General features: G+C 73.6%; 33 protein-coding genes and 3 pseudogenes. 25 read left to right on the top strand and 11 right to left on the bottom strand.

The genetic code is table 11. From position 1 onward, the window contains the following. Window positions 1-54 precede the first annotated feature (54 nt). Window positions 55-300, bottom strand: a complete 246-nt coding sequence (locus ABTZ03_RS33715) for a hypothetical protein (RefSeq protein ID WP_350516955.1) — start codon at window positions 298-300, stop codon at window positions 55-57. A gap of 253 nt (window positions 301-553) precedes the next feature. Here ABTZ03_RS33715 and ABTZ03_RS33710 point away from each other — a divergent pair, with 253 nt between their 5' ends. The 17 genes from ABTZ03_RS33710 to ABTZ03_RS33630 all read left to right on the top strand — a co-directional run bounded on the left by ABTZ03_RS33710 (window position 554) and on the right by ABTZ03_RS33630 (window position 35,128). Then, window positions 554-1,867: an ATP-binding protein gene (locus tag ABTZ03_RS33710; protein ID WP_350516954.1), complete on the top strand. Its 1,314-nt coding sequence runs from the start codon at window positions 554-556 to the stop codon at window positions 1,865-1,867. A gap of 25 nt (window positions 1,868-1,892) precedes the next feature. Continuing rightward, window positions 1,893-2,336 (top strand): cobalamin B12-binding domain-containing protein, encoded by a 444-nt coding sequence (locus ABTZ03_RS33705; RefSeq protein ID WP_350516953.1) that lies wholly within the window; start codon window positions 1,893-1,895, stop codon window positions 2,334-2,336. Next, window positions 2,333-3,595: a methylaspartate mutase gene (locus tag ABTZ03_RS33700; RefSeq protein WP_350516952.1), complete on the top strand. Its 1,263-nt coding sequence runs from the start codon at window positions 2,333-2,335 to the stop codon at window positions 3,593-3,595. The genes ABTZ03_RS33705 and ABTZ03_RS33700 overlap by 4 nt, the downstream gene beginning before the upstream one ends. 86 nt (window positions 3,596-3,681) lie before the next feature. Then, window positions 3,682-4,674 (top strand): asparagine synthetase A, encoded by a 993-nt coding sequence (locus ABTZ03_RS33695; protein ID WP_350516951.1) that lies wholly within the window; start codon window positions 3,682-3,684, stop codon window positions 4,672-4,674. Next, window positions 4,671-5,948 (top strand): glutamate synthase-related protein, encoded by a 1,278-nt coding sequence (locus ABTZ03_RS33690; protein WP_350516950.1) that lies wholly within the window; start codon window positions 4,671-4,673, stop codon window positions 5,946-5,948. The genes ABTZ03_RS33695 and ABTZ03_RS33690 overlap by 4 nt, the downstream gene beginning before the upstream one ends. A 153-nt stretch (window positions 5,949-6,101) precedes the next feature. Next, window positions 6,102-10,832 (top strand): non-ribosomal peptide synthetase, encoded by a 4,731-nt coding sequence (locus tag ABTZ03_RS33685; RefSeq protein ID WP_350516949.1) that lies wholly within the window; start codon window positions 6,102-6,104, stop codon window positions 10,830-10,832. 39 nt (window positions 10,833-10,871) lie between these two features. Beyond that, entirely contained in the window at window positions 10,872-15,350 is a 4,479-nt protein-coding gene (locus ABTZ03_RS33680) for a non-ribosomal peptide synthetase (RefSeq protein ID WP_350516948.1), read from the top strand. A gap of 113 nt (window positions 15,351-15,463) precedes the next feature. Further along, entirely contained in the window at window positions 15,464-17,239 is a 1,776-nt protein-coding gene (locus tag ABTZ03_RS33675) for a non-ribosomal peptide synthetase (protein WP_350516947.1), read from the top strand. Beyond that, a complete protein-coding gene (locus tag ABTZ03_RS33670; RefSeq protein WP_350516946.1) occupies window positions 17,236-18,024 on the top strand; it encodes a thioesterase II family protein in 789 nt (262 codons plus the stop codon). Before ABTZ03_RS33675 ends, ABTZ03_RS33670 begins: the two co-directional genes overlap by 4 nt. Beyond that, complete coding sequence (locus ABTZ03_RS33665; RefSeq protein ID WP_350509166.1) at window positions 18,000-19,217, top strand: cytochrome P450; 1,218 nt, start codon at window positions 18,000-18,002, stop codon at window positions 19,215-19,217. The genes ABTZ03_RS33670 and ABTZ03_RS33665 overlap by 25 nt, the downstream gene beginning before the upstream one ends. A gap of 171 nt (window positions 19,218-19,388) precedes the next feature. Next, window positions 19,389-19,598: an MbtH family protein gene (locus ABTZ03_RS33660; RefSeq protein WP_350509165.1), complete on the top strand. Its 210-nt coding sequence runs from the start codon at window positions 19,389-19,391 to the stop codon at window positions 19,596-19,598. 12 nt (window positions 19,599-19,610) lie between these two features. Beyond that, window positions 19,611-20,642: a TauD/TfdA family dioxygenase gene (locus ABTZ03_RS33655; RefSeq protein WP_350516945.1), complete on the top strand. Its 1,032-nt coding sequence runs from the start codon at window positions 19,611-19,613 to the stop codon at window positions 20,640-20,642. 32 nt (window positions 20,643-20,674) lie between these two features. Next, window positions 20,675-30,991 carry a non-ribosomal peptide synthetase gene (locus tag ABTZ03_RS33650; RefSeq protein WP_350516944.1) on the top strand — a complete coding sequence of 3,439 codons (10,317 nt, stop codon included), beginning with the start codon at window positions 20,675-20,677 and terminating at the stop codon, window positions 30,989-30,991. Further along, window positions 30,988-32,289 (top strand): MFS transporter, encoded by a 1,302-nt coding sequence (locus ABTZ03_RS33645; RefSeq protein WP_350516943.1) that lies wholly within the window; start codon window positions 30,988-30,990, stop codon window positions 32,287-32,289. Before ABTZ03_RS33650 ends, ABTZ03_RS33645 begins: the two co-directional genes overlap by 4 nt. Before the next feature lie 176 nt (window positions 32,290-32,465). After that, complete coding sequence (gene ddaH / locus ABTZ03_RS33640; RefSeq protein ID WP_502894670.1) at window positions 32,466-33,257, top strand: dimethylargininase; 792 nt, start codon at window positions 32,466-32,468, stop codon at window positions 33,255-33,257. A gap of 56 nt (window positions 33,258-33,313) precedes the next feature. After that, complete coding sequence (locus ABTZ03_RS33635) at window positions 33,314-34,198, top strand: 4'-phosphopantetheinyl transferase family protein (protein WP_350516941.1); 885 nt, start codon at window positions 33,314-33,316, stop codon at window positions 34,196-34,198. 45 nt (window positions 34,199-34,243) lie between these two features. After that, on the top strand, window positions 34,244-35,128 hold the full coding sequence (locus tag ABTZ03_RS33630) for a hypothetical protein (RefSeq protein ID WP_350516940.1): 885 nt from the start codon (window positions 34,244-34,246) through the stop codon (window positions 35,126-35,128). A gap of 160 nt (window positions 35,129-35,288) precedes the next feature. Here the strand turns inward: ABTZ03_RS33630 and ABTZ03_RS33625 are convergent, their stop codons facing one another. Next, the gene (locus tag ABTZ03_RS33625; protein ID WP_350516939.1) at window positions 35,289-38,531 is read right to left on the bottom strand and encodes a CHAT domain-containing protein; all 3,243 of its coding nucleotides are present in this window, start codon (window positions 38,529-38,531) and stop codon (window positions 35,289-35,291) included. Window positions 38,532-38,596: 65 nt separating this feature from the next. Here ABTZ03_RS33625 and ABTZ03_RS33620 point away from each other — a divergent pair, with 65 nt between their 5' ends. Continuing rightward, complete coding sequence (locus ABTZ03_RS33620; RefSeq protein ID WP_350516938.1) at window positions 38,597-38,998, top strand: hypothetical protein; 402 nt, start codon at window positions 38,597-38,599, stop codon at window positions 38,996-38,998. After that, window positions 38,974-39,891, top strand: coding sequence for a hypothetical protein (locus ABTZ03_RS33615; RefSeq protein WP_350516937.1), 918 nt, complete (start codon window positions 38,974-38,976; stop codon window positions 39,889-39,891). The genes ABTZ03_RS33620 and ABTZ03_RS33615 overlap by 25 nt, the downstream gene beginning before the upstream one ends. A gap of 20 nt (window positions 39,892-39,911) precedes the next feature. Here ABTZ03_RS33615 and ABTZ03_RS33610 read toward each other — a convergent pair whose 3' ends face one another. Then, window positions 39,912-40,877, bottom strand: a complete 966-nt coding sequence (locus ABTZ03_RS33610; protein WP_350516936.1) for a hypothetical protein — start codon at window positions 40,875-40,877, stop codon at window positions 39,912-39,914. A 38-nt stretch (window positions 40,878-40,915) separates the two neighbouring features. Then, on the bottom strand, window positions 40,916-41,809 hold the full coding sequence (locus tag ABTZ03_RS33605) for a hypothetical protein (RefSeq protein WP_350516935.1): 894 nt from the start codon (window positions 41,807-41,809) through the stop codon (window positions 40,916-40,918). Between the two features lie 351 nt (window positions 41,810-42,160). On the opposite strand from ABTZ03_RS33605, the gene ABTZ03_RS33600 reads away from it, so the two are divergent. Genes ABTZ03_RS33600 through ABTZ03_RS33590 form a run of 3 tightly spaced genes read left to right on the top strand, consistent with a single transcriptional unit; the run spans window position 42,161 to window position 44,161 of the window. After that, entirely contained in the window at window positions 42,161-42,979 is an 819-nt protein-coding gene (locus ABTZ03_RS33600) for a DUF6236 family protein (RefSeq protein ID WP_350516957.1), read from the top strand. Continuing rightward, window positions 42,937-43,539: a hypothetical protein gene (locus tag ABTZ03_RS33595; RefSeq protein WP_350516934.1), complete on the top strand. Its 603-nt coding sequence runs from the start codon at window positions 42,937-42,939 to the stop codon at window positions 43,537-43,539. The genes ABTZ03_RS33600 and ABTZ03_RS33595 overlap by 43 nt, the downstream gene beginning before the upstream one ends. Before the next feature lie 19 nt (window positions 43,540-43,558). Next, window positions 43,559-44,161 carry a hypothetical protein gene (locus tag ABTZ03_RS33590; protein ID WP_350516933.1) on the top strand — a complete coding sequence of 201 codons (603 nt, stop codon included), beginning with the start codon at window positions 43,559-43,561 and terminating at the stop codon, window positions 44,159-44,161. A 155-nt stretch (window positions 44,162-44,316) separates the two neighbouring features. Here the strand turns inward: ABTZ03_RS33590 and ABTZ03_RS33585 are convergent. The 3 genes and pseudogenes from ABTZ03_RS33585 to ABTZ03_RS33575 form a co-directional block, all read right to left on the bottom strand. Beyond that, window positions 44,317-44,685, bottom strand: a pseudogene (locus ABTZ03_RS33585) (Imm1 family immunity protein); the annotation flags it as partial. 259 nt (window positions 44,686-44,944) lie between these two features. Next, complete coding sequence (locus ABTZ03_RS33580; RefSeq protein WP_350516932.1) at window positions 44,945-46,375, bottom strand: DJ-1/PfpI family protein; 1,431 nt, start codon at window positions 46,373-46,375, stop codon at window positions 44,945-44,947. Between the two features lie 128 nt (window positions 46,376-46,503). After that, window positions 46,504-47,484 (bottom strand): GlxA family transcriptional regulator, encoded by a 981-nt coding sequence (locus ABTZ03_RS33575; protein WP_350516931.1) that lies wholly within the window; start codon window positions 47,482-47,484, stop codon window positions 46,504-46,506. A gap of 313 nt (window positions 47,485-47,797) precedes the next feature. Between ABTZ03_RS33575 and ABTZ03_RS33570 the strand changes: the two are divergent. Further along, window positions 47,798-47,986: pseudogene (locus tag ABTZ03_RS33570) on the top strand (transposase family protein); the annotation flags it as partial. A 44-nt stretch (window positions 47,987-48,030) separates the two neighbouring features. On the opposite strand, the gene ABTZ03_RS33565 reads toward ABTZ03_RS33570, so the two are convergent. Then, window positions 48,031-49,560, bottom strand: coding sequence for a DHA2 family efflux MFS transporter permease subunit (locus ABTZ03_RS33565; protein ID WP_350516930.1), 1,530 nt, complete (start codon window positions 49,558-49,560; stop codon window positions 48,031-48,033). A 278-nt stretch (window positions 49,561-49,838) separates the two neighbouring features. Then, complete coding sequence (locus ABTZ03_RS33560) at window positions 49,839-50,252, bottom strand: hypothetical protein (RefSeq protein ID WP_350516929.1); 414 nt, start codon at window positions 50,250-50,252, stop codon at window positions 49,839-49,841. A gap of 132 nt (window positions 50,253-50,384) precedes the next feature. Here ABTZ03_RS33560 and ABTZ03_RS33555 point away from each other — a divergent pair, with 132 nt between their 5' ends. Beyond that, entirely contained in the window at window positions 50,385-50,924 is a 540-nt protein-coding gene (locus ABTZ03_RS33555) for a MarR family winged helix-turn-helix transcriptional regulator (protein WP_350516928.1), read from the top strand. 1,029 nt (window positions 50,925-51,953) lie between these two features. On the opposite strand, the gene ABTZ03_RS33550 is transcribed toward ABTZ03_RS33555, so the two are convergent. Then, window positions 51,954-52,292 (bottom strand): hypothetical protein, encoded by a 339-nt coding sequence (locus tag ABTZ03_RS33550; RefSeq protein ID WP_350516927.1) that lies wholly within the window; start codon window positions 52,290-52,292, stop codon window positions 51,954-51,956. Window positions 52,293-52,727: 435 nt separating this feature from the next. On the opposite strand from ABTZ03_RS33550, the gene murJ reads away from it, so the two are divergent. Beyond that, complete coding sequence (gene murJ / locus ABTZ03_RS33545) at window positions 52,728-54,392, top strand: murein biosynthesis integral membrane protein MurJ (RefSeq protein WP_502894666.1); 1,665 nt, start codon at window positions 52,728-52,730, stop codon at window positions 54,390-54,392. A gap of 230 nt (window positions 54,393-54,622) precedes the next feature. Here the strand turns inward: murJ and ABTZ03_RS33540 are convergent. After that, window positions 54,623-54,748 (bottom strand): annotated as a pseudogene (locus ABTZ03_RS33540) (IS5-like element IS4811 family transposase); the annotation flags it as partial. Window positions 54,749-54,892: the final 144 nt, after the last annotated feature.

The following is a 54,892-nucleotide window of genomic DNA, read 5'->3' as shown; positions in this document are numbered from 1 at the left end:
GCCCGGCAGGACGCTGCCGGGCCGCTCGCCCGTTCCCGACCCGCTCCGCACCGGTCAGCCGCCGGTGCTGTTCCAGTCCGGGGTGCTGGTGCCGACGCCCGTGCCGCTGCCGGTGCCGCTGCCGGTGTGGGGCGGGGTGGCGGTGCCCGTGGTGGCGCCGTCGGCCCGGACCGAGACGGTGCTGCCGGCGGACGGCCCGGCCGGGTGGGACGCGGTGGCCAGCAGGACGGCGGCACAGCCCGTGGTGACCAGGATCGCGGCCTTGCGCAGGATCGAGGACTCGGGGGAACGCTGCTTCATGGGATGCCGTCCGCTCTGGCGAGTAGGAGTTCTGCAGTGGGCGAGCCCGGGTGTTCTCGTGGTGCCCCGTTCGGCTCGACACCGAGTCTGGTCGACGGCGATATACGGTCGATATTCGCCTGATCGCGGGGCCGGGGGAGGCCGTCGCGGCGGCGACGACCGCCCGTAGATCCCCCTCCCGGAACATCTGTGCTGCGGCGGCCGACCACGGTTCCAGCCGCGTCAACCACAGGTGTGACCGGGAGGGATCGGCATGGACGGCGTAGCGCCGGTGGCCGGCTTCGGTGGGCTGCTCAAGTACCAGCGCGAACGGACCGGACTGACCCAGCAGTGCCTGGCCGACCACGCCTCGCTGAGCGTGCGGGCCGTGCGTGACATGGAGGCGGGCCGGGTGCAGCGCCCGCGCCAGGAGACCGTGCGACTGGTCGCGGACGCCCTCGGCCTGCGGGGCCGCGCCCGCTCGCTCTTCGAGGCCGCGGCCCGGCAGCGGGCCCTGGTGGAGGAGCTCGCCGCCCCGCCGGCGCCGCGCGGCGCCATCATCGGCCGCGAGGCGGAGTCGGAGACGCTCACCCAGGCACTGACCGGGCACGGCGACCGGCTGCTGTCGCTGGTCGGGCTCGGCGGGGTCGGCAAGTCCCGGCTGGCACTGGACGTGGCATGGCGGGTGCACCACACGGCGCGCTGGTCGGTCCGCTGGGCCGCCTGCGGCGAGCCGCAGGCCGGCGCGGCCCGGGCGCCGTTCGCGGGCCCGGCGGGGACGGCCACCGCGCACGGCGGACTCGACGGGCTCACCGACCTGATCGAGGACCGGCCCACCCTGCTGGTCCTGGACGGCGCCGACGACACCGTCGGCCCCGCCGTCCTCGACGAACTGTTCCGCCGATGCCCGGAGTTGAGGGTTCTGCTCACCTCCAGGGCGCCGCTGGGGCTGGACGGCGAACAGGTCGTCCCGCTGGCGCCGCTCGCCGTTCCCGGGCCCGACCCGGACCCCGAGCGGGCGATGGGGACCGCCGCCGTACGGCTGCTGCTGGCCCACATGCGGCGGCTGCGTCCGGGCCTGGCCCTCGACCCCGCCGACCGGCCCGAGGTCGCCGCACTCTGCCGGTACCTCGACGGGCTGCCGCGGGCTCTGGAGTACGCCGCGGGCTGGACCCTGCTGGAGTCGCCCGCCCGGCTGCTGGACCGGCTGGCCGCCACCCCGTTCAGCCTGCCCGCCCCGCCGGTGACCCTGTGCGAGCGCGGTGACCTGCGCGACACCCTGGACGAGGCGAACCGCCGACTGACCGACCGGCAACGGGAGTTGCTGGTGCTACTGGCCGCGGAACCGGGCGACTGGTCGGTGGAGGAGGCCGCCGCGGTGAGCGGCCGGCCCCTCCAGGACTGCCGGGCCACCGTGCAGGAACTGCTGCTGTGCGGCCTGGTGCGGCTGGTGCCCGCCGCGGACGGTGCCCGCTTCGCCGTGCTCAACCTCCTGCGCACGCTGTGCCGGGAGCACCGGGGGGCGACCGCCCCGGCCACCGGCGACCGCACCGTGCGGCCGCCCCACCTCGCAGCGCTGGCCTCGTGACCAGCCCCGATCGACGGAGAATCCCGTGACGTTCGCAGCAGCCTCGCCCGCCGGTCTGGACATCGTCGTGTCGACCATGGCATCGGACGCGCACACCTGGAACCTGGTCTTCCTCCAGATGTTCCTGGAGGAGCGCGGCCACCGGGTCACCAACCTCGGGGCCTGTGTCCCCGACGACCGGCTGGTCGAGCACTGCCGACAGGCGGCACCGGACCTGATCGTGCTCAGCAGCGTCAACGGCCACGGCACGCTGGACGGCCTGCGGGTGGCCCCCCAGCTGCGGGCCCGCCCCGAACTGTCGGACACCCCCATGGTGATCGGCGGGAAGCTCGGCATCACCGAGGAGGACGACGTGCAGGCGGGCCGCTCGCTGCGGGCGGCCGGCTTCGACGAGGTCTTCACCGGGCCCGACTCGATCGAGCGGTTCACCGCGTACCTGGCCCGGTGGTCCACGGCGGTCCCGGCATGACGGCCGCGGCCTCGTTCGGGGGCTTCGTGGCCCGGGCGCACGCGGCGGGCACCCTGGTCGTCCAGCCCCGGATGGGCATGGCCGGGCCCGGGCCGATGCGCGCCGGTCTGCACGCCACCAAGCGGGCGGCGGCCACCACCGTCGGCACCATCACCGTGGACAGCTACACCAGGACCGGCGAGACGGCCGCCGCCCGCCGGGCCCTGGAGGAGGGCGCCGCGCTCAACGGCTACCCGATCGCGACCCACCCGGTCGAGGTCACCCGCGGCGTGCTGGAGGGCATCGTCGGACCGGACTTCCCGGTGCAGGTACGTCACGGCTCGGCCCGGCCCGAGCCGATCGTCGCCGCGCTGCTGGCCGTCGGCCTGCACGCGACCGAGGGCGGGCCCGTCTCGTACTGCCTCCCGTACAGCCGCACCCCGCTGGCCGTCGCGGTGGCCGACTGGGAGCGGGGCTGCCGACTGCTCGCCGACGCGGCGCAGCCGGGGGTGACGCCCCATCTGGAGACCTTCGGCGGCTGCATGATGGGCCAGCTCTGCCCGCCCGCGCTGCTGGTCGCGATCAGCGTGCTGGAGGCGCTGTTCTTCCGGCAGCACGGGCTGCGCAGCATCTCGCTCAGCTACGCCCAGCAGACCGACGTCCGGCAGGACGAGGAGGCCGTCACCGCGCTGGCCCGGCTCGCCGACGAGCTGCTCCCGGACGTCGAGTGGCACGTGGTGCTCTACGCCTACATGGGCCTCTACCCGCTCTCCCCGGGCGGCGCCCAGCTGCTGCTGGACGAGGCGGCCGGGCTGGCGGTGCGCACCGGCGCGGCCCGGCTGATCGTCAAGACCACCGCCGAGGCGCACCGGATCCCCACGGTCGAGGAGAACGTCCGCGCCCTGGAGACCGCCGCCGCGATCGCCGCCGGGACCACCGCCGGCACGGACCTCCCGGCCGCCGACAGCGTGACCTACGCCGAGGCGCGGGCGCTGGTCGAGGCCGTCCTCCAGCTCGACGACGACATCGGCCGGGCCCTGGTCCGGGCCTTCGCCGCCGGCTACCTGGACGTGCCGTTCTGCCTCCACCCCGACAACGCGGGCCGGGCGCGCGGCGCGCTGGACGCCGACGGCCGGCTCCAGTGGGCCGACACCGGCGCGCTGCCGCTGCCCGGGCGACCGGTCCGCGGCCACCGCGCCGTCCTCGGCGCCGCCCAGCTGATCGACGCGCTCTCGTACGTCCAGCGCAGCTACGACCGGCGGGCGCTCGCCACCCGCTGACCGCCGGCCGGCCCCGCGCGACACCCGCCGGCCCCGCCCGACACCCGACCACCATCCGAGCACATCCGACGACGGGAAGACCGAACATGCCTGACGACGGCCGTACCCCCCTGCCCGGGACCAGGTCCCACCTCACCTCCCCGGCCACCCGCAGCACCCTGCGGATCCAGGGCGGACTGCTCGCGGCCGCCCGCGAGCACCTCACCTCGGCCGGTTTCACCGAGCTGCTGCCGCCGGTGATCGGCCCGGTCACCGACCCCGGTTCGCGCGGCGCCAAGCAGGTGGACGTCGACTTCTACGGCCACCGCTACAAGATGATGACCAGCGCCATCCTCTACAAGCAGGCCTCGCTGCTGGCCTTCGACAAGATCTTCTGCATCGCCCCCAACGTCCGGCTGGAGCCGCTGGAGACCGCCCACACCGACCGGCACCTCGCCGAGTTCCACCAGCTGGACGTGGAGGTGGCCGGCGCCGGGCGCGACGACGTCCTCCAACTGATCGAGGACCTGGTGGTCCACATGGTGCGCCGCACCGGGGAGACGCTGCCCGAGGACTTCGCCGTGCTGGGCCGGGACCCGGACGCCTTCGCCGACCTGCTGCGCGGCGGTTTCGGCCGGACCACCCACGCCGACGCGGTGGCCGAACTGCGGGCCGTGGGACACGACCAGAGCCCGGACGCGGAGATCGACTGGGCCGGTGAGGCACTGCTGTCCCGCAAGGCGAGCCGCCCGTTCTTCGTGACCGACTACCCCAAGGGCTCCCGCGGCTTCTACGACCGCGAGTCGCGCACCGAGCCCGGCGTCCTGCGCAACTTCGACCTCATCGCGCCCGAGGGCTACGGCGAGCTGTGCAGCGGCAGCGAGCGGACCAACGACTACGCCGACATCGTCACCCGGATCCGCGAGACCGGGGAGAACCCGCAGAAGTACAGCTGGTACCTCGACCTGGTCCGCGCGGGCGTCCCCGCGAGCGCCGGCTTCGGCATCGGCGTCGAGCGGCTGACCCGCTACGTCGCGGGCCGCGAGTCGGCCTGGCAGGCCAGCGCCTTCCCGAAGCTGCCGGGAGTGGTCTCGCCGTGACCACGACCACCGCCACCCTTCGGTCGACCACCGCGTCTGACACGGCCACCGCCCCCGGTTTCCCCGAGCAGGAGGTCCGCCGCCGGGCCGGGCTCGGCGCGCCCGCCGTCTTCCCGCCCGCCGACTCCTACGGCCGGGTGCTGCTCGGCGCGGGGGCCGCGCCCGCCGGTGACGGCCTGGACGAACTACGCCTGGTGCCACCGGTCTTCATGCCCCGGCGGCTGGCCAAGCTGATCGACCTGGGCCGGGAGCCGATGTACCGGGACGTCGACCTGGCCACCGCGATCGGCGGCTTCGCCGCCCCGCTGCCGGTGTACGTGTCGGCGCTGGGCTCCACCCGCGCCGCCGGCGGCGACCCGGGCCTGGCGCTCAGCCGCCAGGCCGGGGCGCTCGGTGTGCCGATGGTCATCGGGGAGAACGTCGTACCGGTCAACGGCTACGGCCGGCTGGACGAGGACGCCTCCCGCTCGCTGCTCGGCCGGCTGCGCGCCTACACCGAGCAACTGCCCGACGGGCTCGGCGGCGTGACCGTCCAGCAGAGCACCGAGGACGCCGACGCCGAGGTCTGGAACCTGGTCTACAGCGACCCGGCGGCCCGCGTGCTGCTGGACTCCGGCCGGCTCGGATTCGAGTTGAAGACCGGCCAGGGCGCCAAGCCCGGACTCGGCGGGATGACCGTGCTGGACGCGACGGAGGCCGCCCGGCTGGACGGCCGCTACGGTCTCGACCCGGACCTGCTGGACGGGCCGTACGTGCTGCGCTCCAGCAGCCCCGGAACCTTCACCGCGGAGATCCTGCGCCAGCAGGTCCGGTTGATGCGCAACAACTTCCCGCGGGCCCGGACCTGGGTCAAGCTCCACCCCGGCCGTGACGTGGCCGAGGCGGCCCGGGTGGCGGCCGACGCCGGCGCCGACGCCGTCACCGTGGACGGCGCCGAGGGCGGTACCGGCTGGGCGCCGCTCGCCTTCACCGCCCAGGTCGGCCTGCCGCTCGCCACGTGCCTGGGCCGGCTGGCGGCCGCCCCCGTCCCCTGTCTGCTGGTGTCGGGCCGGATCTGGGAGGGTTCCCGGGCCGTCAAGTGCCTGGCGCTGGGCGCCCGGGCGGTCGGCCTCGGCCGGGCCGCGCTGCTCGCCGTGGCGGAGGACCCGGAGCGCGGCCTGATCCGCCTGCTGGACTGCATGGCCGCCGAACTCCGCCTGCTCGTCAGCGCGTTGGGCAAGTACTCGGCTGCCGAGCTGGGCCCGGAGGACCTCTGGGCCCCGGGCACGCCGTAGCCGCGGCAGTCGAAGCCGCAGCCTCCCGAGGCGCCGTCCTGTGCCGCTCTCCCCACCGACTTCCGCCCCGGCCGACCGAGTCGCCCGGTGGCAGCGGCGACCGACGCCGCCTCCGTCCCCCTTCCGAACTCCTTCACCCAGCGGGGTAGAACCATGTCCTCACACGGAATCACAGACGCTTTCGCGGCGGCGGTGCGCAGCCACCCCGACCGCCCCGCGGTGCGGGGAGCGGAGCGCAGCCTCGACTACGCGGAACTCGACCGGCTGAGCGGGGCCCTGGCCGAGCGGATCGTCCCGGGCCAGGTGGTCGCGGTGTCCGCCCGGGACCGCGTCGACCACGTGGTCGGGCTGCTCGCCGTGCTCCGGGCCGACGGGATCTACCTCCCGCTGGACGCCGGGGCGCCCGCCGAGCGCAACGGGTTCATCGCCCGGGACGCCGGGGCGACCGCCTTCCTGACCGACGGCGTGCTGACCGTCCCCGACTCCCCGGCGGAGCCCGCCGGCGGGGCCGGCTACATCATCTACACCTCCGGAACCACCGGGCGCCCCAAGGGAGTCCACGTCGGCGCCGACCGGCTCGCCGAGCACCTCGGGGCGGCCGTCCGGGCCTTCGGGACGACCGCCGCGGACACCGTGCTGCAGCTCGCCCGCCCCACCGTGGACGTGGCCATCGAGCAGGTCCTCACCGCGCTGACCACCGGCGCCCGCCTGGTCGTCCCCGGCCAGGCGCTGCTCGCCCCGGGCGAGCTGCTCGGCCTGCTCGCCGAGGAGGGGGTGACCGTCGCCAACCTGTCGGCCGGCTACTTCCAGGAGATCGTCACGGCCGTCCGGGCCGGCGCCGCCGTCCCCGCCTCGCTGCGGCTGATGATCTCCGGCAGCGACCGGCTCTACCCGGAGGCGGCCGCCGCCTGGCGCGAGGCCACCGGGGTACCGCTGGTGAACGCGTACGGCCCGACCGAGACGGTGATCACCTCGACCGTCCGGGAGCTCACCGCCGCCGACGTCCTGGTGCCGATCGGCGACGCCCTGGGGGAGCGCGCCCTGTACGTGCTGGACGACCGGTTGCAGCCGGTGGCCCCCGGCACGGCCGGCGAGCTGTACATCGGCGGCCCGCTGCTCGCCTCCGGCTACTGGGGGCGCTCCGGGCTCACCGCCGAGCGCTTCACTGCAGACCCGTACGGCCCGGCCGGCGCCCGGATGTACCGCACCGGCGACCTGGTCCGGCGGGACGGGCGGGACGGCGCGCTGGTCTTCCTCGGCCGCGCCGACCACCAGCTGAAGATCCGCGGCTTCCGGATCGAGCCGGGCGAGATCGAGCAGACCCTGGCCGCCCACCCGGCGGTGGCCGCCTGCGTGGTCACCGCCCCGGAAGGGCGGCTGACCGCCCACCTCACCGCCGTCCCCGGGGCCGCCCCCGCCCCCGGCGAGCTGCGGGACTTCCTCGCCGGCCGGCTGCCCGAGCACATGGTCCCGGCCGCCCTGGTCGTCCTGGACGCCTTCCCGCTGACCGCGAACGGCAAGATCGACCGGGCCGCGCTGCCCGCGCCCGGCCCGGAGGCCGCGGCCGGCGAGGCCGCCTGGGTCGCGCCGCGCACCGAGGCCGAGCAGCTGCTCGCCGCCGTCTGGTCCGACGTGCTGGGCGTGTCCGGGGTGGGCGCCCACGACAACTTCTTCCACCTCGGCGGCGACTCGCTCACCGCGGTGCGGGTCGTCGGCCGGGTCGCCGACGTGTTCGGCCTGATCTCCCCGTACGCGATCTTCGACGCCCCCACCCTCGCCGAGTTCGCCGTCGCCGTGACCACCCCGGAGGGCGAGCAGCGCCCCGCGCTGACCCGCACCGGCCGCACCGAGGCGCCGCTGTCCGGCTTCCAGCGCGGCCTGTGGTTCCTCGACCAGTGGAACCCGGGCGCACCCACCTACAACGTGCCGTGGGTGTTCCGCTTCGACGGCGCCCCGGAGCCGGAACTGCTGCGCACCGCCCTGGAGACGGTGGTGGCCCGGCACGAGAGCCTGCGCACCGCGTTCGTGTTCGGCGAGGAGGAGCCGCTCCAGGTGGTCCGGGAGCGGATCGAGCTGCCGTTCACCGTCGCCGACGCGGCGGAGGCCGACCTCGACGGGCTGATCACCGCGGCCGCCCGGACCCCGTTCGACCTGGAGACCGACCCGCTGCTGCGGGCCCACCTGCTGCGCGTCCCGGCCGGGCGGACCGTACTGGTGCTGGTCATGCACCACATCGTGTGGGACGAGGGCTCGCTGGCCGTGCTGGAGCGCGAGCTCAAGGAGGCGTACGAGGCGCTGCGCGCCGGGCGCCCGTACCACCTGCCCGAGCCCGCCGCCCAGTACGCGGACTACAGCGCCTGGCAGCGGGAGCCCGCGGTGAGCGCCGCGGTCGGCGGCCAGCTCGCCTACTGGGAGCGGCAGCTCGCGGACGCCCCGGTGGCCGAGGTGCTGCCGGTCGACCACCCGCGCCCCGAGCTCCAGGCGTTCCGCGGCGCCCACCACTCCTTCGCGGTGCCGGAGCCGGTGGCCCGGGCCGTCCGGGAGCTGGCCCGGGGCGAGGACGCCACCCCGTACATGGTCCTGCTGGCCGCGCTGGCGATGACCCTGCACCGCCGCTCGGGCGCACCGGACCTGGTGATCGGGGCCCCGGTGAGCGTCCGCAACCGTCCCGAACTCGCGGACATGATCGGCTACTTCGTCAACCTGCTGCCGCTGCGGCTGCGGGTCGGCGCGGACACCGACTTCCTCGACCTGGTGCGCCAGGCCCGGGACGTCTCGATCGGCGCCTACCGCAACCAGGAGGTCCCGTTCGACGCCATCGTGGACCGGGTCGTCACCGACCCGCCGCAGGACCGCAACCCGCTCTGCCAGGTCGTGCTGGAGATGCACGCGCTGGACTCCCGCCCGCTCTGCGTCGACGGCATGGCCGTCACCCGGGAACTGCACATGCACGGCGTCTCCCGGTTCGACCTGTCGATCTCGGTGGACGACCGCGGCACCGGCTTCACCGGGCGCTTCGAGTACGACTCCGACCTGTTCGAGCCGGCCACGGTCGAGGAGCTGTGCGAGGCCTGGCTCGGCACCCTGGCCGCGGCCGTCGCGGCCCCGGTGCACCGGCTGTTCGAGGTCGTCGCCGCCCGCACCCCCGGGGCCGTCGCGCTGATCGCCGAGGGCGCGGAGCTCTCCTACGGCGAGCTGGAGCGCCGCGCCAACCGGCTGGCGCACCACCTGGCCGGCCGGGGCGTGGGCCGCGGCACGGTGGTGGCGATCCTGGTCGAGCGCGGCTTCGACCTGGTGGTCGCCCTGCTCGCCGCGCTCAAGACCGGCGCCGGGTACACCCTGCTCGACCCCGACTTCCCGGCCGCCCGGCTCGCCGCCGCCGCCACCGACAGCGGGGCCCGCCACCTGGTCACCCACCGCGGCGCGGCGGTCCCGTTCGACTGGCCGGGCGAGCACGTCGACCTGGACGCCGTCGCCGGCCTGCTCGCCGGGGCCCCCGACCACGCCCCGGACGTGCCGGTCACCGGCGCCGACCTGGCCTGCGTGATGTTCACCTCCGGCTCGACCGGCCGCCCCAAGGGCGTCGCCGTCCCGCACCGCGCACTGACCACGACCTACCTCGGCCAGGACTACGCCCGGTTCGGCCCCCGCGAGGTCTGGCTGCAGTGCGCCCCGGTCTCCTGGGACGCCTTCGCCCTGGAACTGTACGGCGCGCTGCTGTTCGGCGGGGTCTGCGTGCTCCAGCCGGGCCAGCGGCCCGACCCGGAGGCCATCGTCGAGCTGACCCGCCGCCACGGCGTCACCCAACTCCAGCTCTCCGCCAGCCTGTTCAACTTCCTGCTGGAGGAGTTCCCGGACGTCTACTCCGGGCTGCACACCGCCTTCACGGCCGGCGAGCGCGCCTCGGTCACCCACGTCGGCAAGGCCCTGGAACGGTTCCCCCGGCTGCGGGTGGCCAACGGCTACGGCCCGGTGGAGAGCCTCGGCCTCACCACCTGCCACACCGCCCGCCCGGAGGACGCCGCCGCCGGGTCCATCCCGATCGGCCGCCCGCTGGCCGGCAAGGGCGTGCTGGTGCTGGACGAGGCGCTGCGGCCGGTCGGGCCGGGGGTCACCGGCGAGCTGTACGCCAGCGGTGACGGCCTCGCGCTCGGCTACTGGGGCCGGCCCGGGCTGACCGCCACCCGCTTCGTCGCCGACCCGCACGGCGGCTACGGCCGCCGGCTCTACCGCACCGGGGACCTCGGCCACCGCACCGCGGACGGCCTGCTGGAGATCACCGGCCGGGCCGACGACCAGATCAAGATCCGCGGCTTCCGGGTCGAGCCCGGGGAGATCGAGGACCTGCTCACCCGGCACCGCGACGTCCGGGAGGCGGCCGTCACCGTCCACGAGACGGCCACCGGGGACCGCCGGCTCGCCGGGTACGTCGTCACCACCGGGCCGGACGCCGACACCGAGTCCATCCTCGCCTGCCTGGCCGAGCAGGTGCCGGCCCACATGGTCCCGGCCACCCTCGACGTCCTGGACGCGCTGCCGCTGAACGCCAACGGCAAGGTCGACCGCCGCGCCCTGCCCGCCCCGGCACCCGTCACCCGGACCGTCCCGCCCGCCGGGGTGCCGTCCGGGCAGGCCGGGGCCGGGGAGCCGGAGGCCGCCCGCGCGGCCGACGTCGAGCGCCTGGTCCTCGACGCGATGCGCGAGGTGGTCAAGGCCGAGCACGTCGACCGCCACGACAACTTCTTCCGGATCGGCGGCAACTCGCTCACCGCGGTCCGCCTGGCGATGCGGCTGTCCCGGGCGACCGGCACCCGCGTCCTCCCGCAGCTGGTGTTCCGGGCCAGGACGGCGAGCGCCATCGCCGAACAGCTCCTGCAGCGCTGACCCCCGCCGACCGCACACGCAGAGAGAGGTACGAGAACAGTGAGTTCAGCCACCGACACGGCCGTCGCCCGGGTGGCCCCGGTCTCCGGGCTCCAGCGGGGCCTGTGGTTCCTGGACCGGTGGGACCCGCAGGCCGCCACCTACAACATCCCCTGGGTGTTCACCTTCAGCGGGCCGGTCGACCCGGCCTTCCTGGAGCACGCGATCGACACCGTGGTCGCCCGCCACGAGGCCCTGCGCACCACCTTCGAGCTGCGCCCCGAGGGCCCCTGCCAGCTGGTGCGCGAGAGCCTGCACATCCCGCTGGGCGTCACCGACCTGCGCGGCCTGCCGGACCGCGAACAGCGCCGCCGGGCCGAGGAGCTGACCGCCGCCGAGGCGGCCGCCCCGTTCGACCTGGAGACCGGGCCGCTGCTGCGCGCCTCGCTGCTGCTCCGCTCCGACACCGGGGCGACCCTGGTCCTGGTCGTCCACCACATCGTGTGGGACGGCTGGTCCGCTGACGTCTTCGAGACCGAGCTCGCCGAGGTCTACACCGCGCTCACCGAGCACCGCCCACCCCGGCTGCCGGAACTGACCGCCCAGTACGCCGACTACGCGGCCGAGGAGGCCGCCACCTCCTACCAGGAGCACCTCGCGCACTGGAAGGAGCGGCTGGCCGGCGCCCCCGGGCTGCTCGAACTGCCCACCGACCGGCCCCGCCCCGCCGTGCCGACCCACCGCGGGCGCACCGAGGCCTTCGGACTGCCGACCGGCACCGCCGACCGGGTGCGGGCGCTCGCCGAGGCCGAGGGCGTCACCCCGTTCATGGTGCAGCTGGCCGCCTTCGCCGTCCTGCTCAACCGCTGGACCGGAGCCGAGGACCTGGTGATCGGCACCCCGGTCACCACCCGCGACCGGCCCGAACTCGAAGACCTGGTCGGCTACTTCGTCAACCTGCTGCCGCTGCGGATCCGGCTCGGCGCCCGCACCACCTTCCGCGAACTGCTGCACCGGGTCGAGGACGAGGCCTTCGAGGCCTACGGCTACCTCGACGTGCCCTTCGACACCGTCGTCGACCACCTCGGCGTCGAGCGCTCCACCCGGCACACCCCGCTCTTCCAGGTGGTGTTCGGCTCCCACACCGAGAACCGCGCCCCGCTGGGGTTCGGGCCGGTCCACGCGGACCGCCGGGTGCACTCCAACGGCACCACCAAGTACGACCTGACCTGGTCCGTCTACGACGACGGCGAACTGCGCGGCGAGGTCGAGTTCCGCTCCGACCTGTTCGACACCGACACGGTGCGCCGGATGAGCGACGACTGGCGGGCCCTGCTGGCCGGCGCGCTGGAGCAGCCCGACCGCACGGTGCGCGAACTCGCCGGGCCGGCCGCGCCCGCCGGGCCGCCGCCGGACGTCCCCGCCGGGCGCAGCCTGCACCGGCTGTTCGAGGAGGCGGTCGACACCCACGCCGACCGCACCGCCGTCAGCTGCGGGGCCGTCGCGCTGAGCTACCGCGAGCTGGACGAGCGGGCCAACCGGCTGGCGCACGCCCTGATCGCCCGCGGGGTGCGCCCCGGCGACCGGGTCGGCCTGCTGCTCGACCGCACCGAGGCGATCCCGGTGTCCGTCCTCGGTGTGCTCAAGACCGGTGCCGCCTACGTGCCGGTGGACCTGACCGCGCCGGCCGACCGGGCGGCCGCCGTCTTCGGCGACACCGAGGTCGCCGTGGTGCTCACCGACCGGCCCGAGCGGGTCCCGGAGGGGCCCTGGCAGGTCTTCGAACCCGCCGTCCGCACCGAGGAGCTGGCCGCCCGGCCGACCGGCCGTCCGGAGGTGGAGGTCCGCCCGGCGGACACCGCGTACATCATCTTCACCTCCGGCTCCACCGGCCGCCCCAAGGGCGTCGCCGTCGCCCACGAGCACGTCAGCCGCCTGATGGCGGCCGGGGCCGGGCACTTCGCCTTCACCCCGCAGGACGGCCAGGAGGTGTGGACGCTCTTCCACAGCTACGCCTTCGACTGGACGGTCTGGGAGCTGTGGGGCGCCCTGCACCACGGCGGCCGGCTGGTCGTCGTCCCCTACGTCACCAGCCGCTCGCCGGAGGAGTTCGCGGAACTCCTCGCCGAGGAGGGCGTCTCCTACCTCTGCCTGACCCCGTCCGCACTGCGCCAACTCGAACTCGCCCTGCGCCGGCGCCCGCGCGCGCTGCCCGCACTCAAGCAGGTGATGCTCGGCGGCGAGGCCCTGGACCCGGCGGTGGTGGAGCGCTGGTACGCCCTGGAGCCGCGGCCCCGGGCCCGGATGTGCAACCTGTACGGGATCACCGAGACCACCGTCCACGTCACCACCCACGACATCGACGGGCCGGACGGCTTCGAGCGCAGCCTGATCGGCGACCCGATGCCGCACCTGAGCGCCGTGGTGCTCGACGACTGGCTGCGGCCCTGCCCGGTCGGCGTGCCCGGCGAGCTGTACATCGGCGGCGGCAGCCTCGCCCACGGCTACTGGGCCCGCCCCGGGCTGACCGCCACCCGCTTCGTCGCCGACCCGTACGCGGCCACCCCCGGCGCCCGGCTCTACCGCACCGGCGACGTGGCCAAGCGGCTGCCCGACGGCGGACTGGAGTACCTGGGCCGGGCCGACTTCCAGGTCAAGCTGCGCGGCTTCCGGATCGAACTCGGCGAGATCGAGGCCGCGTTGGCCGCCCACCCGGACGTGGACGGCTGCGTGGTGACCGTCCACGACCAGCGCCTCGCCGCGTACGTCACCGGGCGCGAGCCCGCCGGGACGCGCGAGTTCCTCGCCCGCTCGCTGCCGGACTACATGATCCCGGCGAGCGTCACCGTGCTGGCGGCCCTGCCGCTGACCGTCAACGGCAAGGTCGACCGCCGGGCCCTGCCCGCACCCAGCGCGCCCGCCGCGCCGCGCGCCGAGGCGGGCCACGTCGCCCCCCGCACCCCGGTCGAGCAGGGCATCGCCGAGGTGTGGTCGCAGGTCCTCGGCGTCACCGGGATCGGCGTGCACGACGACTTCTTCCACCTCGGCGGCGACTCGATCCGCGCCGTCCAGCTGGCCGGCGCGCTGCACGAGAGCGGCTGGGCCGTCACCCTGCGGGACGTCTTCAACGCCCCGACCGTCGCCGCCCTCGCCCCGCTGGCCCGGCCGGTGGCCGACGCGGCGGGCACCGCCGAGCCGTTCGCCCTGGTCGACGCCGACGTGCGGGCCGAACTCCCGACCACCGTGGTGGACGCCTACCCGATGGTGTCCATGCAGCTCAGCATGGTCTTCCACATGGAGATCGCCGGGGCGACCGACAGCTACCACAACGTCAACAGCTACCGGATCGCCGGCCCGCTGGACGAGGACGCGTTCCGCCGCGCGGTCGCCGAGGCGATGGGCCGCCACCCGGTCCTGCGCACCGGCCTCGACCTCGCCGGCCACCGCGAGCCGCTCCAGCTGGTGTACGGCGAACTGCCGCCCCCGGTCGGCTTCGAGGACCTGCGCGGGGCTCCGGAGGAGCGGCGCGAGGCGCGCATCACCGCCGTCTTCGAGCAGCACCGCTCGACGCCCTTCGACCTGATGGAGCCGCCGCTGTTCCGGGTCACCGTGCAACGGCTCGACGACGCGTCCTTCCAGCTCACCGTCTCCGAGCACCACGCCATCCTGGACGGCTGGAGCTTCACCTCGCTGCTCACCGAACTCCTGGAGCGGCACACCGCGCTGGCCGCCGACCCGGGCGCCCCGCCGGCCGCGCCGCCCGGTTCCGCCTTCCGCGACTTCGTCGCGGTCGAACGGGAGGCCGCCGACGACCCCGAGGCGCTCGACTACTGGCGCGCCAAGCTCGACGGCGTCAGCGGCGTGCTCTGGGAGGGCGCGGGCTCCACCCACGAGTTGGCCCGCACGGTGGAACGCGTCCTGCCCGACGCCCCCGGCCAACTGCGCCGGGTGGCCGACGCGGCCGCCGTCCCGGTCAAGTCGGTGGCGCTCGCCGCCCACCTGCGGGCGCTCCAGCGGATCACCGGCCGCGATCGGGTCACCACCGGACTGGCCATGAACGGCCGGCTGGAGCGCCGGGGCGGCACCGAGGTGTACGGGCTGTTCCTCAACACCGTGCCGCTGGTCGCCGAGCCCGTCGAGGGTGACCCGCTCGCCCTGGTGCGCGCCGTGCACCGGGAGGAGCTGGAGATGATGCCGCACCGCCGCGTCCCGATCGCCCGGTTGGCCCGGCTGATGGCCGGCACCCGGCTGGACAGCCAGTTCGGTTTCCTGCGATTCCACGCGCTCGGGCAGCTGAGCGACGCCCGGATCGTGGACGGCCGGATCGGCTGCGAGCCGACCATGCGGCACGAGCCCAACAGCTTCGCCTTCGGCGCCTCGCTGATCCAGGACCCGGTCTCCGACCGCGTGCTGCTGGCCGTGGACCACCAGCGGTCCGTGGTGCCGGACGCGCTCGCCGAGACCTTCATCGACGCCTACGCGGCGGCCCTGGCCGAACTGGACGCGGCCGTGACCGCCGCGCCGGCGGCCGCCGGATGAGCGGCCCCACCAGCAGTCCCACGGGCCCTGCGGCCGGCCCCGTGCCCCGCCGCCCCGCACCGAACCCGCACCCGAACTCGCACCCGCACCCCGCCCGAGAGGAAGCACCCCGCATGACCACCAGCCACATCGACCCGCTCGCCGCGTTCCTGGCCGCCGCCGAGGCCGCCCCCGGGCGGACCGCCGTGCGCGGCACCGACGGCGCGCTGACCTTCGCCGAGCTGGCCGCGCGCACCGCCGCCCTGGCCGGCGCGCTGCGCGCCCACGGCATCGGCCGCGGCGACCGGGTCGGTGTCCACCTGCCCCGGACCACCGACCTGCTGGTCGCCCTGCTCGCGGTCTGGCGCGCCGGCGCGGCCTACGTGCCGCTCGACCCGGACTACCCGGCGGAGCGGCTCGCCTTCATGGCCGGCGACGCCGGCATCTCCCTCCTCCTGACGGCCGGCCACGGCCGGGTGCCGCTGGCCGAGGACGTGCCGGTGCTCGCCCCGGACGCCACCGGCCCGGTCGGCCCCGACACCGCGACCACCGCGCGGGACGCCGCCTACGTCATCCACACCTCCGGCTCCACCGGCACCCCCAAGGGCGTCCAGGCCACCCGCGGCGGGGTCGCCGCGCTGCTCGCCGGCCTGGCCGGGCTCGACCTCTACCGGGCCGAGCCGGGGGTGGTCGGCTGGAGCGCCAGCGTCTCCTTCGACGCCTCGGTGCAGCAGTGGGCCCGGGTGTGCCGCGGCGACACCGTCGTGGTGATCGACCGGGAGACCCGCACCGACCCGGCCCGGCTGGTCGCCGTGCTCGACGAGCACGGCGTGACCGACCTGGACCTCACCCCCTCGCACTGGGAACTGCTGCGCGAGCCGTTCGGCGCCCGCCGGGTGCGCCTGTTCATGGGCGGCGAGCCGGTGCCCGAGCGCACCTGGACGGAGCTGGTCTCCGGCGGCCTCGACGCCCTCAACCTGTACGGGCCCACCGAGTGCACGGTCGACTCCACCGCCACCCGGATCGCCGGCACGGCGCCGCACCTCGGCGGCCCGCTGCCCGGCGTCGGCCTGCACCTGCTGGACGAGCGGCTGCGCCCGGTCACCGCCGGCGCCACCGGCGAGCTGTACGTCGAGGGGCCCGGCCTCGCCCACGGCTACCTGCGCCGGTCCGCCCTGACCGCCGAGCGGTTCGTCGCCTCCCCGTTCACCCCCGGCGCCCGGATGTACCGCACCGGCGACCTCGCCCGGTACGCCGAGGACGGCACCCTGCGCTTCGGCGGCCGGGCCGACCGGCAGGTCAAGCTGCGCGGCTTCCGGATCGAGCCCGGCGAGATCGAGGCCGCCCTCACCCGTCACCCGCAGGTGCCCGCGGCGGCCGTCACGGTCCACCGCACCGAGCACGGAGACCAGCAGCTGGTCGGCTACGTCACCACCACCGGGCCCGGGGCGCCGGACGCCGACGCCGTCCTCGCCCACGTCCGGACCCTGCTGCCCGCGCACCTCGTCCCGGCCGCCGTGGTCGTCCTGGACGCCCTGCCGCTCACCCCGAACGGCAAGGTCGACCACGCCGCCCTGCCCGCGCCCCGCCCGCAGCGGGAGTCCGCCGCCCCGGCCGACCCGACGAGCCCGGCCGACGAGGTCGCCGAGCAGGTCGCCGAGGTGTGGCGGACCGTCCTGGGCCGCACCGACCTGCGTCCCGACGACGACTTCCTCGGCCTCGGCGGGCACTCGCTCGCCGCGCTCCGGGTCACCCACCTGCTGCGCCGCGCACTGGGCATCGAGATCCAGCTGCGCCACCTGCTCGACTCCCGCGACCTCGCCGACTTCACCGAGGCGGTGCGCCGGGCCACCCGCGCCGGCGCGCCGCGCCGCCCGGCCCTGGTCGGCAGCGGGGCGGGCGCCCGGTGACCGCCCCCCGCCCCCGGATCGAGGGCGACTGGCTGTTCGTGCCGGCCCCGCAGCAGCACGACCCGTACCGGCTGTTCTGCTTCCCGCACGCCGGCGGCGACGCCACCGCCTTCACCCCGCTCGGCCACGCGCTGGCCCCGGCAGCCGAGGTCTGGGCGCTGCGGATGCCCGCCCGTGGCGGCCGCGGGCGCCAGCCGATGCCCGCCGACTTCGACCGGCTGGTCGCCGACGTCGTCGAGGCCCTGCGCCCGCACCTGCACGGCCGGTTCGGCTTCTACGGGCAGAGCTTCGGCTCGCTGCTCGCCTACGAGGTGGCCCGGGCCCTGCCCGCCGGGCAGCGCCCGGACGCGGTGATCGCCGCCTCGGCCTCGCCGCCCGGCGACTGGGCCGGCCCGACCCCGCCCCAGTGCACCGCCGAGGACCTGCTGCGCCTGGCCGGCATGGGCGAACTCGTCGAAGCAGAACCGGAGTTGAGGGAGCTCGCACTGCGCGCCATCCGCGCCGACCTGACCGTCCGCGACACCTACCGGCACCGCGCCGGGCCGCCGCTCGCCGCCGACCTCTACGCGATCGCCGGGGACGCCGACCCGATGCTCGACGCCCCCCGGCTGGCCGGCTGGGCGCGGCACACCAGCGGGGACTTCGGCCTCGCCGTCGTCCCCGGCGGCCACCTGCTGGCGACCGTGGAACAGCCCGGCCCGGTGGACGTCCTGACCTCGATCATCGGGCGCGAGCCCGCCCGTACCGGCAAGGAGGAGCCGTGGCTGCGCCCGCTCTCGATCTGATCCCCGCCCCGGCCGCACCGTCGGCCCCCGACCTGAGCGACCCCGCCCTGTGGGAGCGCCCCGACGTCCCGGAACTGGTCGACGGGCTGCGCAGCGCCGCCCCGGTGCAGCGCTCGCAGACCGCGACCGACGGACCGGTCTGGTCGGTGCTCTCCTACGACCTGGCCGCGGAGGTCCTCAAGGACACCGCCACCTACAGCTCCGAGGAGGGCTCGCTGCTCGGAGCGGGCGCCGGCAACACGCCGGTCGGCGCCGGCCGGATGATGGCCCTGACCGATCCGCCCCGCCACCGCGAACTGCGCGCCCCCGTCGTCCCGTTCTTCTCGCCGAGCGGGGTGCGCGGCACCCGGGCCGGGATCGTCGACCTGGCGAACCGGATCGTCGACGGGGCGGTGCGGCAGGGCGAGGTCGACCTGGTCGACGTGGTCGCCCCGCTGCCGCTGACCGTGATGTGCGACCTGCTGGACGTCCCCGAGCAGGACCGCGAGATGGTCGTCAAGGTCTGCGACGACGCCTTCCTGGGCCGTACCGCCGAGGAGCGCCGGGCCGGCCACCAGCGGCTCATCCCGTACCTGATGCACCAGGTGATGAAGCGCCGGGCCGACCCGCGCGACGACCTGATCAGCAAGATGGCCACCTACCGGGTCGCCGGCCGGCTGCTGCCGGTCGAGGACGTCGTGCTCAACCTGGACAACATCGTGGTCGGCGGCGTGCAGACGGTCCGCCACACGGCCGTGATGGGCCTGCTCGCCGTCGTCCAGCGCCCCCGGCTCTGGGAGGACCTGCGGAGCGGCCGGGCCGAGATGGGCGCCGCACTGGACGAACTGCTGCGCTGGACCTCGGTCGGCCTGCACACCCTGCGGGTCGCCGCCCGGGACACCGAACTCGGCGGCCAACCGATCCGCAAGGGCGAGCGGGTGGTCGTCTGGACCTGGGCCGCCAACCGCGACCCGGCCGTCTTCGACCGCCCGCACGACATCCTGCTCGACCGGTCCCCCAACCGGCACCTGGCGCTCGGGCTCGGCGCCCACTACTGCATCGGCGCGCCGCTGGCCAAGTCCGAGCTGACCGCCCTGTTCGAGGCCGTGCTGTCGCGGGTCGAGCGGATCGAGCAGACCGGCCCGGTGCAGTACAACCGCTCGATCATCAACTTCGGCCTGGACCGCTTCCCGGTGCGCCTGATCGCCCGCTGAACTTCCGCCCAGCTGCCGGAATTCCTGCCGGGCGGCGGCGGATCCCGCCGATAGCTTGGAGGCACCCGGACGGCCCGCCCGCCCCGCGGGCACCGCGCCCGTCCGTCCGCCCCACCCCACCCACCACCAGTCCACCGTGCATCGCACGCCCACCCGACGGAGGAACCACCCATGTCGAACCCCTTCGAGGACGAGAACAGCACCTATCAGGTCCTGGTCAACGAGGAGAACCAGCACTCGCTCTGGCCGAGCTGGATCGACGTCCCGGCCGGCTGGACGGCCGTCTTCGGTGAGGACACCCGCCAGGCCTGCCTCGCCCACATCGAGGAGAACTGGACCGACATCCGCCCGGCGAGCCTCGTCGCCGCGCTGGCCGGCTGAGGGCCCGGGACGATGGCGCAGACACTCCACTGGGAGATCGAGCCGGGCCGCCCGGCGCTGACCCGGATCCCCGGCATCGACAGCATGACCGCGGCCGTCGGCTGGCTGCGCGAGCACCACCGGCAGATCGCGCAGGCGCTCGCCGAGCACGGCGCGGTCTTCCTGCGCGGCCTGCCGGTGGCCACCAGCGAGGACGTCGCCGCGGTCCGCGACGTCCTGCTCCCCAACCCCACCCCGTACCGGGAGAAGGCCACCCCGCGCAGCGACTTCGGCAACGGCGTCGCCTCCTCCACCGACCTGCCGCCGAACCAGGCGATCCGGATGCACAACGAGAACAGCTACACCCTCACCTTCCCGGGGCTGCTGCTGTTCGCCTGCCTGATCGCCCCCGCCGAGGGCGGCGCCACCCCGGTCGCGGACTGCCGCAAGGTCCTGGCCAACCTCCCGGCCACGGTCCTGGAGCGGGTCCGCGCCACCGGCTGGACCCTCACCCGCACCTACTCCGAGTACGTCTCGCTGGACTGGCGCACCGCCTTCGCCACCGAGGACCCGGCCGCGGTCGAGGCCTACTGCACCGAGAACCACATCGGCTGGGAGTGGCAGGAGGACGGCCGGCTGCGCACCCGCCAGCTGCGCCCCGGCACCGTCGTCCACCCGGGCACCGGCGAGGAGGTCTGGTTCAACCACATGGCCTTCTGGAGCGAGTGGTCGCTGGACCCGGTCATCCGTGAGGCCCTCACCGAGGAGTTCGGCCCGGACGGCCTGCCCTTCAACACCGGCATCGGCGACGGCGTCCCGCTCACCGAGGACGAGGTGGCGGGCATCAACCGGGCCTACGAGGAGGCCACCGTACGGGAGCCGTGGCAGCGGGGCGACCTGCTCCTGGTCGACAACGTCTCGACCTCGCACGGCCGCGACCCCTTCACGGGCGACCGCAAGATCGCCGTCGTGATGGGCGAGCCCGTCGACCTCCTCGCCTGCCGCCCCGGTGTCGCGCCGGCGGCCCTGCCCGCCGGCGCCCTGCCCGCCGTCCTCCCGGCGTGACCCCTCCCGCACAGTGACGTAAGGACAGATCCGTGATCCCGGTTTCGTTTGCGCAGCAGCGCCTGTGGCTGGTCGACCAGATCGAGGGGCCCGGCCCGCTCTACAACCTGCCGTTCGCCCTGCGACTGCACGGCGAACTGGACCGGGGCGCCCTGCGGGAGGCGGCCGTGGACGTGGTCACCCGGCACGAGGCCCTGCGGACGGTCTTCCCGGCCGCCGCGGGGGTCCCCGAGCCCCGGGTGGTACCGGTGGGCACCGCGGCCGCGGATCTCGTCCTCGACGTCGTCGACTGCACCGCCGACCCGGCGGGCTACCCCGCCCTGCTCGACTCGGCGTCCGCCCGGGCCTTCGACCTGAGCGGCGAACTCCCCGTCCGGATCACCCTGTTCGAGCTCGGCGAGCGCGAGCACGTGCTGCTGGTGGTGCTGCACCACATCGCCGGCGACGGCTGGTCGCAGGGCCCGTTCCTGCGCGACCTCGCCACCGCGTACACCGCCCGCCGCGCGGGCGAGGCGCCCGGCTGGGCGCCGCTGCCGGTGCAGTACGCCGACTACGCGCTCTGGCAGCGCGAAGTCCTCGGCGAGGACAGCGACCCCGAGAGCCTGCTGTCGCAGCAACTCGCCCACTGGAAGGAGGTCCTGGCCGGCAGCCCCGAGGAGCTGACGCTGCCCTTCGACCGCCCCCGGCCGCACACTCTGAGCGCCCGGGCCGACGCGCTGCCGTTCCGGATCGAACCCGAACTGCACGCCGCGCTGGCGGAGTTGGCGCGTTCGCAGCGGGTCACGCTGTTCATGGTGCTGCAGGCGTCGCTGGCCGCGGTGCTGACCAGGTTCGGGGCCGGGACGGACGTGCCGGTCGGGTCGGTGACGGCGGGGCGTTCCGACGAGGCGCTGGACGACCTGGTCGGGTTCTTCGTCAACACGCTGGTGCTGCGCACCGACACCTCGGGGGACCCGCGGTTCGCCGAACTGCTGTCCCGGGTCCGGGAGGTGCAGCTGGACGCCCACTCCCACGAGGACGTGCCCTTCGACCGTCTGGTCGAGGAGCTCAACCCGGCCCGCTCCACGGCCCGGCACCCGCTGTTCCAGGTGATGTTCGTCCTGCAGAACAACGAGGAGGCCCGCCTCGACCTGCCCGGGCTGACCGCGGACGGCGAGCCGCTCGGGATCAGGGTCGCCAAGTTCGACCTCAACATCGGCATGACCGAGGCCCTCACGGCGGACGGCGCCCCGAACGGGCTCACCGGCTCCGTCGAGTACTCCGTCGACCTGTTCGACCGGTCGACGGTGGAGCGGTTGGCGGCGGCTCTGGTGCGGTTGCTGGGGGAGGTGGCGGCGGATCCGGGGGTGCGGATCGGTGCCGTGGACCTGCTGGGTGGGGTGGAGCGGGAGCGGTTGCTGGTGGGGTGGAACGACACCGCGCGGGGGGTGCCGGCGGTGTCGCTGCCGGCGGCGTTCGCGGCGCAGGTGGCCCGGACGCCGGATGCGGTGGCCGTGGTCTCGGACGAAGTGTCCTACTCCTACCGGGAGTTGGACCGTCTCTCGGAGCGGCTGGCCCGGCGGCTGGTGGGGTTGGGCGTGGAGGCGGAGTCGCCGGTGGCGATGCTGCTGGAGCGGTCGGTGGACGTGGTGGTGGCCACGCTGGCGGTCGTGCGGGCGGGCGGGGTGTATGTGCCGTTGCACGCGACGCTGCCGCCGGAGCGGCTGGCCTGGGTGCTGGCCGAGACCGGTGCGGGGGTGCTGCTGACGGACCGTACCGAGCTGGGCTTCGAGTCCGGCGTGCAGGTGGTCCGGCCCTCGGACGCCCTCGCCGACGACGGGTCCGCGCTTCTTCCGTCAGTGCACCCGGAGCAGCTCGCCTACGTGATGTACACCTCCGGCTCGACCGGCCTGCCCAAGGGCGTCGCGATCACCCACCACGACGTCGTCACCCTCGCCACCGACCACCGCTGGACCGAGCACCACCGGCGCATCCTGCTGCACTCCCCGCACGCCTTCGACGCCGCTACCTACGAGCTGTGGGTGCCGCTGCTGTCCGGCGGCGCGGTCGTCGTCGCCCCGCCCGGCGACCTCGACCCGGCCCGCCTGCGCGCGGTGGTCGAGCGCCACGGCGTCACCGCCCTCTGGCTCACCAAGGGCCTGTTCGACCTGGTCGCCGAGGAGGCACCGGAGACCTTCGCCGGGCTGCGTGCGGTCACCACCGGCGGTGACGCCGCCGCCCCGGCGATGGTCCGCCGGGTCCTCGACGCCTGCCCGGAGGTGACGCTCGGCAACGGCTACGGCCCCACCGAGACCACCACCTTCGCCGCCTTCCACCGCATCACCACCGCCGACACCGCGGGCCGGGTGCCGATCGGTGCCCCGTTGGACGACACCCGGGTGTACGTGCTGGACGGGCGGTTGGAGCCCGTCCCGGTGGGCGTGCCGGGCGAGTTGTACGTGGCCGGCACCGGCCAGGCCCGCGGCTACCTCAACCGCCCCGCCCTGACCGCCGAGCGCTTCGTCGCCTGCCCGTTCGCGGCCGGCGAGCGGATGTACCGCACCGGCGACCTGGTGCGCCGCAGGGAGGACGGCCTGCTGGAGTACCTGGGCCGCACCGACGACCAGGTGAAGATCCGCGGCTTCCGGATCGAACTCGGCGAGGTCGAGGCCGTCCTCGGCCGCCACCCCGGCGTCGGCCAGGTCGTCGTCGTGGTGCGCACCGAGGACGGCGACAAGCGCCTGGTCGCCTACTGCACCCCCGATCACTACACCCCCGACCACCGCACCCCCGACCACTGCGCCCCCGACGGCCAACGGCCGGACCTGGCGGCCGAGCTGCGCGCCCACGCGGGGGACCGGCTGCCCGGCTACATGGTCCCGCACGTCATGGTGGTCGACACCCTGCCGCTGAACGCCAACGGCAAGGTCGACCGCCGAGCGCTGCCCGAGCCGCCCCTGGTCACCGAGGGCCGCGGCCGCGCCCCGCGCACCCCGCAGGAACAGATCCTCTGCTCCCTGTTCGCCGGCGTCTTCGGCCGCGACTCGATCACCGTCGACGACGACTTCTTCGTCCTCGGTGGCCACTCCCTGCTGGCCAGCCGCCTGGTCACCCGGATCCGCACCGTCCTGGGCGCCGAGGTCACCATCCCGGACCTCTTCCAGGCCCCCACCGTCGCCGAGCTCGCCCAACGGCTCGCCACCCCCTCGGCCCGGCCCGCCCTGCGCCGCGCCGACCGCCCGGAGCGGCTGCCGCTCTCCTCCGCCCAGCAGCGGCTCTGGTTCATCGGCCAGCTCGAAGGCCCCAGCCCGATGCACAACATCTCGCTGGCCCTGCGGCTGCGCGGCCCACTGGACGCCGGGGCCCTCGACCGCGCCCTGCACGACGTGGTGCTGCGCCACGAGGCGCTGCGCACCGTCGTCCGCCCGGTCGCCGGCGAGCCGTACCAGCAGGTGCTGGACGCCCCGGCCGGTCCGCTGCTCACCGTCGGCGAGCGCACCGTCGCCGAGGCCGCCGGCCACGTCTTCGACCTGGCCGCCGACGTGCCGCTGCACGCCTACCTGATCCCGCGGGGCACCGAGGACCACGTCCTGGTCCTGGTCGTGCACCACATCGCCGGGGACGGCGCCTCGCTGAGCCCGCTCTTCGACGACCTCGCCACCGCCTACCGCGCCCGGCTGGCCGGCGGCGCCCCCGGGTGGGCCGCGCTGCCGGTCCAGTACGCCGACTACACCCTCTGGCAGCGCGACCTGCTCGGCGACGCCGCCGACCCGGACAGTCTGCTCTCCCGTCAGCTCGGCTTCTGGCGCCAGGCCCTGGCAGGTCTGCCGGACGAACTGGCGCTGCCCACCGACCGGCCGCACCCCGCCGTCGCCTCCTACCGGGGCGGGAGCGTCCCGGTCGAACTGGACCCCGAGCTGTACGAGCGGCTGACGGTGCTGGCGCGCACCCACCACGTCACCCCGTTCATGCTGTTCCAGGCCGCGTTCGCCGCGGTGCTCGGCCGCTTCGGCGCCGGCGAGGACATCCCGCTCGGCGCACCCGTCGAGGGCCGCGCGGACGACGCCCTCGGCGGCCTGGTCGGCTTCTTCGCCAACACCCTGGTGCTGCGCGTCGACCTGTCCGGCCGCCCCGGTTTCGCGGAGCTGCTGGCCCGGGTCCGGGCCGCCAGCCTGGCCGCCTACGCCCACCAGGACGTCCCCTTCGAGCGCCTGGTCGAGGAGCTCAACCCGGCCCGCGCGACCGGCCGCCACCCGCTCTTCCAGGCGATGCTGGCGTTCAACAACACCACCGGCGCCACCCTCGAATTCCCCGGCGTGAGCGCGGAGTTCGAGCCCACCGAGTTCTCCTCCACGGCCTTCGACCTGACCCTCAACCTGGCCGAGCGGCACGGTGCCGACGGACGGCCGACCGGGGTCGGCGGCGTCCTGGAGTACGCGGCCGACCTGTTCGACCCGGAGACCGCCCGGGACCTCGCCGCCGCCCTGGTCCGGCTGCTGGCCGGCGTCGCCGCCGACCCGGAGCGCCCGGTGGCGACCGTCGAGATCCTCGACGAGGCCCAGCGGCGCCGCGTCCTGGAGGACTGGAACGACACCGCGGCCCCGGTCACCCCCGCCACCCTGCCCGCCCTGCTCGCGGCGCAGGCCGCCCGCACCCCCGGGCACCCCGCCGTGGTCTGCGGCGACGAGCGGCTCGACCACGCCGAACTGGACGCCCGCGCCAACCGGCTGGCCCGGCTGCTGCTGGGCCTGGGCGCCGGCCCGGAGCGCACCGTCGCCCTGGTCATGGAGCGCTCGCTCGGCCTGGTGGTCTCGCTGCTCGCCGTCCTCAAGACCGGCGCGGCCTACCTGCCGGTCGACCCCGAGTACCCGGCCGACCGGATCGGCCACATGCTGTCCGACGCCGCCCCGGCCATGGTGCTCACCACCGGTGCGAGCGGCGCGGCCGTCCCGGCCGGCACCGCCGGGGTGCTGCGCTACGAGGACCTCGACCTGTCCGCCCACTCCGCCGCGCCGGTCACCGACGCGGACCGCCCGGCCCCGCTGCTGCCCGCCCACCCCGCGTACGTGATCTACACCTCCGGCTCGACCGGCAAGCCCAAGGGCGTGGCCGTGCCGCACCTGGGCATCGTCAACCGGCTGGCCTGGATGCAGCACGAGTACCGCCTCACCGCGGCCGACCGGGTGCTCCAGAAGACGCCGTTCGGCTTCGACGTCTCCGTCTGGGAGTTCTTCTGGCCGCTGCTGGAGGGCGCCACCATGGTGCTCGCCCGCCCCGGCGGCCACCGCGACCCGGCCTACCTGGCGGAACTGATCCGGCGCGAGCGGATCACCGTCACCCACTTCGTGCCGTCGATGCTCCAGGTCTTCGTGCAGGAGCCCGCGGCGGCCGACTGCACCGGGCTGCGCGCGGTGTTCTGCAGCGGCGAGGCCCTGCCCGCCGACCTGCGGGACCGCTTCCTCGCCCTGCTCGACGTGCCGCTGCACAACCTCTACGGGCCCACCGAGGCCTCCGTCGACGTCACCGCCTGGCCGTGCCGGCACGACACCGACAACCCGCACGTGCCGATCGGCCGGCCGGTGTGGAACACCCGGGTCCACGTCCTGGACGCGGACCTGCGCCCGGTGCCCCCGGGCGTGCCCGGCGACCTCTATCTCGCGGGCGACCAGCTGGCCCGCGGCTACCTGAACCGCCCCGGGCTGACCGCCGAGCGCTTCGTCGCCGACCCGTACGGCCCGGCCGGCAGCCGGATGTACCGCACCGGCGACGTGGCCCGCTGGGGCCGGGACGGCGCGCTGCTCTTCCTCGGCCGCGCCGACGACCAGGTGAAGATCCGCGGCCTGCGGGTCGAACTCGGCGAGATCGAGAACACCCTGGCCGGTCACCCGCTGGTCGCGCACGCCGTCGTGGTGCTGCGCGAGGACACTCCCGGGGACCAGCGCCTGGTCGGGTACGTGGTGCCGCAGGACGGCGGGGACGGCGGGGACGGCGGCGGGGACGACGCCGTGGACACCGCCGCGCTGCGCGCCCACCTGGCCGCCCGGCTGCCCGAGTACATGGTGCCGGCCGCCCTGGTGGTCATCGACGCGCTGCCGGTGACCCCCAACGGCAAGCTCGACCGCAGGGCGCTGCCGCGGCCCGTGCTCCCCGCCCGGGGCGCCGGCCGTCCGCCGCGCGACCTGCGGGAGGAACTGCTCTGCGGGCTCTTCGCCGAGGTCCTCGGGCTGGATCCGGTCGCGGTCTCGGTCGACGACGGCTTCTTCGACCTCGGCGGGCACTCGCTGCTCGCCACCCGGCTGATCAGCCGCATCAGGACGGTGCTCGGGGCGGAACTGGAGCTGCGCGAGGTCTTCGACGCGCCCACCGTGGCCCAGCTCGCGGCCCGGCTGGACACCGCGGCCGGCGGCCGCACCGCGCTCGCCGCCCGCCCGCGCCCGGACACCCTGCCGCTCTCCTTCGCCCAGCAGCGGATGTGGCTGCTGGACCGGATCCAGGGCCCGAGCGCCCAGTACAACCTGCCGTTCGCGCTGCGGCTGCACGGCCGGCTCGACCGTGCGGCGCTGCGGGCCGCGCTCACCGACGTGGTGGTCCGGCACGAGAGCCTGCGCACCGTGGTCGGCGAGACCGACGGAGTGCCGTGCCAGCAGGTCCGCCCGGCCGAGGGCGTCCGGCTGCGGCTCGACGTGCTGGAGTGCCTGGCGGCGGACCTGGCCGGGGTGCTGGCCGCGGCCGCCTGGCGGCCCTTCGACCTGGCCGGTGAACTGCCCCTGCGCGCCAGCCTGTTCGAGCTCGGCGAGCGCGAGCACGTGCTGCTGGTGGTGCTGCACCACATCGCCGGCGACGGCTGGTCGATGGCGCCGCTGCTGCGCGACCTCACGGCCGCCTACGCGGCCCGGTGCGCGGGGGAGGCGCCCGACTGGGCGCCGCTGCCGGTGCAGTACGCCGACTACGCGCTCTGGCAGCGCGACCTGCTCGGCGCCGAGGACGACCCGGACAGCCTGGCCGCCCGTCAGCTCGCCCACTGGAAGCAGACCCTGGCCGGCAGCCCCGAGGAGCTGACGCTGCCCTACGCCCAGGCGCGCCCCGCCACCGGAGGGGACCGGCGCGCCGAACGCGTCACCCTCGCCCTGGACACCGAACTCCACGCTGCGCTGGCGGAGTTGGCGCGTTCGCAGCGGGTCACGCTGTTCATGGTGCTGCAGGCGGCGCTGGCCGCGCTGCTGACCAGGTTCGGGGCCGGGACGGATGTCCCGGTCGGGTCGGTGACGGCGGGGCGTTCCGACGAGGCGCTGGACGACCTGGTCGGGTTCTTCGTCAACACCCTGGTGCTGCGCACCGACACCTCGGGGGACCCGCGGTTCGCCGAACTGCTGTCCCGGGTACGGGAGGTGCAGCTGAACGCCCACTCCCACGAGGACGTGCCCTTCGACCGTCTGGTCGAGGAGCTCAACCCGGCCCGCTCGATGACCAGGCACCCGCTGTTCCAGGTCATGCTGACCCTGCAGAACAACGAGGAGGCCGAGCTGCGGCTCGCCGGACTCACCGCCGTGCCCGAGCCGCTCGGCGTCCGCTCCGCCAAGTTCGACCTCAACCTGATCATGGCGGAGTCCTTCACCGAGGAGGGCGCCCCCGACGGACTCGACGGCGCGCTGGACTTCGCCGTCGACCTGTTCGACCGGTCGACGGTGGAGCGGTTGGCGGCGGGTCTGGTGCGGTTGCTGGGGGAGGTGGCGGCGGATCCGGGGGTGCGGATCGGGGCGGTGGACCTGCTGGGTGGGGTGGAGCGGGAGCGGTTGCTGGTGGGGTGGAACGCCACCGCGCGGGGGGTGCCGGCGGTGTCGCTGCCGGCGGCGTTCGCGGCGCAGGTGGCCCGGACGCCGGATGCGGTGGCCGTGGTCTCGGACGAAGTGTCCTACACCTACCGGGAGTTGGACCGTCTCTCGGGGCGGCTGGCCCGGCGGCTGGTGGGGCTGGGGGTGGGGGCGGAGTCGCCGGTGGCGATGCTGCTGGAGCGGTCGGTGGACGTGGTGGTGGCCACGCTGGCGGTCGTGCGGGCGGGCGGGGTGTATGTGCCGCTGCACGCGACGCTGCCGCCGGAGCGGCTGGCCTGGGTGCTGGCCGAGACCGGTGCGGGGGTGCTGCTGACGGACCGTACGGAGCTGGGCTTCGACACCGGCGTGCGGGTGGTCCGGCCCTCCGACACCCTCGCCGACGACGGGTCCGCGCTTCCGGCGGTGCACCCGGAGCAGCTCGCCTACGTGATGTACACCTCCGGCTCGACCGGCCTGCCCAAGGGCGTCGCGATCACCCACCACGACGTGGCCGCCTTCGCCACCGACCACCGCTGGACCGGGGAGCAGCCCGACCGGATGCTGCTGCACTCCCCGCACGCCTTCGACGCGGCCACCTACGAGCTGTGGGTGCCGCTGCTGTCCGGCGGCGCGGTCGTCGTCGCCCCGCCCGGCGACCTCGACCCGGCCCGCCTGCGCGCCGCCGTGGAACGGCACCGGGTGACCTCGCTCTTCCTCACCAAGGGCCTGTTCGACCTGGTCGCCGAGGAGGCGCCGGAGACCTTCGCCGACCTGCGGGTCCTCGCCACCGGCGGTGACACCGCGTCGGCCGCCACCATGCGGCGCGTGCTGGAACGCCACCCCCGGCTGTCGGTCCGCAACCTGTACGGCCCGACCGAGATCACCACGGCCGCCACCGCGCACGCCGTCACCCTTCCCGACCTCGGCACCGGCCGGGTGCCGATCGGTGCCCCGTTGGACGACACCCGGGTGTACGTGCTGGACGGCCGGTTGGAGCCCGTCCCGGTGGGCGTGCCGGGCGAGTTGTACGTGGCCGGCACCGGCCAGGCCCGCGGCTACCTGGGCCGCCCGGCCCTGACCGCCGAGCGCTTCGTCGCCTGCCCGTTCGCGGCCGGTGAGCGGATGTACCGCACCGGTGACCTGGTGCGCCGCCGGGAGGACGGCCTGCTGGAGTACCTGGGCCGCACCGACGACCAGGTGAAGATCCGCGGCTTCCGGATCGAACTCGGCGAGGTCGAGGCCGCACTGACCCGCCACCCCGGGGTGGCTCAGGCCGTGGTGGTGGCCCACCAGGACCGGCTGGTCGGCTACGCGACCGGCGGCGCCGACGGCGCCGAGGTCCGCGCCTTCGTCGCCGGGCTGCTGCCCGCCTACATGGTCCCGGCGACCGTGATGACGATCGACGCGCTGCCGCTGAACGCCAACGGCAAGCTCGACCGCAAGGCCCTGCCGCAGCCCCGGTTCGGCGGCACGGCCGGCCGCCTGCCGCGCACCCCGCGCGAGGAACTGCTCTGCGGACTCTTCGCCGAGGCCCTCGGACTGGACACGGTCTCGGTCGACGACGGCTTCTTCGACCTCGGCGGCCACTCGCTGCTGGCGACCAGGCTGCTCAGCCGGGTGCGGGCGGTGCTCGGCGCCGACCTCGGCATCCGCACGCTCTTCGAGTGCCCCACGCCGGCCGGACTGGCCGCCCGGCTGGAAGCCGACGCGGAACGCCCGCAGGACGCGCTCGACGTGCTGCTGCCGCTGCGCACCGGCGGCGCCGCCGCCCCGCTGTTCTGCGTGCACCCGGCCGCCGGCATCAGCTGGGTCTACTCCGGTCTGCTGCGCCACCTGGAGGCCGCCCACCCGGTGTACGGCCTCCAGGCCCCCGGCCTGCGGGCCGAGACGCCCGACAGTGTCGACGCGATGGCCGCGCACTACCTGCGCGAGGTCCGCGCCGTCCAGCCGTCCGGGCCGTACCACCTGCTCGGCTGGTCCTTCGGCGCGGTCGTCGCCCACGCGATGGCGGTCCGGCTCCGCGCGGAGGGAGCGGAGGTCGGCTCGCTGACCCTGGTCGACGGCTACCCGACGGCGGAGATCGCCGGGTTCCTGGCCGAGCCCGACCCGGCCGAGCCCGACCCGGCCGAGCCTCGGGACGACTGGGCGGACCTGCTCGCCTCGCTCGGCCTGGACGCCACCGGGCAGGAGGCGCTGGCGGCGATGCTCGGACCGGCCGCGTCGGCGCTGCCCGAGGTCTTCGCCGACCACCAGGCGCTGCAGCGGGCCCACACCCCCGGAGTCTTCGACGGCGACGCGCTGTTCGTCGGCGCCACCCTCGACAAGCCGACCGGCTGGCCCTACGAGAGCGCCTGGCGCTCCCACGTCACCGGGCAGCTCGACCACCTGCGCCTGCCCTGCACCCACGGCGCGCTGACCCGGCCGGGTCCGCTCGCCGAGTACGCCGAGGCCGTGGCCAAGCGGCTGTCCGCCCCGGACGCCCCTCCTGCCCCGGCCGTCGTCCCGGACGCCCCGGCGTCCACCCCGATGTCCACCCCGATCGAGGGAGAGCGGCGATGACCGCCACCAGCGCACCGGCGGCCGCGCCGGAGCAGACCGCACCCGCCCCCGCACCCGACCGTGGCCGCTGGGGCCTGTGGGCCGAACCCCGCTTCCGCAGGCTGTGGTTGGGGGAGACCACCAGCGGCCTCGGCACCGCCGTCGGCCATGTCTCGCTCTCCCTGGTCGCGGTGGTCCTCCTGGACGCCTCCCCGCTGATGATGGGCGTGATCACCGCGGCGGCCTGGCTGCCCTGGCTGCTGATCGGCCTGCCGGCCGGTGCCTGGGTGGACCGCTGGCGCCGCCGCCGGGTGATGCTGGTGTGCGACGTGGCGCTCGCGCTGCTGTTCGGCAGTGTGCCGGTGGCGGCCTGGTGCGGCGTGCTGACGGTCACCCAGGTGGTGCTGGTCGCCCTGCTGTCCGGCGCGGCCAAGGTCTTCTTCACCACCGCGTACGGGGCGCTGCTGCCCTCCGTGGTGGAGGCCCCCGACCTGATGGAGGCCAACGGCAAGCTGCGCGGCGGCGAGTCGGCGGTCGACGTCGCCGGGCCCGGCGTGGCCGGCCTGGTCGCCCAGGCCTTCGGCGCCGCCACCGGCCTGCTCCTGGACTCGGTCTCCTACCTGGTCTCGCTGTTCTGCCTGAGCCGCCTGGAGGTGCGGGAGGAACCGCCCGCACCGGCGGCGCGGCGCGCGCTCGGCCGGGAGATCGCCGAGGGGGTGCGGTTCGTCGTGGGCGACCGCTACCTGCGCACCCTCGCCTGTTTCAGCATGCTGGCCAACCTCGCCCTGAACGGGATCCAGGCCGTGCAGACGGTCTTCCTGGTCCGCGAGGTCGGCCTGTCGCCGGGCGCCGTCGGCGCCGTGTTCGCGGTGGTCAGCGTCGGCGGGCTGGCCGGTGCGGCCGTCGCGGCCCGGATCGCCCGCCGCCTGGGCACCGCGCACGGCCTGCTGGCGTGCATGCTGACGGTCGCCCCGCTGATCTTCCTGCTGCCCTTCTCCGGGCGGCAACTGCCGGTCGCGGTGGGCGCGCTGGCCTGGGGCGTCGCCGTGTGCGGGGTGGTCGCGGGCAACGTCATCTCGGGCACCTTCTCGCAGACCTACTGCCCGCCCGCGCTGCTCGGCCGGGTGCGGGCCAGCACCTCGACCATCGGCTACGGGGCGATCCCGGTCGGCGCGCTGCTCGGCGGCTTCCTGGGCGACGCCCTCGGGGCACGGCCCACCATCTGGATCATGGCGGGGGTGCTGCTGGCCGCCGGCCTGCTCCTGCTCGCGAGCCCGGTGCGCACCGCCCGCGACCTGCCCGGCCCGCGCCGCGACTGACCGGCCCCCTCCCGTACCCCCCCTCCGCCGACCGCGGGTCGACCCGTCACCGAATCGAGAGTTGCGCCATGACCCAGACCCAGACCCAGACCCAGACCCAGACCCAGACCCAGCCCCGGACCCAGAGCCAGCCCCGGACCGTCAGAACCCGTACGCCCCGGGCCCGCCACTACCTGATGTGCCGGCCCACCCACTTCGACGTCACCTACGCCATCAACCCGTGGATGGACCCCAGCAAGCCGGTGGACGCCGGACTCGCCGTCGCCCAGTGGGAACAGCTCCGGGCGCTCCACCAGGAGCTCGGCCACACCGTCGAGTTGATCGAGCCGCTGCCGGACTGCCCGGACATGGTGTACGCGGCGAACGGGGCGACGATCGTCGACGGCAAGGTCCTCGGGGTGAGGTTCCGCAACGCCGAGCGCGCGGCCGAGGGGCCGGCCTACCTGGAGTGGTTCCGCGCCAACGGCTACCAGGAGGTGCACGACCCGGTCCACGTCAACGAGGGCGAGGGCGACTTCCTCGTCACCCGCAGCCGCCTGCTGGCCGGCACCGGGTTCCGCAGCACCCCCGAGAGCCACGCCGAGGCCCAGGAGTTCTTCGGACGGCCGGTGATCAGCCTGGAGCTGGTCGACCCGCGCTTCTACCACCTGGACACCGCGCTGGCGGTGCTCGACGGCGACGAGATCATGTACTACCCGGAGGCGTTCTCCGCGGGCAGCCGGGCGGTGCTGGAGCGGCTGTTCCCCGACGCGGTCCGGGTGACCGAGGGCGACGCCGCGGTGTTCGCCCTCAACGTGGTCAGCGACGGCTACCACGTGATCCTGCCCGAGGCCGCCACCGGGGTCGCCGAGCAGCTGCGCGCCCGCGGCTTCCGGCCGATCGGGCTGGACCTGTCCGAACTGCTCAAGGGCGGCGGCAGCGCCAAGTGCTGCACGCTGGAGATCCGCCCCCGCCCGGCCGGCGCCTGACCACCGCGCCGCCCCGCCCCGCCGCAGGCCACCGACGACCGGACTACGAGGCCCAGATGCCCGCAACCCTGCTCGACAGCGCCACGGCCGCCGCCACCGGCAGCGCAACCGGCGTACCCGTCCGCCGCCCCCGGCCGGTCCCGCCCGGCCCGCTGTCCGCCGACCTGTACCGTCCGCACCAGCTGCCCGACGTCTGGCAGTTGGCCGTCAGCGAGCACCGGGCGGTGATCGGCGACGCCCACCAGGTGCTGGACGCGGCCGAGCGCCGGCGCCACGCGGAACTGCGGATCGCCGCCGAGCGCGACCGGTACGCCGCCGCCCACCTGGGCCTGCGCCGACTGCTCGGCGCCTACCTCGCCGTGGACCCGGCCGAGGTGGTGCTGGACCGCGAACCCTGCCCGCTCTGCGCGGGCCCGCACGGCCGCCCGGCCGTACCGGGGGCCGACCTGCACTTCTCGCTCTCGCACAGCGGGGACCTGGTGCTGTTCGCCTTCGGGCCGACCCCGGTCGGGGTGGACGTGGAACTGCTCCCGGAGCCGGAGGTCGCCGACGAACTCGCGGACTCCCTGCACCCGGGGGAGACCGCCGAACTGGCGCGGCTCGCGGCCCCGGCGGACCGGCTGGCCGCGTTCGGCCGCTGCTGGTGCCGCAAGGAGGCGTACCTCAAGGGCATCGGCACCGGCCTCGGGGTCGATCCCGCCCTCGCCTACGTCGGGACCGGCGAGCGCCCGACCGGCCTGCCCGGATGGACCCTGGCCGACCTCGCGGTGCCCCCGGGGTACGCGGCGGCCGTCGCGTACGCCGCACCCCGGTCGGCGCGGCCACCGGACGGTCAGGGACCCTCGGACGGTCAGGGACCCTCGGACACCGGTCCGTTCGACGTACCGGCCGGCTCGGAGATCAGGAATTTATCGCCCGCATATCACCCGCTGTTTCCATGAACCGACGAACCTGTCGGCAGCGACCCAGGAGAGGAACGGCCGAGGATGACGACCGAGGAGCTCACCCACCCCCCGACCGAGGCGGGGGTCCGGGCAGCCTTCGCCGCCGTGCTGGGTGGCGCCGAGGTCCACGGTGAGGAGTTGCTCGCCCGGGCGGCGGCCGATCCGGTGCTCGCCGCGGCGGCGGTCCGCGGCGACCTCCCCGGGACGGCCCGCGACCCCCAGCAGGAGCGTCTGGACGCCGTGCTGACCGCGCTCGCCGCGCTCGCCGCCGACCGGCTGCGCCCCACCGGGCCCCGCGGCGCGCCCGCCGTCTGGGGCATGGACCTGCTGACGGGCGGACTCCGCCGCATCCCGCTCGGCGACGTCCCCGCGGTCGGCCGGCCCCCGGTCGGGGCGGCGGCCGGCCTCACCTGGCTCGGGGCCCTGGAGGAGGGCCTGGCCCAGCAGTGCGAGGCGCTGCTCGCGGAGCGGCTCGCCGCCCCGGGCGTCCGGGTCCCCCGGGCGGACCTGGAGCCGCGCTGCGACGGCGGGTGCCATCCGGCCGACTGCACGGCCTGCGCGGTCGGGCCGCTGCGTCAGTGCGGTGTCCCGGTCGGGCACGACCTGTCGCACCTGCTCGCCGTCCACGCCTGCGCGCTGCGGCTCGACCCGTTCCCGGGCACCGTGATCGCCACCGGCACCACCCGCGCGGAGGCCGTCCACCGGGCCGCCGACCGCCTGCTCCGACGCGACGGCCGGACCGCGCCCGACGTCCGGCCGGACCAGGAGCTCCCGGCCGGCGTCCGGCCTTCTCCGGAGGCGCCCCGCTCGCGCCCCTTCGACGCCCTGCGCGCCCAGGGCCACGCCCCGGCCGCCATCCTGCTCGACCAGGACCCGCGGGCCGTCGCCGTCCTGCCCTACCTGGTCCACGTGGTGCTGCCCCGCTAGAAGATCACCGGAGATCCTTCAGGTCCCGGTCGCACCGTCGGGGAGCGGCTGCCTGGCGCCTCCACCGGACCTGCGGCCCCGCCTTGGAAGGGCTCTTCGAATCGACCCCACCCGGTTCTCCGTCATCCTCGCCGGCCTGGCGTGATCCTTCGGGGGTCGGTCAGACGCCGTAGTGGATGTATGCGGCCCATCGGGTCGGCACCGCCGGTGCCCGGTCCCGCTGGCGGCGGGTTGCCCGGTGGAGCGCCTCGGCGACGGCGTCGAGGACGGGCGGTGACGTGCCGTTGCCGGTGAGGACGGCGTAGACGTCGTGTGCGACGGCGGCGGCGGTCTGATCGGTGATCGGCCAGAGCGTCCCGATGACGTTGCGGTAGCCGGCCAGCTGGAAGGCGGCGGTGAGCTGGGTGGACTCGTCCACCTGGAGCGGGTTGACGTCGGTGGTGCTGCAGGCGGACAGGTACGCCAACTCGGCCGATTCCAGCTGTAGTTCGGTGATGTCGTGCAGGGTCAACGGGCGGGTGAGGTGGTCGTGCAGGATCAGCCGGCTGTGGGCGGGATCGCTCCGGTTGGCGATGCCGTGGCAGGCGAGGTGGACGATGCCGTGGCGCCGGAGGGCTTCGATCACGGAGTCGTGGTCGGTTTCGGTGCCCGGAGAGGGAAGAACGGCGACGTCCGGAATGAGCGCGCCCACGGCTTGGGCTTCGAGCAGCGCGGAGTCGATCGGCGGACTCTCGGGCGCGTCCGGTACCGCGACCACGACGGCTGACGGGGACTCCTCAGGTGGCCGCCTGCGGGCATGGGCAAGCGCCCGGATGCTCGGTGTGTACGAGCTGACCACGCGGTCCATCACCGAGTCGACCCGGGGCGAGGCCGCGTGACGGCCGGCGGCGTGGAGCGGCAGGAAGGCGAGCGCTCCGACAGGGCACCACCAGATCCGCGGCCAGGGTCCGTCCGCGGCGGGCGCGGTGGTGTGGCCGAGGTGCGACAGCACCGGCTCGGTGATGTTGTCCCACATCCACCCGAGGACGTCGAGCACGTGACGTTGCGCGACCCGGCGCTCCTGGGCCGGGCGGCTGCGGTCGACGGCCGTGCCCCGGGCCGTACGGAAGGCGTCCACCTTCGCGACGACCCTGTCCGCCGTGACCTCCGGGGGGAGCGCGAGTGCGTGGACACCGTTGCCGGGTTCGTCGCGCACGATCAGCGCGTGGCCCTGCTGCTCGTGGACCGTGAGGTACACGACGGGGCCGTACCCGGCTTGCTCGCACAGCTCGTCGATGGGCGGTGGTTGGAGGAAGCGTTCCAGGCCGTCGCGTTGCCGTATGCGGTCCAGTAGCCGGCTCCATCGCTGGTTGAGGTGGTCGCGGGTAGTGGCGAGCCTGCTCAGCCGGGCTCCGAGCTCATCCGTCGAGAAGGTGCCTCCGAGCGCCGTCGCCTCGTGGTCGAGGGCGTTGACGGCCTGGCGCAGCTCGTCGAACGGCTCGGCCAGGTCGGGCGCGAGGGTGCGCAGTTCGGTGAGGTCGCTGCGGGTTTCGAGCGTGCTGGCCAGGATCAGCCCCCTGGCCTGCTCCAGCAGTTCGACCGCGCGCTCTGGGCGGCCGACCGAGATCGCGGCCGCGGCGGCCGTCGAGGCGAGGCCGTACACGCCGCGTAGCCGGTGTTCACGGTCGGCGCGCTCGACGTCGCGCACGATCAGCTCCGGCAGCAGCGCGACAGCGGTCTCCGCGAGTGCCATCGCCTGATGGCGGTGGCCGGCCAGCAGGGCTGATCGCGCGGCACGCTGCGCCGCCCTGACGCGGACCACCGGCGGGGCGCCGGGGACGCGGGCGGCCGCCGAGTAGACGCTGACGCACTCGCGTGCCGTGGCCGGGTCACCGGTCCGTTCGGCCAGCAGCACGAGCACGTCGCCGAGGTTCGACAGCAGGGTGGCGCGCTCGGGAAGGCCCGGCGGTGCGGCCTCGACGGCGTTCCGGGCGAAACGCTCGGCCTGCGTCAGATCCAGGCCGGTGACCCCCGCTTGGGTCGCGGCCTCCAGCACTCCGGCCAGGTTCGTCAGGACTTTGACACGGTCGGGGTGGTCCGGCGGGGCGGACGCGGCTGCGTCCGATGCGGCGCGTACTGCGCGATCGAGGAACTGCCGGACCCCCGTCCGGTGGTACAGCCCCATCAGCGCGTTGACGAGGCCGGTCAGGCGCTCCACGTACGCGGGGTGGTCGTACGGCGTGGCGTCGCGGGCGTTGTCGGCCGCGCGCACCGCCTCCTGCATCGTCTCCAGGTCGTCGTCGAGCCGGCCGAGGAGGCTGAGGGCCCGGCTCAGAATGGACTGGCCCTGGGCGCGCTCGGGGTCGTTCGGCGCGAACGCCTCGACGGCTTCGCGGCCGAGTCGCACCGCCTCGCTCGCCGTGGCCCGGTCGTGGGTACGGCCGGCGAGTATCGCCAGGAGGTTCGCCAGGTTCATCCGGTACGTCGCGAGGTGCAGGAACGGCGGCTGGAGAGCGTCGATCGCGTCCCGTCCTGCCTCCACCGCCTGTCGTAGGACCGGGAGTTCGCCGGTGCGCAGGTGATCGAGCAGGTGCGTGGTGGCGAGGACGTTCAGCGCTGTCGCGCGATTCGGGTGTCCGGCGGGCAACGCGGCGACCGCGTTCCCGGCGATCTCCAGGGCCTCGGCCAGAGCCTCCGCCTCGCCGCTCAGCTCGTACAGCGCCCGCAGTGCGTTGCCGAGACTCCCGCGGAGTGCGGTGTGGTCCGGGTGGTCGATCGGTGTGACCTGCACCGCCCGCCGACCCACCTCGACCGCCTCCCGGAGGGCGTCCGGGTCGCCGGTCCGCTCGTAGACCAGCCGCAGGGCGACACAGAGCCGGATCCGGTAGCCGGTCCGGCTGCCGCTGCCCGCCGGAAGCGCGTCCAGTGCCGTCCGGAAGGCCGTGGTGGCCGCTTGCAGGTCGGAGACATCCCCCAGCCACTCGTATGCCGTCCGGAGGGTGTCACCGAGGGAGACCAGCAGGATCTCGCGGTCGGGCTCACCGGGGCCCAGGGCGCGCAGCGCGGCTCGGGCGGCCCGGCCCGCATCGCGCAGGTGCGCCGGGGCCGCGGTCAGTTCGAAGAGCTGTGCCAGCAGATGACTGGCGTTGAACTGCCGGGCCAGGAGATCGGGGTCGCCGGGCGGAGTGCCGGCGGCCGCCTCGCGGTAGGCGGTGGCGGACTGCTGAAGCACCGTCACCTCACTGTTCAGCTCGAACAGCCACTGCAGCGCGACGCCGAGGTTGGACAGGCAGCTCGCGCGGTCAGGGTCCTGTCGGGGGACGGCCTCGCTCAGCTGCCGGTAGGCCGTGACGGCGCGCAGGAGGGTCTGCGGATCCTGGGTGCGCTCGTAAGCGAGGAGCAGGTCCAGGGCGCGCTGCTTCATCTCCTTCAGAGTCACGAAACGGCCTCACCGGTGGCTGCGACGGCCTGCTGTGGCATGATCGTAGCGTGCATGACATCCCCCTGGTGATACGTCAAATCGGTATTCTCTGTTCTGAGTTGGCATCGGACGACACCCTCAAGGGGTTGCTCGACGAATCAGGCCTCCCCGAGGACACGTGGGCACGGATCATCATGGCCGTGCGCCGAGGTGAGACGGAGGAACTGACCCCGCTGCTCGAAACGCTCGAAGACGTGGCCGCGGCCGCGGGCCTCGACGGTGTCACCGTGCAGACGCGCGCGTACCAGCCGCTGCCGGCCGCCGCGCCGCTCCTGCGTACGGTCAGCGGCTGGCGCTGTCCACACGTCCGGCCCTGTGAGCGCCTTGAGATCGGGGCCGACCCTCGGATCGAGCGCCGGTGCGAGCTGACCGGCGATCCGCTGACGTGGGCGAGCGTGACCAGCGGGTGAACGGGTTGCTGGACGAGCTGGGCAAGAAGGTCGTCGACCGGTGGCTGACCACGCTGCTCCTGCAAGGTCTGCTCTGGGTGTGCACCGCCGTGCTGGCCTGGCAGCTCGGCTGGGCGCACGCGCTGGACCCGCGTGCGGCCGCTCCGCTGCTCCGCCGACTGGGCGGCGACCATCCCGCTGCACAGAGCGCCGCCGTGGTGGCCGGGATGCTGATCGCCGCCGCGGGCGCGGGCATGACGGCGGCGGGGCTGGCCGCCGTGCTCCGCGGACTCCGGCCGGCGGCGGCGCGGAGCGGGCTTGCCCGGTGGCTTCGCGCCCGCCGGGTCCGACGCTGGGAGCGGGCCGGGGAACGTGCTGAGCGGCTTGAGGCCGAGGCGCTGCGCGCCGCCGTCGGCTCGGTGGCCGTCGGTCCCGAGATCGCCGAGGCGCGGGCCCGCCAGTCCGCCGTCAGCCTGGAGCGGCCCGAGAACGCCACCTGGGTCGGCGACCGGCTGCGGGCCAACGTGATGCGCATCCACCGGGCTTACGGTCTGGATGTGACGCTGATGTGGCCGCGGCTGTGGGTCGTCCTGCCCGAGGCGGTGCGTACCGACATCGCGGCGGCGCAGTCCTCCTACGCGGCAGCGGACGGGCTTGCCGGTTGGGCCGTCCTCTACGCCCTGCTCGGCCTGGTGTGGGGCCCGGCGCTGGTCATCGCCGCCGTCGTCGTGGCCGTGGGCGTGATGCGTGCCCGCTCCGCCGCCGACATGCTCTGCCAGCTGGTCGAGGCCGCCGTCGACCTCTACGGCCCGGCGCTCGCCGAACAGTTGCGCATTCCCTGTGAGGGTGCGCTCACGCCCGCGATCGGTGGCGAGATCGACGCGATCCTGCGCAAGGAGCCTGCGCGGCCCTGACCTGCCGTGCCGGTCACTGCTCACTTCTGCCAGGTACCGATGCCGTCCCAGACGGACTCCACGTATCGCAGGATCCCACGGTCCATGGCGGCGACCCGCTCGGCCACCGCCAGCATCAGGTCCGTGCCGCCGTCCCGGTGGAGGTGGTGGCCGAGCGAGCGGAGCTTGACGTGGTCGAGGATCCAGTCGGCGATCTGCCCCTCGTTGTACAGCAGCGTGTCGAGGTGGCGGCCGTTCAGCAGCCGGCTCTGCTGTGCTTCGGACAGGGTGCGGGACCGGCGCTCGCCGGCGGTCGCCAGCCCGATCACCCGGCGGGCCGCCCGGTCCAGCGGCGGTTCCTTGACGTTGTCCCCCAGCTGTTCGTCCGGCTCGTTCGCCTTCTTGACCAGAGCCGAGATCTTCTGGAGGTTGCGCAGGTTGAGATGACAGCCGGGGCACCACACGTCGGCGGGGATCGTGATCGCGAAGTGGCAGGCGCAGCGCAGGACCGCCCCGGTGGTCGTGCCGACCTTCTGCTGCGGGACCATGTGACCCGCACCGCACCCGGGACAGGCGATCGGGAAGGTCAGCGCGGGGCCCGCCCCGGTCCGACGGCAGCCCGGGCATTCCCCCGACCCGGGGGCGAACTCGCCCCCGTTGGCCGCGTAGCGTTCGGCCAGCCTTTCGTTGACGTCCGGTACGAGCCAGTCGCAGACGGAGCAGAACAGCTCGGCGTCGTAGCGGAAGGAGGGCCGCTCGCAGGCGCTGCAGTTCGAGATGCGGACGCCGTCACGTGCCACGGCGCCGGCGATGGAGCGGACGACCACGTCGGGATGGGCGGTGAAGCACGCCGGGCAGATCGGATGCACGGCCTCGCACGCCCCCTGATGGGCGAAGGCGCACAGGTCGCGGTGGACGGGACCGCACGAGAAGTCGTGCGGGGCATGGGGACAGTCCGTGCGCTGTCCGGCGACCGCATCCGTCCCGGGCTCCTCGGGTCGTGCCACCGCAACTCCTCTGGCTGTCCTCGATCGGATGGACACGACTACTCGTTCGGCCCGGTGGTGAGGGCGTCGCCCGCGAGCCGGCGCAGGATCGCGTCGACGACCTCCACCTCGTCGGGCTCCATCGACTCCTGGTACAACGGCGGGCCGGCCGTGCCGTAGGCCAGGCGCTCCAGGGAGGCGGCGAACGGATAGGAGGGGTGGCCGTACTCCCGGCGCAGTTCGTCGAGGATGTACCGCACCGTCCGGTCCTCGCGGCGGCCGGCTCTCCGGCAGCCGACCACGTGGTCGATCACCTCGGCCGCCGTGCGGTCGGCGTACGTCCGCGCGTTCGCCGCCTGCGGGCCGAAGCTCGTCGCCTGACCGGCCGTCGCCTGGAGCGGGACCACCGTCTCCCCGCAGCGGTCGCAGGACGGACGGCGCGGTTCGAAGGGCAGGTCGACGGCGGGAACCAGGCAGTCCACGCAGAGGAGTCGGCCGCAGCCCCCGCAGATCAACGCCGTACCGCGGATGTTCTCCGGCGTCGAGAGGAGGACAGCGCCCGGCTGCACCAGGCGTACGGTGATGTCGGTGCGACAGGAGCCGCACTCGACCGTCTGACGGTCCGCGAGACCGTGGTCGGTCTCCGGCTCGCTACTGGGCGGCCGTGGCTGCGGCCCGAACTGCGGACGCTCCCCCGAGGCGAAGCCGGGGTGGGCGGGCCCGGGGGCCAACACCCCGTCCCCCTGGGCGACCACGCCGAACACCTCGTCGTCGCGCAGGACCGCGTCCTGGCTGCGAGGCCCGGCGACGAAGACGACGCGGCTCCGGTGCCAACTTCCGCCGGAGCGCGCCATGACCTGCTCGGCGATCGTGACGAGCTCGCCCTCCGCCGCCTCGACCATCCCGTGGCACCCGTCCACCATGGCGCCCGTCCTCCGGTCGACGGGGTTCACCCAGCCGCTGTACCGACGTTCGACCTGGAGGCGGTAGTGGTAGACGGCGGTGGGCGCAGGCAGCGGGCGGGGCGCCTCGGAAGGCCCTGACGGTTCCTGCCTCCTGATCCACTTCAAGGTCTGTTGCCATCCCCTTTTGGACGAGCCGACTCTCTAACGGGACTCCTCCGCACCGATGTTGACGATGATGCCAGTCAACGTCCCCTCTTGGAGGAGTTTTTGACGAATCGTGAGCAGTCGTTGTTGCATCTGCCGGAAGCTTGGATCCGATCAACTGCGGTTGTCCACAGGTCGGTTACTGCCGAAGTCGAGCACCACGACGGCGGGCGCGCGGCCGCTCCACCGCTCAGCGTGGGTCTCGGCGAGCTCCACCCGGCCGTCACCACCGCCCGGGCCCGGATCCCACCTCCGAGGCGTCGCCGACCCGCCCGGCGGCCGCCGCTGCCGTCGGCGTCGGGTCGGTCGGCTGCGCGCGCTGCCGGGTGGCGGGAGGGTTGTTCCTCGCGCTCGGCCGGGGTCAACGGGTCCTCACCGCCCGCTGTACTGGCCGACCGGGTCGCCCGAGCCAACGCGCTCACTCCCGTGACCGATGACCCGCAGCTGTTCACCCTTCCCCGCCAGGGGACCGTGGAGGAGTTTGCCTCGGCCCTCTTGGGCAACCGTCGCCGAACCGTCGGTCCGATAGCCGACCTGTACCCGTGTGCAGCGTTGCAGGCCGTCATTCCGCAGGACATCCTGCAGGTGCCCGTCGAGGCGATCGTGCGAGCCCGTCGAGAGCTGGCCGACGAGTTCGATGCCTTCCGCGCTCACCTCCAGGGCATGGGCGAGGACTTCGCCGAGCTCGGAAGGAACCTCGGCCGAACAGCGGACGAGCGCTGCAGGGTACCTGCTGAGTCTGCAGCGGGAGTTCGAATCGGCAGGTCTACTCACCGCACTTCGTCGAGGGCCACGGGTGAGTCGGATCAGGCGGATGCTCGGTCGTTGACGCCCACGACTCGAACGAGCCCGACCCGGTCTGCCTATCGCGTCCTCCCACCCGCGCTGGAGCAGCATGCCTACGACCTGGTGGCTGCTTGTAGAGGGTTCTCACCAGCAGGCACGGGCGCCTCACCCACTAGGGTGCGGCCGTGGAAAAAGTTCCCTGGTTCGAACACGAGACGGACGACCTGACCCCCGCGCAGCAGGAATTCGCAGCCGTCCTTGCCGCCCGCGCGAGTACCTGGCCAGTGGACCCACTCAGCACAGTCCTCCTGCCCGCCCGGCACACCCCATACCGCGAGCTGCTGGCCTACCTGGACATCGACGATCCGGAACGCAACCAAGGCCTGCTGACCATCGGCGCGCACTTCGACGGCACCGCTGTCCGCGCGGATCGGCTCCACAACCAGGACTTCACCCTCCCCGATGCGCCGACCGAGTTCACCTTCACCGCTGCCGGCGACCCCACGGACACGGCAAGCCGGACGGCCACCTGGTTCGAAGCCGTCCTCGCCCGGCCCATGGTCCGCTGCGAGTGGTTGCACGACGGGAAGGTCTACGCCCTCCGCTACGAGTACGCCGACAACGGGCAAGGCCTCAGCGAAGGCTTCGAGACACCGCTCGCCCCTCCCGACCTGCAGAGGCGGTTCGCGGCCGAGGGCGTCGACCGCGGACGTGGCCGGATCAACCGCCCCTTCCTGGGAGAACCCAACCGAGTCATCCATGTCCGAGGCGTGACAACCACCCCGTAGTTACGGGACAGCTCTTGGCGTGATCGGCTACACAGAAGATGGCAGGGAAGTCATGTCTGAGTTGACGGAGCTCTTGTCGAGTTTCGGGCCCACCCGTGGAGACGACGTCGACTGGGGTGTGGTGGAGACGGTGTACGGGCGGATTCTCCCGTCCGACTACCGGCGATTCGTGGCCGCGTTCGGGAGCGGTTCGATTGAACAGGCGTTGTACGTCTACGCGCCTGCCACCACGACTGCCGAACTCGCCGGAAACGTGGTTTCGACGCTTCCCGCTGGCATGCTCGCCAGCGAGAGCGCGGACAGCTGGGTAGATCCAGCCCAAGCTGGCCTGTACCGCCTTGAGGACATGCTTCTCTGGGGATGGACGGAGCAGGACTTCCTCTGCTGGATCATCTCCGGCGAAGAACCGGACTGCTGGCCAGTGGCCGTCTATTCGCGCTTTCGCGCTGCCTGGTCGGTATACCCCTTCGGGATGGCGGAATTTCTGTCGAGGCTGCTGCGTGACGAGTTCGACGAATGGCCGATCAGCGATGCAGGCCTGAGGACCGTCTCTCAGCCGTGGTTCCTCCACGACAAGGACGAGGAAACAGGCTGGGACCTGCAGGAGAGGCCCCGGGAGTGACGATTGGCGCCGGTTTGAGTGTGCTTGGGGTGGACTGTTGAGCGGGAAGCGGCCGGTCAGGCGGGCCGCGTAAGTGATCCGAGGGCAGGATCGCTTCGAACTGTTCGGAGGTGGCGAGGGCCTCTACTGTTGGGCGAAGGCCCTCGCCTCATGCATCAGCTGATTACTTGACCGTCTTCGAATGGTGGCCTGTCGTGTCGTGGGCCGTTGATTTCTCCGGTTGTCCAGATGATGGATTCGGGACGTTCCCCTGTGGCGGACCCACAGAACTCCTTGATTGCTTCCCTGACCTGTGGCAATGGCACGGCGCTGGCGGGATCGTGGAATCTCGGGTAGCACGGATCGCACACGAGTCGAGACTCGATCTCGGACGGGGTGGGATTGTCGGAGATCCAGGCGTCATCGTAGATCCCGCCTTCTCGGCCGAAGGTGAACCACACGAGGGCCTCGAACCCGGTCAGCTCGTTGGCCGCAACGCGGAGGGAAGCGCTGGGAAAGGCGGCGGTCCTCGTGCAGACCACGGGGGAGTAGACCTCGGCACGCCGATGAGGAGTGCCCGCGGCGGTGTCCCAGAGGCAACCGCGCGAGCGCGTCGTTTCGCTGAACGACGCCGTAGTTCTCGATCACACGGCTCCGGCTGCCAATGACACCGGCTTCCGGATGTGCTGCTCCCGCTGAAACACGGCGTCGTGGTGGTTCCGTCTGTCGGCAACGGCCGAATCCACCCGTCGCCGACAAAGGCTGCCCATACCCCCGCGCCGGTGTGCTCACGGGGTCCGGGGACTATGCCGCCGACTGTCGCGGAGGGCGCCGCCGACGACGTATCGTCCGTCGTACCGCTGTCGGTGCCAGCCCCACCCCCGTGCTCAGGACGACCGCCGCCGTGGCCAGCAGGGTGGGGCGCCAGGGCCAGGACGCTCCCGTCAGCTCCAGATGGTCCGAGGGGTACTCGGAGAACTTCGCGGTGGCCAGCGCGGTACGGCGGTCGCTGTGCTCGGCGAGGTCCCGCAGAACCGGATCGAAGCCGAATTCCCCGGACCGCCGTCCCCCGTCGGGCAGTTCGGCGGTGAGCCCGTTGCGGTGGGCCCAGTCGCTCAGCGCGGCGCCGAGGCCGGAGGCGTCCTTGACGCCGGGCACCACGAAGCGGTCCGCCCCGTGGGCGTCCCCCGTTGCCGGCCGGGTGACGAGGACCAGGCCGTGGCGGGTGGTGACGGTGTCGCCGGAGCCGATCACCACCGTCCGGGTGGCGAAGGAGACTCCGCCGTACCCTTCGAAGGCCGCGGCCGCGTCGATCTCCTCGACTCCGTCGACCAGGCCGATGGCCGTGGTGGGGCGTAGCCACGGGAACGCGGCGTTGAGGGCGTACGGCAGGTCGCCGAGGGCGAGGTGGTTGGCCGGTATCGCGGTTGGTCCGTCCGGAGTCCAGCCGGGGTAGGACAACCCGGTGCCGATACGGGTGGCTTCCGCCTCGCCGACCAGTTCCTCGACCACTCGCAGGGCGCCCACGGTGCCGGAGGTGACTCCCGCGGTGGTCGTCACCCGCCCGTTTTCGACGTAACGCTGCCCGCGCTTCCAGTCGACCTTCGGGTAACTGCGTTCCAGAGAGCCGATGTTGGACCAGAATGACGTGGCGTCGCGGCCGTCGAGCAGGCCGGAGGCGGCCAGGAGTTCGGAGCCCGCGCACACCCCGAGGATCCGGGCGCCCTTGCGGTGGCGTTCGACGATCCACTGGCGTAGGCGCTCCTCGCCCGCGCCGGCGGGGTCGGTCACTGCGGGCACGACCACCACGTCGGGTTCCGGCAGGGTGCCGTTCGCCACCTCGGCCAGCGTGTGGTCGGGCAGCAGATGGGCGCCGCCGGACAGCGGGGCGACACGGCGTTCGGCGGCCACCGTGTAGACGAACATCTCCGGCGACTCGGCGAACACCTGGTAGGGCGCGAGTACGTCGGTGGCCACCGAGCCCGCGTTGCCGACCGCGACCGCCACCGTGATCCGGCCGTCCGGCACCGGCCGGGCCGCTGGCCACGCCCTGGCATCGGATCCGCGGGGAGCGGCGGTGAAGCTGTCGGCCATCGACGCGCTCACCCCCGTGAAGGCGAGCCCCGCGAAGGACGCCGCGGACAGCGCCGTAGCCAGCAGGACCCAGCCGATACGGCGCAGGACCCAGCCGATACGGCGCAGGGCCCGGTGCCCCTTGCGTGCCTCGGAACTCACTGTGGACAAGACATACCTCGACAATCCGGGCGCCGATCGGCAGCGTGGTGCCGTCGGCCCTCGTGGAAACTGGAGAGGGGAAGAGGCCGGGGAGGGCCGGAGGAACGGCCCCGCTGGGGCTGGCTGTGTCAGGCGGTCGTTCGCAGTGGTGCGCGCAGCCCCGAGGGAGGGGTTCCGAAGGCGTCGGCGACCACCCGGCGCAACTGTCGTGCGTCGCGGAAGCCGCAGCGGGCTGCGACCGCCTCCACCGTCAGGTCGGTACCGGACAGCAGGGTTCGGGCCCGCTCCAGCCGCAGTTGCCGCTGGTAGGCGAACGGGGTGATGCCGGTGACCGCGGTGAAGGCCCGTGTCAGACCGCGCGGGGACAGTCCGGCGACGCCGGCGAGTTCACGCAGGGTGAAGGCGGTGTCCAGGTGCTGGGCCAGATGGTCCTGCGCTCGGTGCACCGCGGGCTGGACGTGGTCGCGGTGGCGCAGGAACGGACTGATCTGTGTCGCGTCCCCGTCCCGCCGCAGGTACAGCACCAGTTCGCGTGCGACTCGCGCGGCCAGTTCCGGGCCGCGGTCCCGCTCGACCAGCGACAGCGCGAGATCGATCCCCGACGAGATTCCCGCACTGGTGCTGATCCGCCCGTCGTGCACGTAGAGCGCGGCCTCGCGCACCCGGGCCCGCGGGTACCGGTCGCGCATCGCCGAGGTGAGCGACCAGTGGGTGGTGCACGCCCTGCCGTCCAGCAGTCCCGCTTCCCCCAGGACGGCGGCACCGCTGCACACCGACGCGACCCGGGCGCCCGCGTCGTAGGCCTTGCGTACCCAGCGCACCACGGCAGGCGTCACCAGCCGGTCGGATCCGGTCAGCCGGGGCCCCGGTACGAGCACCAGGTCCCCGGCCGTCGGCCGGACCGTCGACAGCGGTGCCAGACCGGCCAGTCGCAGGCCCTGAGCGGAGCGCAGATGTTCTGCCTCGGCGACGTACTCCAGTCGGTAGCCGCCACCGAGATGCGCCGCGGCATCGAACACCTGCACAGGACCACCGAGGTCCAGCAGATTCACATCGGGCAGGACCAGGACCAGGACCCGCCCGGTGCACCCGTTCGTCTCGTCGCTCACCCCGCCACGGTAGGCCGGCACGGACGGCCCGCGCGAGGTCCCCCGGGGACCGGCAGCGGACGGATCTGGCACTTCGGAGCGCTGGACCGTCCGCCGAACGATCTCGGAGCTGGGACTGGAAGTTCCGGTTGGCGACATCGGCGCCTCGTCACCGGGCCGGCGAAAGGAGGAGGCCCACATCGGTGCCGCTGCTGGAGTCGCAGCCGGTAGCCGCTGGAGAACAAGTGGCGCAGCACCACGCGAGGTACGTCACCTGCCGCAGCGAGGAATCCGAGGCCCGGCGCAAGCACGACACGCTCGCCCAGATCGCGGCCGCAAGCCCGGCAAAGAGCTCACCGCCGGCCAGAGATCGCTCAACCGGGCCCATGCCCGGTTCCGGCACCCGGTCGAACGGGGCGTGGCGACACTCAAGGGTTGGCGGATCTTCCGTCACGCCCGTTGCAGCCCGAACTGGCTTACGTCAGCAGCCAAAGCCGCCCTCACCCTGGAGCTGCGGCGCTGAAAACGCTCGGTGTCCCGGGCACCCGGGCACCCGGGCACCAACCGTCAGGCAACGGCGGGTACTTCAGCGTCGTCGGTGTGGTGCCGGACGCTGCTGCTGGGGGGCAGCAGGAGTCCGGTGACAGCGGACAGGGCGAAGCCGACGGCGGGGACGGTGGCTGCGGCGAGCAGGGCGGTCTTCATGGTGGCCGGATCGAAGTGGGTGCCGGCCTTGCCGAAGAAGACGACGCCGGCGACGGCCACGCCGAGGGCTCCGCCGACCTGCTGGAAGGTGCTGTAGGTGCCGGAGGCGGCTCCCGCGTCGCGCGGGTCGATGGTGGCGACGGCGAGGTCGACCAGGGGGACGACGAGCAGGCCGAGGCCGATCCCGGCCAGGGCCATGGGACCGAGCAGGTCCCAGCCCGAGAGGTGGGCGCCCTGCTGGTCGATGACCTGGCGGGCCCACAGGATGCCGCCGGCCTGGAGGAGGCCGCCGATCACGACCATGGGCTTTCCGGCCTTGGGGGCGAGCGGCACGGAGACGCCGGAGCCCAGGAGTGCGCCGATGGAGAACGGGAGCAGGGCGAGGCCGGAGCCGATGGCGTCGAAGTGCAGGCCGAGCTGCAGGTAGAGGGTGAGGACGAGGAAGAAGCCGGCGAGGGAGGCGGAGAAGAAGAACTGGGTGAGGCTTCCCGCGTTGAAGCCGCGGTGGGTGAACAGCGACATCGGCATCAGGGGGGAGCCGTCGCGGGCCGCGCGCCGCTTCTGGTTGACGGCGAAGACGCCGAGGACGAGGGGGCAGGCGGAGAGCATGGCCCAGATCCAGGCGGGCCAGCCCAGGGCGCGGCCTTCGACGAGCGGGTAGACCAGCAGGATCATGCCGAGGCTGGCGAGCAGGAGGCCGGGCCAGTCGAGCTTGAGGGGGCGGGTGGAACGGGTGTTGGGCACGAAGAGCCAGGCGGCGGTCATGAGGGCTGTGCCGATGGGGATGTTGATGGCGAAGATGGAGCGCCAGTGCCAGCCGAAGGCGTCGACGGAGATGAGCCAGCCGCCGAGCAGCGGGCCGAGCACGGTGGCGAGCCCGGAGACGGCGCCGATCGCGCCGAGGACGGCGGCGCGCTCCTTGGGCTTGAACAGGGCCTGCACGGATGCCAGGACCTGGGGGACCATCAGGGCGGCGAAGGCGCCCTGGACGACGCGGGCGCCGACCAGGACCTCGCCGCTGGTGGCGAGGGCGGAGGCGAGGGAGGCGGCGGTGAAGCCGGCGACACCGGTGAGGAAGAGGCGCTGGCGGCCGAAGATGTCACCGAGGCGTCCGCCGGTGATCAGGACGACGGCGAAGGCGAGGGTGTAGCCGCCGACGACCCATTCGAGCTGGGTGGAGGTCGCGCCGAGGTCGCGTTGCATGGAGGGCAGGGCGACGTTGACGACGGTGGTGTCGAGCAGGTCCATGAACGAGGCGAAGATCAGCACGAACATCGCCAGGCCGCGGTGCCTGGTGGTGGGGGCCGGCTTCACTGCGGCGCCTGCCGGTGCGGTGGCGGTCGCGATGCCGCCCGAAGGGGCGGCGGATGATCGGGGGCGGTGCTTGAGCATCGAGGGGTGTTCCGTTTCGGGTGGTTCGCGGCGTACGGGCGCATGCCTGCAGGCGGCGCGCCGCAACGCTCGGTGGCGGTGGCGGTGGCGGTGGCGGTGGTGACGGCCGCGGGGCTCGGCAGGACGGGTGGGGCCGGGTTCAGGAAGTGGTGGCGGGGGTGTCCCGGTCGGCGCGGTGGTTGAACAGCCAGGACACCGAGCCGGTGCGGGGGGAACGGAGGCCGGCGGGCCGGCCGTGCTTGTCCGTTCCCGCATGCCGGGCGGGCCCGGTGCCGCGTTCAGGCGGTGGCGAGGGCGGCGGTGATCTTGTCGATCATGTCGGCCTGGGCGGGCTTGGGGCCGCGGGTCGCGGCGGCGGCCTGGCGGACGGCGGTGGTCACCACGCGGCGGAACTCGGCGCTTTCCTGCGGGGCCTTGGCCTCCAGGGTGGCGACGGTCTGCGCCAGCGCGGGCAGGACCTGGTCGGCGATGTCGGCGGTGGTCTTGCCGTTCAGCTCGAACTTGCCCTTGCCGGACAGGACCCGGCCCACGGCACCGGTGGCGCCGGTGAGGACCTTGGCGCCGGCGATGTTCTCCCGGGTCGCGGACAGCGCGCCGGGGTAGGCCAGCGAAATGAGGGTGACCGCGCCGTAGGCGGCCTTGCGCAGGGTGGTCTGCTCGTCGGCGGTCAGCGGGATGAAGGTTTCGGACATGGGGATGCCTGCCTGTCGTGCGTGAGGGTGGATGAATCGGCGGAACAGCAACGCTCGCCTTCCTGGAAGCTCGATATCGAGGTATCTTGACTACCGAGCAACTGGATTTAGTTTGAGAGACGAGTGGTTTGAATGTCAAGTGAAGTTGCGCCGGTCGTGGAACGGCTCGGCCGGGCGATCTCCGGCTACCAGGCCTCCGTCGACGACTTCGACCGCGAATGCGCCCGGCTCATGGGCGTGAATGAGACCGATCTGCGCTGCCTGGAGATCCTGCTCGAAGAGGCCCCCGAGGCCGCCCCCAGCCTGCTCGCGGCCAAGCTCGGCGTGACCACCGGCAGTGCCACCACGATGCTGGACCGCCTGGAGAAGGCCGGGTACGTCACCCGGCTTCCGCACCCCACGGATCGCCGCAAGACGATCGTGCGCGCCACCTCCGAGGCCGCCCGGCGCGCCTACGAGCTGATCGGCCCCCTCACCACAGAGGCGCAGCAGGACCTGCTCAGCCGCTACAGCGTCGACCAGATCGAGCTGATCGCCGACTTCCTGACGCGCACCGGTGACATCCAGCGCCGCCACACCGAACGCTTGCGCGCCAGCCCCGCTCCGGCCAAGACCCGTGCCCGGGCCGCCACGGGCACGGATTCTGCGCGGTCCGGCGTCCTCCCCGGCTGACCCGCGGCCGCCGGGTCTGTTTCGTTCGACTGCAAGGAGGGGCGGCGACTTCGGGGACCGTCAGCGATCACGCATTCTGGTCCACCACCAGCGCGTAGCCCACTCGCTGTAGTTGGGCTCCGGCAAGGTGCGGCGCTCGAATTCCTCATCGATACGCGCGATCAATCGGCCCAAGTCCCTCTGGGCTCCGGGTGGAAGGTGCAGCATCGCCCACTCCAGGTCATCACGGGCATCTCCCACCCCGGGAGAATCAAACGCGGAGGCGTCCAGGTAGCGTCCGGGCTGCTTGAAAGCCCACTCGAAACACGAGAGCGCCTTGGCGACCGCGTTGGGCCACATCTCCTGGTCTTCGACCCGGCGGATCGCTGCACGAGTCCGTGCGGAGACACCAGGGACCCTCAGAACCGGGTGCTGCCATCGTGGCCGCCACCGCTCTGCACGGACGGCCTTGGGACGCCTACGCGGCATCGCCCTTTCGGATCAACATGAGGTCATCCTGCCATGGCCGGGCATCTGCATGCACTGGCGATATGCCGGCCGCCGCAGGGGTTCCGTGCTCAGCGAGTGGAAGATCCTTCAACCTGCGGCGATAGCGGTCGTGCACCCGGTCCGAGAATCGGCCACGGTCCGGACACTCCTCGCCGACCGCCCGGCCCCGCGCCACCGCCTCGACCGTACCGAACAAGGCGGTCACGGCCTTGACGTCCTGCCAGGCAGCCAGGCGTACGCGGTGGCGGTGCCAGGCGTGGGTGTCCGTCCTGGTCGTGGCCCTCGTCCTGGTGGGCGTTCTGCTCGCCACTGTCCGGGTGCCCGTCCCGAACGGGGCGTCCGGGACGGGCACAGGACGGCCACCTGCCCCCGACCCGGTAACCGGCGACCACGCGGGCGATCGAACCCCGTCCTCCTCATCCGGGTCGGCGACGGACGATTGGCCCCGCTGCGCTCGTCCGGGTGCGCATGTCGTCGTCCCCGGACTTCCAGTATCTGTTCGCCGGCCACCGCGAGCGCCTCGTCACCGCGCTGGACCGCTCACCAGGGAATGTGGGTGCCCGCCAGACCGACGTGCAGCGCGCTCAGGAAGGTGTAGACGGCAAGGAACGGCACGGGGACGGCGGCTCCCAGGCCCGTCGAGAACCAGAGGCGGTCGGTCCGCCGTGACGCCAGCCAGGACCAGCCCGCCCCGACGGCGGCCCCGACGGCCGTCACGCCGACGATGATCAGCGCCTGCCTCCAGAACCCGGGCTGGTGCGAGGCGGAGTGGGCATACGCCAGGTACCCGAGCATCGCCAGCAGCACGACGGGCACGAGCACGGCCAGGACCGCCGAACACCCGCTCACCTGCCGGCGGTACGGATCGTCCTCGTTCATGTCTCCCCACGGGTCGAGGCCGGGGCCCGAACTGTCCTACGGGCCCCGGCAATTGTGTCAGCTGATGGTCATTGTCAGTTCAGGGGGAGCCCGTCCGGACGGCGCCCTGACGACCCGGCATGTCCGACCGTCTGCGCCGACGTGTTCTGGTTCAGGCACGGATCTCGTGAAGGGCATGCCGAGGCGGTTACGACCTGCAGTCGATCGGAGTCCTGCTCGAACGGCCATGCCGAGGGACTCGCTGTGCGGGAGAACACCCGGCATGACGACTTGAAGAGCACCGGCCGGGCGACAGCACCGGCGGAAGGTCGGGACCTGGGACACGGCCGCCGACGGCGATCGACGAATCTGTGCCGCCGCTCCGGTGCGAGTCCGCGACGGGTCCAAGTTCCAAGTCCTCACGTGCCGAGGAGGTTTGAGTCGTAGATTGTGTTCATGATCGAACAGGCGCCGTCCGAGCAGATGGAGCGACCAAGCACGAAACGCAGGAAACATGCTGCGCCCAAGCGAGTTGAGGTCGGCGGGGTACTGCGGTCGTCCGTGTTGATGGCCGCCGGGACGATGGTCTCTCGTGTCACCGGACTGATCCGGCAAGTGCTGCAAGCTGCGGCACTGGGCACCGGGCTGCTGGCCACCACTTACAACCAGGCCAATACGGTGCCCACCAGCTTGTACTTCCTGTTGATCGGCGGCGCGCTGAACTCCGTTCTGGTCCCGCAACTGGTCCGGGCCCGGACAGAGAACGCCGATGGCGGAACGGCCTTCGAGCAGCGTCTGGTGACCCTCGTGCTGTGCGTACTCGGTGCCGGCGCCGTACTGGCGACCTGGGCCGCTCCGGAGATCATCGGCATCTACCAGCAGGACACCCCGGCCACGCACGACGCGTTCGAGCTGACCGTGGTCTTCGCCCGTTTCCTGCTTCCCCAGATCTTCTTCTACGGCGTGTTCAGCATCTTCGGACAGGTCCTCAACGCCCGGAACCGGTTCGGGGCGATGATGTGGACGCCGGTCCTGAACAACGTGGTTCTGATCACGATGTTCGGACTCTACCTCGGCATGATGACCACTCCGGAGAACGTCTCGGACATCACCGGCGCCCAGGTCAGACTGCTCGGCATCGGGACCACCCTCGCCCTGGCCCTCCAAGCCATGGCGCTGGTTCCGTACGCCCGGGCAGCCGGATTCCGGCTGCGACCGAGCTTCCGCTGGCGGGGCGTCGGCCTGCGCAAGAGCATGAACGCGGCCCGCTGGACCCTGCTGTTCGTCCTCGCCAACCTCGCCGCAAGCACCCTGGTCACCCGCCTGGCCTCCGCCGCCGACGCCGCCCTGCCCAACGACGGCGTCGGCTACACCGCCTACAGCTACGCCCAGCAGATCTGGATGCTGCCCCAGTCGATCGTCACCGTGTCCCTCGTCAGCGCTCTCCTTCCGCGCATGAGCCGGGCGGCGGCCGAGCACCGTCTCGACGATCTACGCGCCGACTTGTCTCGCGCGCTAAGGGTCAGCGGTGTCGTCATCGTCCCGGCAGCGTTCTTCTTCGTCGCCTTCGGCCCGCAGATCGCCCAGCTGCTGTTCGCACACGGTGCCGCCGACGCCGTGGCAACCGTTCCCCTGGGCCACATGCTTCAGGCCTTCGGTCTCGGGCTGGTCCCGTTCTCCGCCCAGTACCTTCTGCTGCGCGGCTTCTACGCTTTCGAGGACACCCGCACGCCGTTCCGCATGGCGCTGTGGATCAGCGGCATGAACATCGCCCTGGCGGTGGCCTGCCACTATGTGCTGCCCCCGCAGTGGGCGGTCACCGGGATGGCCGCCGCCTATGCCCTGTCCTACGCGGTCGGCCTTCTCCTGACGGCTCTGCGGCTGAGGAAGCGCACCGAGGGCCTGCTGGACGGCCGCCGGATCTGTCGCACCTATGCCAAGTTGACCGCATCCGCCATCGGCGCCGCGGCCGCCGGCTGGCTCATCGCCCGCTGGTGCGGTCACAGCCTGACGTCGGTTGCCTCGCTGGCCGCGGGCGGCATCGTGATGGCGTTGCTGTTCTTTCTCCTCGCGCGGCTTCTGCGAGTTGGTGAACTGCGTAGCCTGCCGGGGATGGGCTGACTCGGGGGTGAGCGGTTGTTGTCGTTCCGATCTTGAGGGCTGTCCGTCGAACGGGAGTCTTAATCGGGTGACTGTGGCGGCTTCCGCGCATGAAAGCAGGGCCTCTTGGTAGCTCGAAGGGTGTCTACGCCAACAAGCTGTCCAGGAGGCCCTGTTGTCGCATTTTTACGGCATCGCGGAGACCGGGCCCACCTCAGTCCCTCTCACGTGTGACGGCTTGGCTCACAGGCTCGGCGCGGGTGCTTCTCCGGGCGCCCGCCGGCCTTCGTATCGCAGGCCGGTGCGGGCAGCAGCGGCTCGATGAGTGCCCGCTCGTCGTCGAAGGTGTCCGAGGGGTAGCAGCGTCGGCGCGTCACGAACTCCCCTTCGAGGTTCGGGGGCGGGCAGTTGACGGGCCCGGTGGGGGATGCTCTTATGGATGTCAAGCAGCGGTGGTGAGCTGCTCGGCGGTGATGGATGTAGTGCTGGGTGTGGTCAGGACCTGGTAGATCTCGCGGGCG

This window comes from Kitasatospora sp. NPDC096077, from assembly GCF_040303245.1.
Classification (GTDB): domain Bacteria; phylum Actinomycetota; class Actinomycetes; order Streptomycetales; family Streptomycetaceae; genus Kitasatospora.
This window is presented reverse-complemented; position numbering and strand designations above follow the sequence as displayed.

Excerpts from the sequence above, each read along its gene's own strand:
- ABTZ03_RS33655 (WP_350516945.1), top strand. The coding sequence starts at position 19,611 with ATGGCGCAGACACTCCACTGGGAGATCGAGCCGGGCCGCCCGGCGCTG.
- ABTZ03_RS33565 (WP_350516930.1), bottom strand. The coding sequence starts at position 49,560 with ATGCTCAAGCACCGCCCCCGATCATCCGCCGCCCCTTCGGGCGGCATC.
- ABTZ03_RS33660 (WP_350509165.1), top strand. The coding sequence starts at position 19,389 with ATGTCGAACCCCTTCGAGGACGAGAACAGCACCTATCAGGTCCTGGTC.
- ABTZ03_RS33630 (WP_350516940.1), top strand. The coding sequence starts at position 34,244 with ATGACGACCGAGGAGCTCACCCACCCCCCGACCGAGGCGGGGGTCCGG.
- ABTZ03_RS33645 (WP_350516943.1), top strand. The coding sequence starts at position 30,988 with ATGACCGCCACCAGCGCACCGGCGGCCGCGCCGGAGCAGACCGCACCC.
- ABTZ03_RS33550 (WP_350516927.1), bottom strand. The coding sequence starts at position 52,292 with ATGAACGAGGACGATCCGTACCGCCGGCAGGTGAGCGGGTGTTCGGCG.
- ABTZ03_RS33675 (WP_350516947.1), top strand. The coding sequence starts at position 15,464 with ATGACCACCAGCCACATCGACCCGCTCGCCGCGTTCCTGGCCGCCGCC.
- murJ (WP_502894666.1), top strand. The coding sequence starts at position 52,728 with ATGATCGAACAGGCGCCGTCCGAGCAGATGGAGCGACCAAGCACGAAA.
- ABTZ03_RS33635 (WP_350516941.1), top strand. The coding sequence starts at position 33,314 with ATGCCCGCAACCCTGCTCGACAGCGCCACGGCCGCCGCCACCGGCAGC.
- ABTZ03_RS33700 (WP_350516952.1), top strand. The coding sequence starts at position 2,333 with ATGACGGCCGCGGCCTCGTTCGGGGGCTTCGTGGCCCGGGCGCACGCG.
- ABTZ03_RS33685 (WP_350516949.1), top strand. The coding sequence starts at position 6,102 with ATGTCCTCACACGGAATCACAGACGCTTTCGCGGCGGCGGTGCGCAGC.
- ABTZ03_RS33715 (WP_350516955.1), bottom strand. The coding sequence starts at position 300 with ATGAAGCAGCGTTCCCCCGAGTCCTCGATCCTGCGCAAGGCCGCGATC.
- ABTZ03_RS33555 (WP_350516928.1), top strand. The coding sequence starts at position 50,385 with ATGTCAAGTGAAGTTGCGCCGGTCGTGGAACGGCTCGGCCGGGCGATC.
- ABTZ03_RS33710 (WP_350516954.1), top strand. The coding sequence starts at position 554 with ATGGACGGCGTAGCGCCGGTGGCCGGCTTCGGTGGGCTGCTCAAGTAC.
- ABTZ03_RS33625 (WP_350516939.1), bottom strand. The coding sequence starts at position 38,531 with ATGAAGCAGCGCGCCCTGGACCTGCTCCTCGCTTACGAGCGCACCCAG.
- ABTZ03_RS33560 (WP_350516929.1), bottom strand. The coding sequence starts at position 50,252 with ATGTCCGAAACCTTCATCCCGCTGACCGCCGACGAGCAGACCACCCTG.
- ddaH (WP_502894670.1), top strand. The coding sequence starts at position 32,466 with ATGTGCCGGCCCACCCACTTCGACGTCACCTACGCCATCAACCCGTGG.
- ABTZ03_RS33695 (WP_350516951.1), top strand. The coding sequence starts at position 3,682 with ATGCCTGACGACGGCCGTACCCCCCTGCCCGGGACCAGGTCCCACCTC.